40 protein-coding genes and 1 pseudogene (1 of these 41 running past the window's edge) are annotated in these 57,671 nt (G+C 65.8%); 8 read left to right on the top strand and 33 right to left on the bottom strand.

Annotated features, from left to right (window positions below; translation table 11 throughout):
- The 5 genes from HU748_RS22895 to HU748_RS22875 form a co-directional block, all read right to left on the bottom strand.
- Positions 1–1,423: the 5' portion of a gamma-aminobutyraldehyde dehydrogenase gene (locus HU748_RS22895; RefSeq protein WP_238343440.1), read on the bottom strand. It extends 35 nt beyond the left edge of the window; only the first 1,423 of its 1,458 coding nucleotides appear in the window; its start codon is at positions 1,421–1,423; the stop codon falls past the left edge of the window.
- Between the two features lie 131 nt (positions 1,424–1,554).
- A complete protein-coding gene (locus tag HU748_RS22890) occupies positions 1,555–2,466 on the bottom strand; it encodes a LysR family transcriptional regulator (RefSeq protein ID WP_153774130.1) in 912 nt (303 codons plus the stop codon).
- Positions 2,467–2,638: 172 nt separating this feature from the next.
- Complete coding sequence (locus HU748_RS22885; RefSeq protein WP_186722045.1) at positions 2,639–4,282, bottom strand: methyl-accepting chemotaxis protein; 1,644 nt, start codon at positions 4,280–4,282, stop codon at positions 2,639–2,641.
- Positions 4,283–4,398: 116 nt separating this feature from the next.
- Positions 4,399–5,922 carry an MFS transporter gene (locus HU748_RS22880; protein ID WP_186722044.1) on the bottom strand — a complete coding sequence of 508 codons (1,524 nt, stop codon included), beginning with the start codon at positions 5,920–5,922 and terminating at the stop codon, positions 4,399–4,401.
- Positions 5,923–6,178: 256 nt separating this feature from the next.
- Positions 6,179–7,126 carry a LysR substrate-binding domain-containing protein gene (locus tag HU748_RS22875; RefSeq protein WP_186722043.1) on the bottom strand — a complete coding sequence of 316 codons (948 nt, stop codon included), beginning with the start codon at positions 7,124–7,126 and terminating at the stop codon, positions 6,179–6,181.
- 102 nt (positions 7,127–7,228) lie between these two features.
- On the opposite strand from HU748_RS22875, the gene HU748_RS22870 reads away from it, so the two are divergent.
- Positions 7,229–8,443 carry a cation:dicarboxylase symporter family transporter gene (locus HU748_RS22870; protein WP_186722042.1) on the top strand — a complete coding sequence of 405 codons (1,215 nt, stop codon included), beginning with the start codon at positions 7,229–7,231 and terminating at the stop codon, positions 8,441–8,443.
- A 149-nt stretch (positions 8,444–8,592) separates the two neighbouring features.
- Here the strand turns inward: HU748_RS22870 and HU748_RS22865 are convergent, their stop codons facing one another.
- From HU748_RS22865 to HU748_RS22855, 3 genes are all read right to left on the bottom strand, one after another.
- A complete protein-coding gene (locus HU748_RS22865; protein WP_186722041.1) occupies positions 8,593–8,832 on the bottom strand; it encodes a DUF3077 domain-containing protein in 240 nt (79 codons plus the stop codon).
- Positions 8,833–8,845: 13 nt separating this feature from the next.
- Positions 8,846–9,094, bottom strand: a complete 249-nt coding sequence (locus tag HU748_RS22860) for a hypothetical protein (protein WP_186711895.1) — start codon at positions 9,092–9,094, stop codon at positions 8,846–8,848.
- Positions 9,095–9,592: 498 nt separating this feature from the next.
- Positions 9,593–11,185, bottom strand: coding sequence for an argininosuccinate lyase (locus HU748_RS22855; RefSeq protein ID WP_186710953.1), 1,593 nt, complete (start codon positions 11,183–11,185; stop codon positions 9,593–9,595).
- A 287-nt stretch (positions 11,186–11,472) separates the two neighbouring features.
- Between HU748_RS22855 and HU748_RS22850 the strand changes: the two genes are divergently transcribed.
- From HU748_RS22850 to HU748_RS22835, 4 genes are read left to right on the top strand one after another with little or no spacing between them, the layout of a single operon-like run.
- Complete coding sequence (locus HU748_RS22850; protein ID WP_186722040.1) at positions 11,473–12,489, top strand: hypothetical protein; 1,017 nt, start codon at positions 11,473–11,475, stop codon at positions 12,487–12,489.
- A 41-nt stretch (positions 12,490–12,530) separates the two neighbouring features.
- Positions 12,531–15,563, top strand: coding sequence for a ShlB/FhaC/HecB family hemolysin secretion/activation protein (locus HU748_RS22845; protein ID WP_186722039.1), 3,033 nt, complete (start codon positions 12,531–12,533; stop codon positions 15,561–15,563).
- A gap of 10 nt (positions 15,564–15,573) precedes the next feature.
- Positions 15,574–19,407 carry a filamentous hemagglutinin N-terminal domain-containing protein gene (locus HU748_RS22840; RefSeq protein ID WP_186722037.1) on the top strand — a complete coding sequence of 1,278 codons (3,834 nt, stop codon included), beginning with the start codon at positions 15,574–15,576 and terminating at the stop codon, positions 19,405–19,407.
- A gap of 8 nt (positions 19,408–19,415) precedes the next feature.
- Entirely contained in the window at positions 19,416–21,266 is a 1,851-nt protein-coding gene (locus tag HU748_RS22835) for a peptide transporter (protein WP_186722035.1), read from the top strand.
- Between the two features lie 103 nt (positions 21,267–21,369).
- Here HU748_RS22835 and HU748_RS22830 read toward each other — a convergent pair whose 3' ends face one another.
- The 15 genes from HU748_RS22830 to HU748_RS26655 form a co-directional block, all read right to left on the bottom strand.
- Complete coding sequence (locus HU748_RS22830; RefSeq protein WP_186722033.1) at positions 21,370–22,863, bottom strand: CoA-acylating methylmalonate-semialdehyde dehydrogenase; 1,494 nt, start codon at positions 22,861–22,863, stop codon at positions 21,370–21,372.
- A gap of 4 nt (positions 22,864–22,867) precedes the next feature.
- Positions 22,868–23,227 carry a RidA family protein gene (locus HU748_RS22825; RefSeq protein ID WP_054894294.1) on the bottom strand — a complete coding sequence of 120 codons (360 nt, stop codon included), beginning with the start codon at positions 23,225–23,227 and terminating at the stop codon, positions 22,868–22,870.
- Between the two features lie 184 nt (positions 23,228–23,411).
- Positions 23,412–24,203 (bottom strand): IclR family transcriptional regulator, encoded by a 792-nt coding sequence (locus HU748_RS22820; protein ID WP_186722031.1) that lies wholly within the window; start codon positions 24,201–24,203, stop codon positions 23,412–23,414.
- Positions 24,204–24,292: 89 nt separating this feature from the next.
- Positions 24,293–25,462: an FAD-dependent oxidoreductase gene (locus HU748_RS22815; protein WP_238343439.1), complete on the bottom strand. Its 1,170-nt coding sequence runs from the start codon at positions 25,460–25,462 to the stop codon at positions 24,293–24,295.
- Complete coding sequence (locus HU748_RS22810; RefSeq protein ID WP_186722030.1) at positions 25,459–26,922, bottom strand: 2Fe-2S iron-sulfur cluster-binding protein; 1,464 nt, start codon at positions 26,920–26,922, stop codon at positions 25,459–25,461. The genes HU748_RS22815 and HU748_RS22810 overlap by 4 nt, the downstream gene beginning before the upstream one ends.
- Positions 26,919–27,740 (bottom strand): ABC transporter permease, encoded by an 822-nt coding sequence (locus HU748_RS22805; protein WP_186670329.1) that lies wholly within the window; start codon positions 27,738–27,740, stop codon positions 26,919–26,921. Before HU748_RS22805 ends, HU748_RS22810 begins: the two co-directional genes overlap by 4 nt.
- Positions 27,741–27,744: 4 nt before the next feature.
- Positions 27,745–28,629 (bottom strand): ABC transporter permease, encoded by an 885-nt coding sequence (locus HU748_RS22800; RefSeq protein WP_186670327.1) that lies wholly within the window; start codon positions 28,627–28,629, stop codon positions 27,745–27,747.
- Positions 28,626–29,708, bottom strand: a complete 1,083-nt coding sequence (locus tag HU748_RS22795) for an ABC transporter ATP-binding protein (protein WP_065861865.1) — start codon at positions 29,706–29,708, stop codon at positions 28,626–28,628. Before HU748_RS22795 ends, HU748_RS22800 begins: the two co-directional genes overlap by 4 nt.
- Before the next feature lie 69 nt (positions 29,709–29,777).
- Positions 29,778–30,809, bottom strand: a complete 1,032-nt coding sequence (locus HU748_RS22790) for an ABC transporter substrate-binding protein (protein ID WP_186722029.1) — start codon at positions 30,807–30,809, stop codon at positions 29,778–29,780.
- Between the two features lie 49 nt (positions 30,810–30,858).
- Positions 30,859–31,887: an ABC transporter substrate-binding protein gene (locus tag HU748_RS22785; protein ID WP_186670322.1), complete on the bottom strand. Its 1,029-nt coding sequence runs from the start codon at positions 31,885–31,887 to the stop codon at positions 30,859–30,861.
- A gap of 115 nt (positions 31,888–32,002) precedes the next feature.
- On the bottom strand, positions 32,003–33,430 hold the full coding sequence (locus HU748_RS22780; protein WP_186722075.1) for an aminobutyraldehyde dehydrogenase: 1,428 nt from the start codon (positions 33,428–33,430) through the stop codon (positions 32,003–32,005).
- Between the two features lie 15 nt (positions 33,431–33,445).
- Complete coding sequence (locus HU748_RS22775) at positions 33,446–34,795, bottom strand: FAD-binding oxidoreductase (protein ID WP_186722028.1); 1,350 nt, start codon at positions 34,793–34,795, stop codon at positions 33,446–33,448.
- Positions 34,796–35,069: 274 nt separating this feature from the next.
- A complete protein-coding gene (locus tag HU748_RS22770) occupies positions 35,070–36,095 on the bottom strand; it encodes a PDDEXK nuclease domain-containing protein (RefSeq protein WP_186710956.1) in 1,026 nt (341 codons plus the stop codon).
- Between the two features lie 147 nt (positions 36,096–36,242).
- On the bottom strand, positions 36,243–37,634 hold the full coding sequence (gene gabP, locus HU748_RS22765) for a GABA permease (RefSeq protein ID WP_186670318.1): 1,392 nt from the start codon (positions 37,632–37,634) through the stop codon (positions 36,243–36,245).
- Between the two features lie 419 nt (positions 37,635–38,053).
- Positions 38,054–38,179, bottom strand: a complete 126-nt coding sequence (locus HU748_RS26655; RefSeq protein ID WP_272979756.1) for a hypothetical protein — start codon at positions 38,177–38,179, stop codon at positions 38,054–38,056.
- Between the two features lie 2 nt (positions 38,180–38,181).
- On the opposite strand from HU748_RS26655, the pseudogene HU748_RS22755 reads away from it, so the two are divergent.
- A pseudogene (locus HU748_RS22755) lies at positions 38,182–38,316 on the top strand (ribosomal-protein-alanine acetyltransferase); the annotation flags it as partial.
- A 75-nt stretch (positions 38,317–38,391) separates the two neighbouring features.
- Here HU748_RS22755 and gudD read toward each other — a convergent pair.
- Together gudD and HU748_RS22745 are read right to left on the bottom strand one after the other, a co-directional pair.
- The gene (gudD, locus tag HU748_RS22750) at positions 38,392–39,741 is read right to left on the bottom strand and encodes a glucarate dehydratase (RefSeq protein WP_186722027.1); all 1,350 of its coding nucleotides are present in this window, start codon (positions 39,739–39,741) and stop codon (positions 38,392–38,394) included.
- Positions 39,742–39,761: 20 nt separating this feature from the next.
- On the bottom strand, positions 39,762–41,114 hold the full coding sequence (locus HU748_RS22745; protein WP_186722026.1) for an MFS transporter: 1,353 nt from the start codon (positions 41,112–41,114) through the stop codon (positions 39,762–39,764).
- Positions 41,115–41,456: 342 nt separating this feature from the next.
- Between HU748_RS22745 and HU748_RS22740 the strand changes: the two genes are divergently transcribed.
- A complete protein-coding gene (locus tag HU748_RS22740) occupies positions 41,457–42,140 on the top strand; it encodes a FadR/GntR family transcriptional regulator (RefSeq protein WP_186710959.1) in 684 nt (227 codons plus the stop codon).
- 103 nt (positions 42,141–42,243) lie between these two features.
- On the opposite strand, the gene mmsB is transcribed toward HU748_RS22740, so the two are convergent.
- The gene (gene mmsB, locus HU748_RS22735; protein WP_186722025.1) at positions 42,244–43,131 is read right to left on the bottom strand and encodes a 3-hydroxyisobutyrate dehydrogenase; all 888 of its coding nucleotides are present in this window, start codon (positions 43,129–43,131) and stop codon (positions 42,244–42,246) included.
- A 10-nt stretch (positions 43,132–43,141) separates the two neighbouring features.
- A complete protein-coding gene (locus tag HU748_RS22730) occupies positions 43,142–44,665 on the bottom strand; it encodes a CoA-acylating methylmalonate-semialdehyde dehydrogenase (protein ID WP_186670311.1) in 1,524 nt (507 codons plus the stop codon).
- A 131-nt stretch (positions 44,666–44,796) separates the two neighbouring features.
- On the opposite strand from HU748_RS22730, the gene HU748_RS22725 reads away from it, so the two are divergent.
- Complete coding sequence (locus HU748_RS22725) at positions 44,797–45,747, top strand: LysR family transcriptional regulator (RefSeq protein ID WP_186710961.1); 951 nt, start codon at positions 44,797–44,799, stop codon at positions 45,745–45,747.
- A gap of 78 nt (positions 45,748–45,825) precedes the next feature.
- Here HU748_RS22725 and HU748_RS22720 read toward each other — a convergent pair whose 3' ends face one another.
- The 6 genes from HU748_RS22720 to recC all read right to left on the bottom strand — a co-directional run bounded on the left by HU748_RS22720 (position 45,826) and on the right by recC (position 57,478).
- Entirely contained in the window at positions 45,826–46,326 is a 501-nt protein-coding gene (locus tag HU748_RS22720) for an OmpA family protein (RefSeq protein ID WP_288374933.1), read from the bottom strand.
- Between the two features lie 30 nt (positions 46,327–46,356).
- Positions 46,357–47,601 (bottom strand): diguanylate cyclase, encoded by a 1,245-nt coding sequence (locus HU748_RS22715; RefSeq protein ID WP_186722023.1) that lies wholly within the window; start codon positions 47,599–47,601, stop codon positions 46,357–46,359.
- Positions 47,598–48,167, bottom strand: coding sequence for a YfiR family protein (locus HU748_RS22710; protein ID WP_186670374.1), 570 nt, complete (start codon positions 48,165–48,167; stop codon positions 47,598–47,600). Before HU748_RS22710 ends, HU748_RS22715 begins: the two co-directional genes overlap by 4 nt.
- Before the next feature lie 82 nt (positions 48,168–48,249).
- A complete protein-coding gene (gene recD / locus HU748_RS22705; protein WP_186722020.1) occupies positions 48,250–50,325 on the bottom strand; it encodes an exodeoxyribonuclease V subunit alpha in 2,076 nt (691 codons plus the stop codon).
- Complete coding sequence (recB, locus tag HU748_RS22700) at positions 50,322–53,999, bottom strand: exodeoxyribonuclease V subunit beta (protein WP_186722017.1); 3,678 nt, start codon at positions 53,997–53,999, stop codon at positions 50,322–50,324. The genes recD and recB overlap by 4 nt, the downstream gene beginning before the upstream one ends.
- Positions 53,996–57,478, bottom strand: coding sequence for an exodeoxyribonuclease V subunit gamma (recC, locus tag HU748_RS22695; RefSeq protein ID WP_186722015.1), 3,483 nt, complete (start codon positions 57,476–57,478; stop codon positions 53,996–53,998). The genes recB and recC overlap by 4 nt, the downstream gene beginning before the upstream one ends.
- Between the last annotated feature and the right edge of the window lie 193 nt (positions 57,479–57,671).

Genomic DNA, 57,671 nt, shown 5'->3' with positions numbered 1-57,671 from the left:
GGCGCACCACGCTGTAGTCCTGCAGCGAGTCGCTGGACAGGTCCTTGCCATAGCCGGAGCGCTTGAGCCCGCCATGGGGCATCTCGCTGGCCAGCATGAAATGGGTGTTGATCCAGGTGCAGCCGTATTGCAGGCGGTTGGCGATCTGGAAGGCCTTGTCGAGGTTCTGCGTCCACACCGAAGAGGCCAGGCCGTACTCGGAGTCGTTGGCCCAGTCCAGCGCCTGGGACAACTGTTCGAAGCGGGTCACGGTGACCACCGGCCCGAACACTTCGCGCTGGACGATTTCGTCCTGCTGGCGGCAGCCGGCGAGCAGCGTCGGCTGGTAGTAGAAGCCGGGGCCCGAATGCACGGCGGCACCGGTCACCCGTTCGATGTGCGGCTGGCCCAGGGCGCGCTCGACGAAGCTGGCCACGCGGTCGCGCTGGCGGGCGCTGATCAGCGGGCCGATCTCGTTGTCGACGTCTTTCTTGCGGGCAAAGCGGATATTGCCCACCGCATCGCCCAGCGCAGCCACCAGCCGGTCGTGGATGCCGGCCTGGGCATAGATGCGGCAGGCGGCGGTGCAGTCTTGCCCGGCGTTGTAGTAACCATGGGTGCGAATGCCCTGCACCACGGCCTCCAGGTCGGCATCGTCGCAGACGATCACCGGAGCCTTGCCGCCGAGTTCCAGATGGGTGCGCTTGAGCGTGCGTGAAGCGGCCTGCAGGATCTTCTGGCCGGTGACGATATCGCCGGTCAGCGACACCATGCGCACCTTGGGGTGGCCGACCAGATGGCTGCCGACCGCCTCGCCGCCACCGCAGACGATGTTCAGCACGCCCGCCGGCAGGATATCGGCCAGCAGCGGCGCCAGCGCCAGGATCGACAGCGGCGTGTGTTCGGAGGGTTTGAACACCAAGGTGTTGCCTGCGGCCAGGGCCGGGGCGATCTTCCAGGCGGCCATCATGAGTGGGTAGTTCCACGGCGCAATCGATGCGACGACACCCACCGGGTCGCGGCGCACCATGCTGGTGTGCCCGGCGACGTACTCGCCAGTGAGTTGGCCCTGCTGGCAGCGCACGGCACCGGCAAAGAAGCGGAACACATCGGCAGTGGCGGGAATATCGTCCTGGCGCGCCAGGTGCAGGGGCTTGCCGCAGTTCAGTGCCTCGAGACGGGCAAGCAGGTCGGCATTGGCGTCGATGGCGTCGGCGATGGCCAGCAAGGTGGCGGCGCGTTGCGCAGGGGTGGTGCGCGACCAGCCGGCAAAAGCGCGCTGGGCCGCCTGTACCGCGCGCTCAAGCTGTTCGAGGGAAGCCTCGCCGACATTCAGCAGCAACTCGCCGGTCGCCGGGTTGACGATGGGCTCGACCAGCCCTTCCCCGGCAACCAGGTGGCCATCGATCAACTGCGCGCTGTACAGCGGAAGACTGGTGGGCATTTTCGGACTTCTTCTTTTTTTCATGTCGTCGTGCATGGCGCCTCCGCGGTGGGTCGGGCGCGTCCACTTGAAACGAGACTAGAGCCCGACAGCCAGCTTCACAAATTCTAAATATTGAAAGTCTCGTTCGGTTAAATCGATACCTTGCGCTGGCTGCCCTGCCCCCTGGCCAATGTCAGGAACGGGTCCACCAGCGGCGTGCGCGCCGTGCCCCGGCGCCAGGCCAGGCCCACGTCGAGGGTCTCGTTGAGGTCGGCCAGCGGGCGGGCTTCGATGATGTCGCCTTCGAGCGACCAGGGGCGATAGGTCATGTCGGCCTGGATCGACAGCCCAAGCCCCGCCGCCACCAGACTGCGCACCGCCTCCACCGACGCGGTGCGCAAGGTGACCTTGGGCGTAAGCCCCGCACGACTCCAGATGCGCTGGGTGTGCAGGCCCATTTCATCGGCGTTGAGCTGGATCAGCGGCTCACCTGCCACATCGGCCAGGCTGATGCTGTCGCGTTCGAGCAGCGGATGGCGTGGTGGCAGCCACAGGCGGTGCGGAGAGTGGGTGAGCACTTCGGTCTGCAGGGCGTGGCGGTCTTCGAGGTTGGACAGGATCAGCACGCCGACATCGATCTCGCCGGCCACCAGCAGGTGCTCGATGTAGGGGCGCTCGTCCTCCACCACGCGGGTTTGTACGTTGGGGTAGGCGTGCTGGAAGCGGGTGATCAGGTCGGCCAGGTAATAGCCGGCGACCAGGCTGGTGACGCCGATGGTGAGCAGGCCATCGACCTGGTCGGTGCTCTGCTGCAGGCTGCGCTTGGCGTTTTCCACAGTGGCCAGGATCAGGTGCGCCTGGCGCAGGAACTGGTGCCCCTGGTGGGTCAGGCTCATGCCTTTGGCGTGGCGGGTGAACAGGGTCACGCCGATTTCGTCTTCCAGTTGCTGGATCGCCTGGGTGAGGGTCGACTGGGAGATGAACACCGCCTGCGCGGCGGCGGAGATCGAGCCGGTTTCGGCAACGGCGATGAAGTGGCGGATCTGGCGCAGGGTCATCATGCGGAAAAGACCTGTTGTTTTTTCCGCAGTATGGTTTATCGAAGGGGTGGGTGAGCGTTCTTTTTTATCGAACAGGGTTGAGGGCGGTGTTGGCCTTTTCGCGGGTAAACCCGCTCCCGCAGCAATCCCTGTAGGAGCGGGTTTACCCGCGAAGAGGCCAGGCCTGGCGGAACTACCCGGCAGTCTTGAAGAAGCCCATCCGGCTGCCCAGCGCATCCGCCAGTTCCAGCAGTTCCTGGCTGTCTCCGGCCAGGCGCGTCGAACCTGCATGGGCATCACGCGAGGAGGCGTGGATGCGATTGATGTCCTGGCTGAGCATGCTCGCCGCCACATCCTGCTGCGACGACGCCGCGGCGATCTGATTGTTCATCTGGCTGATCGCTGCCACCTCGCGACGGATCTCGTTCAACGAACGCTGCGCGACCTGGGTACGTTCCACCGTGTCCTGCGCCAGTTCGCGGCTGTCGCCGACGATCTGTGCAGTCTTGCCGGCTCCCTCCTGCAGCTTGCCGATCATGCCGCGAATCTCGCGCGTCGACTCCTGGGTGCGGTTGGCCAGCGAGCGCACCTCGTCGGCGACCACCGCGAAGCCCCGGCCGAACTCGCCGGCACGTGCGGCCTCGATCGCGGCATTGAGCGCCAGCAGGTTGGTGCGCTCGGCGATGGAGTTGATCACCTCGATGATGCTCTCGATGGCCTGGCTGTCAGAGGCGACCTGCAACACCGCCTCGGTGGCCGACTCCAGTACCAGGGCCAGTTCGTGCATGGAGCTGGCGGTGCCTTCGACCACGGTCTTGCCAGCGTCCACCTCCTGGTCGGCCGCCTCGGAGGCCCGTGCGGCTGCAGCGGCGTAACCGGCGATCTCGTTGATGGCGGCCACCAGCTGAGACACGGCGCTGGCCATGTGCTGGGTATCGTCGCTCTGCTGCTGCATGCGCCCTTGGTTGGCGGCAGCACCCTGGCTCATGCGGCTGGACGAAGCGACCAGGTCGGTCGCCACCTGATTGACCTGGGCGATGATCTCGGTGAGGTGACGGTTGGTGGTGCCCAGTGCGCCCATCACGCTGTCCGGGTGCTGGCTGCGCACACTCTGGTCGATCTCGCCACGGGCCAGGCCACGCAGCAATTGCGCCACTTCTTCGGGCTCGGCGCCCAGGGTCGAGCGAATGCTGCGGATGATCAGCAGCGAGGCGCCGACGCTGAGCAGTGCAGCCAGGGCCGCCGCCCAGAGCATCAACCCGGCAAAGCCCGAAGCGCTGTCACGCACGATGCCGATGTCGCGCACCACATCCTTTTCCTGCAGGTCGATGAAGGCGTTGATGCTGCGCAGCCATTCCTTGTATGCCGGCGCGACCTGGGCCAGCAACAGCGCCTGGGCCTGATCGAAGTCCCCCTTGTGGCGCAGTTCCAGCAGCTGTGCGGTGGCGGCCTGGGCGGTACGCTCGATGCCCTGGATCTGCTGCTGCAGGCGTTGCTCGTCGGCGCCGGCCTGGGGCTCGCCGAGCAACTTGGCCAGCGGCACTGCGGAAGTCTGGTAGAAGTCGTCCAGGCGCTTGATGTCCTGGAGGAAGCCCGAAAGCTGGCCGTCATCGTGGGTCAGCACGGCATCGCGGATGGCGATGGCGCGGTCATGCACGCTGCCGCGCAGGTTGATCGCATAGCGCTGCTTGACCGTGGTATTGCCGCTGACCTCGGTGAGCAGCGCGTCGATCCCGCCCACCCGGTGCACGCCGATGGCGGTGATGACCAGCATCAACCCAACGACCAATGCAAACCCCAGCGCCAACCTCATGGTGATGCTGATTCCTCTGAACATAGTGTCCTCCCCCGAGTGCATAAAAGCTTTTTGCCATCATTTTTTGCATGCTTTATACCCAGAGAATGTGCAGCCTTCTAATCGCGTTGATTGATAGCGACCATGAAATTAAATCATCAGGCCGGCTGCGTGACTGGCACGGGGAGTGGTCGGTTCAGCAGAAGCCCGACCACCACGGCGAACACCAGCGCCGCCACGCCCGCACTGGTCAGCACCGCTTCGAAACCGCCGACGAAGGCTTGGCGCGCCAGCGGCGCCAGGGTGTCGCGCAGGCCCGGATCGACCACCGCCAGCGCCGCCGACAGATCGCCCGCCGCGACCCGGGTCGCCATGTCGCCGACCTTGTCCAGTTGCCCCGGCGCCACCCCCGCCACCGCCTCACGCAGCAACTGCCCGCTGCGGCTGGCCAGGATCCCGCCCAGCACACCGATGGCCAGCACGATCGCGCCGAAGCGTGTGGTGGTGCTCAACCCCGAGGCCATGCCGGTGCGCTCGCGCGGTACGCAGGCCATGATGTTCTTCTGCGTATCGCCATTGAGCAGCCCAGCCCCGGCACCAAGCACCAGGCTGGCCAGGGCGAAGGCGGCATAACCGCCCTGGGCGGCGGCCACGGCGCACAGCAGGTTGCCCACCCCCACCAGCAACAGGCCGAGGGCGAAGATCCGCGCCGAGCCGAGCCGCGCCGACAGGCGCATGCCCGGGCGGGGTGTCAGCAGCATCGCCAGGGCGAACGGCAGCATGCCTGCGCCTGCAGCCAGCGCCGTGAGCTGCAGGCCGTTCTGCAGGTACAGCGGCAGCAAGGTCATCATCACCTGGGCGCAGGCGGCATAGGCGAACATGCCGAGCAGAGCGCCGATGAAGCGCCCGCTGCGCATCAGTTGCAGGTCGATCATCGGCCGCGACTGGTTGCGTTCGACCAGCACGAAGAGGAAGAACAGGAACGCCGCGATCACCAGGCGACCGAGGGTGGGCGCGCTGTCCCAGCCGACGCGGTTGGCATCGATCAGCGCCCAGATCAGGTAGCCCAGCGCACCTGCGAAGGTCAGGCTGCCGAACGGATCCAGGCGGGCAGCGGCGCTGTCGCGCGATTCCGCGACGCTGCGCCGGACCATCACCGCCAGCACCACCACCAGCGGCAGGTTGATGTAGAAGATCCAGCGCCAGCCCAGGGTGCTGGCGATCAGGCCGCCAAGCAGCGGTGCGAAGGTGATGGTCGCACCCATGCACGCGCCCCAGAATGCCCAGGCGCGCATGCGCTCCTCGGGCTCATGGAAACGGTGACCGATGGCTGCCAGCGCGGCGGTGAGCAGCAGCGCCGCACCAAGGCCCTTGGCGGCCCGGGCGAGGTCGAGAAACATCAGTGTCGGTGCCGCGCCGCAGGCCAGCGAGGCCAGGCCGAACACCCCCAGGCCCAGTTGCAGCATGCGCCGCCGGCCAAAGCGGTCGGCCAGGCTGCCGGCCGGTAGCAGGGCGGCGGCGAAGGCCAGCAGGTAGGCGCTGACCACCCATTCGATGTCGGCGAACGAACCGGACAGGTCGCGGGCGATGCTGGGCAGGCTGACTGCGACGATATTGGTGTCGAGGATGATCAGCGCGCACACCGCCGAGGCGGTGAACAGGGTGAAGCGGGCGGATGACATGGTGAGGCTCCCGAAGGGGGGTGATCTTCAGGGCCTCATCGCGGGACAAGTCGCAGCGGCGAACCGCCGCTCCCACAGGTGTTCCGCAGGTTTCGGAATCGTCGGTGCACCTGTGGGAGCGGGCTTGTCCCGCGATGAGGCCGGAACAGCCACCACAAGCCTGTCGGCCAAAATCACTTCGCCACAGGCTTTGCAGTGTTACTGCCACCCTACCCTCCCAGCGCCCAGCCCTTGTTAGCCAGGCGTCGCGTTGTCATTAGCCTGTAGCTAACGCAGCACCACCGGCCTCCCGTCGTTCACGGCGCAACTCGCTGCCCAACTGTCGAGCCAACGCCACGAAATTCACCGCCTGCGGCGACGGGTTGTCCTGCCGGCACAGCAAGGTAATGGGCGCCGCCAGCCGTGGCCGGGCGTCGCGGATTGGCCGGTAGGCCACGCTGTGTTCGTGAAAGCCGCGCATCGAAGTCGGCACCACCGACACCCCGGCACCGGCGGCCACCAGGCTGACGTTGGTCAGCATGCGCTCGACCTCGAACGCCACCTTCGGCTCGAATCCCGCATTACGACAGGCCTGCAGCAAATTGGCGTACATCCCCGGCGCCCCCGGACGGCGCACCAGGATGAACGGCTCGTCGGCCAGGTCCTTGAGGGCAATGGCCGCACCGCTGTCGAGCAGGCGATGACCGACCGGCAGGGTCAGCACCAGCTCTTCGTTGAGCAACCGGTGATAGGCGATGCCCCGTGGGCGATCGACCGGCGCGCGAAGGATGCCGATATCGACGCTGTCGTCGCTCACCTCGTCGGTCAGCTCGCGGGCGTTGCCTTCGTGCAGGGCGATATCGACGTCCGGGTAGAGATCTCGGTAACGCCGGATGATGCGGGGGATCAGTGGATGGGACGCTGCCGAGCTGGTGAAGCCGACCTTGAGATTGCCTTCGATGCCCTTGGCCGTGCGCGCGGCCTTCTGCGCACCGTTCTCGACCCGTTGCAGGATGTCCAGCGCCTCTTGAAGGAAGACCTCGCCGCCAGCAGTCAGGTCGACACCCTTGGCATGGCGGATGAACAGGTCGAAGCCCAGCTCCTGCTCCAGTGCGCGGATCTGCTGGCTGAGCGGCGGCTGCTGCATGTTCAGCCGCGCGGCGGCACGGGTGAAGTGCTTTTCCTGGGCGACCATGACGAAGTAACGAAGGTGACGAAGTTCCATGCAGGCTCCGGGGGCTGGTGGCGAGGGGCATTGTGGCGCATGCGCAGTCCTCGCACCATTCACGCTAGAATCGGCAAAATCAAAAAAACAACAAAACCGCCGATGATCCGCAACCGTCCCCGCTCCGATCTTGCCTTGCTCCTGCTCGCCCTGCTGGCCGGTGCGCTGCTGGGTGTCTGGCAGCCGGACCTGGCGGTGCAGATGAAGCCGCTCAGCGACCTGTTCATCTCCATCATCGGCGTCTGCGCCCCGGTGGTGATGTTCATCCTGGTCTGCTCCAGCACCGCTGCCCTGAGCGACTACCGTGCCACCGCCCGCCTGGGCCTCAAGGCCATGGCCTACTGGCAACTGATGTCGTTGCTATCCTTGCTGATCGGCCTGGTGGTCGCCCTGCTGCTGCGCCCCGGCGCCGGCCTGGAAAGCTCCAGCCACGTGTGGTCGGTGCCGCTGCTGGCCGGTGACGGCCCGATGCTCTCGCGCCTGCCCACCTTGCTGCTCGACTCGCTGGAAGAAAGCCCCATCCTCAAGGTGCTGCTGGCCGCACTGGTGTGCGGCCTGCTGCTAGGGCGCAGCGGCGAAACCGGCCGACGCCTGGCCCGCCAGCTCGACCGGACCATGGCCTGGATGTTCCGCATCATGCGCCTGATCGTCAGCTTCGCGCCGCTGGCGGCGTTTGGTGCCATCGCCTTCATCATCGGCAAGTACGGCCTGGACGCCGCCATTCCCCTGGCCAAGTTCGTCATTGCCGCCTACTCCGCGTGCCTGGCCTACCTGCTGCTGGTGCCGCTGCTGGTGATGCGCCTGCTCGGCTGTCGCCTGGCGCGGCTGGTGGGCTACATCAAGGAAGAACTGTTGCTGGTGATCTCGACCGGCTCGTCGGTGGCCGCCCTGCCGCGTCTGGTGGAAAAGCTCGAAGCGGCCGGTTGCGACAGCCAGACCCTGCGCCTGACCCTCACTGCCGGCTACAGCTTCAACCTCAACGGCTCGAGCCTGTACCTGATGGTTGCGGTGCTGTTTCTCGCACAGCTTGGGCATATCGACCTGACGCCCTCGCTGCTGGCGACCATCGTGCTGGTCAGCCTGTTCACCTCGCTCGGCTCGACCAGCGTGGCTGGCTCGGCCTTCGTCACCCTGGCGGCGACCTTGAGCGTGCTGGACATCGTGCCGCTGGAGAGCATCGGCTTGCTGATTGGCGTGGAGCGGCTGATGAAATGCCGGTCGGTGACCAATGTGGTGGGCAATTGCGTGGCGTGTCTGGCGATTGCCTGGTGGCACGGGAAGGTGGATCGCGGGCGGTTGCGCGAGGTGTTGGGCTAGGGGCACCTGTAGGAACCGCGCGGTACCTGTGGGAGCGGGCTTGTCCCGCGATCACCGGCACAGCCGGTGCCATGCACCGCGGTGAATGACACCGGCCTTGCCGGTGTTCACAGCGGTGCGGCGCTCCGAATAGCCTGCTGGTTTTGCAGTCAGACCTGCTGGTTTCTGGCCACCTCAAGGTCGTTCAGCAAGGCCTTGGCCAGTGCACTGAGATACCTCAATGCCGTCAGGGCGGCAGGGGCGATTTCCTCGTCACTGCCCTGACTCAGATCACGCACGCAGCCCAGCAGCAACGACGCTTCGTCGAATGCCCGATCCACGGGAACACCGGGTTGTACGCGGAACATACCGAAGGCAGTGGCGATGCCTGGCGTGGTGTTTTCATTCATGGGCAAACCTCCATCACATCCGTTTGAGGGCGTGTTCGATCAAGGCACGCGCGGTTTCGGCGGCATGCGCGGCGTTGGCAAGCATGTTCAGACCGGGAGTACCGGCCATGGAGCGACAGTGCTCGTCGAGGGTCTCGCTGACACCGCGCAAAAGTTCGCTGGCGTGAGCCAGGGCGTCCGGGGGAATCAGGTCGGCGTGGATGGAGAAGTAGGGAGTATTGATGAGCTTGAGGCGGGGTGGATCGGGGACGATTTTTTTCATGGTATTGCCCTGTGTTGAGTTGTCGAAAGCCGACTACTCCATCCCTCTCACAGGATAGGGTGGCAGCTGAGGTGGGGTGAGAGACCGGACCAACACAGAGCAAAAGCCGGCCAGGCATAAAGCCTGCCCACGCACAGCTGCCATAACAGCGTTACTCAGTATTGGATGCCGGGCTCTCACACCCGGTCGCCATATGGGCGACCCGGGGAAGTTAGTCCCGATGCTTATCTCCAACAACAGAGAAACGGCTGAGTGGTGCGTAGGATAATTCCCAAGCAACCTTGAACTGAAGGGATGCCGACAAGATTCGGAATTTTCTGAGGTATGGGGACACCGCTGTTTCCCAGGCATCCACCACATCTGTAGGAGCAACAGTCTTGCTCAAAATCTAAGGGCCAGCCCGCTCCCACAGGAATTGGGCTGGACTTTAAATTTTGAGCAAGACAGTTGTTCCCGCAGGGACTGGGCACGCCTTAGATTTTTGAGATTGCGACGCCGTTACTGCCCAGCGAGCTTGTCGAAGGCCTTGTCCAACGCCGCATCGGCATCCACCAGCTTCTGCCGGTGCAGCTTCATCCAGTCCTGATCCGCCGCCAGGCGCTTGCCCGCCTCCATCAGCATGCGCCGCACTTCGTTCGGCTGCGGCCCACCAGTGCCCTGGCGACTCTCGACCATCGCCCGTGGCGAAAGGCTGGCGCGGAACGCAGCCTCGCTCAGCGGCAACTGGTCATCCTGCCATTTGTACTTCTTCGCCGCCTGGGTGTAGAGCGCCTGGGCATCGGCGTAGGCGAAGTCCTTGGGCAGCGTGCCCTCGGCGCGGGCCTTCTCGACGATCAGCGAGGCGAAGCTGTGGCCGATGCGGAACGGCACGTGGTGCTGACGCTCCAGAGTGTCGGCCAGCTCCATCGACGTGGTCCAGTCGGCGTCCAGCTCTTCTTCGGCGCGGGCAGCGTTGATCTGCAGGGCATCGAGCACCAGGTCCATGCGCTCGAACATCTCGTTGGCCGACTTGAACAGCCCCAGGTCGTCGAACGCGGCCTTGTAGTCGGTCATGCCGGTGGTGACGTTATGTGCCCGCACAGTGGTGGCGTTGGCCAGCCCGACCACATCGGAGGCCGACTCGCGGGTGCGCATCAGCAGGCCCGGGTTACGCTTCTGCGGCATGGCGCTGCTGGTGTAGGTCGAGCCCTCGTCGAGCAGCAGCCAGGGGCGGGTCTGGTGGTACTGGGTGTGGATGTCGCCAATGATCGCGCCCACACGAATGGCCGACGACGAGGCGATGCTGGCAGCCTCCAGCGGAATGTCGTAGGTCGAGACCTGGCTGGCATCCAGCGAGTTCTCGCGCAGGCCATCGAAGCCCAAGAGCGTGGCCAGGCGCTCGCGGTTGAGCGGGTAGCCGGAGTTGGCCAGCACCGCGGTGCCCATCGGGCTCAGGTTCAGGCGTGCATAGAGGTCGTGGATGCGCTGGGCATCGCGCTGGAACGACGCCTCGTACGCCAGCAGGTAGTGGGCGTAGCTGATCGGCATGGCCTGCACACCATTGGTGTAGGCCGGCACCAGAGTGTCGACGTTGACCGAGGCCAGCTTGAGCAGGCGCTGGCGGGTGGCGTTCAGGGCGTCGCTGTAGTCCAGCACTTCGGCGCGCAGCGAGGCCAGGCGATAGGTGGCGTACATGTCCTGGCGGCTGCGCCCGGAGTGGATCAGCGAAGCCTGCGGGCCGATCTTGTCGATCATCACCTGCTCGAGCTGCAACACATCGCTGGGGCGCTTGCCGTCGGGCTGCTTGGCCTGGTCGATGGCATAGCGCACGCCGCTGGCGATCACCTTGCCCTGGTCGGCAGGCACGATGCCCTGCTCGGTGAGCATGACGATGGACGCCTTGTTGATGCGGTTGAGCCAGTCGAACTGGCTTTCCTGCTGGCCGCCCTTGAGCGCGGACTTGTCCACGCTGGCGCCGATCTTGCGCGCCTGTTCGGCGCATTCGGCGGTGGTCTTGCACGGCAGGTCGGCGGTGTTGGCGGCTTGGGCCGTGGCAGCGGCGAACAGGGCGTAGGCGATGGCCAGGTAGAGCGGGGTCTTTCTTGTTGTCATGGTTTCGGATCCGCGAATGTGTCGCTCAGGAGGGGCGAACATGGCGGGATGCTAGCGGCGGGGCTTGAAGATTAAAAATATATTAAAAATATCCAACCAATATCTCTCTAGTATGGAGATCGGCAACGACAACTTGATACTTTCAAAATATCAAAACACTCGATTCAAGATATTTTATCTCGGCAAAAACCACTGCTAGGATCGGCGCCATAACTCCAATCAAACCGGCCGATCCCCATACACTGCCACGGGATACGACCGGCACCGCACTCTTACGAGGTGGTTACATGCGGCATCACGTTCTGCGCACACTCACCCGCTCCCTGCTGCTCCTGGCCGCCAGCCTGCTGGCCGTCCAGGCCGTCGCCGCCCCCCAGACCTTGCGCCTGGGCGACACGGCCCCCTACAACTTCGTCGCCTTCGCCAACAACGACCTGAACACTGCCAGCCTGCCCGTACAGCGCGCCGTGGTGCTGCTGCATGGTGTGCGCCGCAACGCCGACGACTATTACGACAGCGGCGAAAAGCTGCTGGCAAACGCAGGCTTCAGCGCCCGCGACACCCTGCTGCTGGCCCCCAACTTCCTCACCCCCAGCGACCGCCGTGCCGGCGATGACATGCCGCTGTGGCCCAAGGACAAGTGGATGCACGGCACCGAGTCGCAGAGCGGGCGCGCCGGTATCGCCGGGTTCACCGTGCTCGACGACCTGCTCGCCTACCTCGGCAATCGCCAGCATTTCCCTGCGCTGAAGGAAATCGTGTTCATCGGCCACTCCGCCGGGGGTCAATTGATGCAGCGCTACACCCTGCTCGGCGACGGCGACCAACGCCTGCGCGCCAGTGGCATCCAGGTGCGCTACGTGGTGTCGAGCCCCTCGTCCTACCTCTACCTGGACGACAACCGCCTGCAGGACGGCGCCTTCAAGCCGGTGCTCACGGTCATGTGCCCTAGCTACACGCGGTACCGCTATGGCCTGGAGCGAGCACCGGCGTACTTCACCCGCCAGGGCCTGAACGCCACCCAAGTGTTCCAGCGCTATGCCGCACGCGATCTGACCTACATGGTCGGCGAACTCGACGACAAGCCGGACGATCGGGTCATGGACCGCGCCTGTGGTGCTGCCATGCAGGGCGCTACCCGTGTCGAGCGCCAGCTCAACTACCTGCGCTACGAAGCCTTCCTCGCGCAGAAATGGCACATCCCCATCGACCATCTGCAATTCCAGGTCAGCAAGGTCGGCCATAACGCCGCCCGCCTGTTCGCCGCGAAAAGCGTTGCCAGGACCCTGTTCCCGACCCGCTGACGCCGTTCGCACTTCCTACAAAAACAACAAAAGAATCTGCCATGACCCGGACTTATCTCGCCGCCTCCGTGCGCCGGGCGTTGCACCCGCGCGCCCTGACGTTACTCACCGCCGCCGTGCTCGCCGGCCAAGCCCAGGGTGAAACCCTGCCCAGTGCCGGCTCCCTGTTCGACACCAACCGCGACAGCTTGCGCCCGGCGCAGCGCAGCCAGCAGCCCCAAGGCAGCGTGCGCATCGAGGCCGAGGACGACCAGCGCCAGGCCCAAGGCAGTAATTCGGCGGCCCCCTCGTTCAGCTTCAAGGTCACGGCCTTCAAGCTCACCGGCAACCGCGAGATCAGCGAATCGCGCCTGCAGCAGGAATTGCAGAACGACCTCGGCCGCGAACTCGATCTCACCGGCCTGCGCGCCGCCGCCGACCGCATTACCGCGCTGTACCGCAGCCGCGGTTATCTGGTGGCCCGCGCCTACCTGCCGCCGCAGGAAATCGAAGGCGGCGTGGTCACCCTTGAGGTGCGTGAGGGCAAGGTCGGCACGGTACGCACCGAGCCGGGCCCGGGTGTGCGCCTGAATGCCGGCATGCAGCAGCGTTTCGTCGACGCACTGCCCAGCGGCAGCGTGATTCGCGAGCAGGACATGGAGCGCGTACTGCTGCGCCTGTCCGATATCGCCGGGGTGTCCGTGCGCGCAGTGCTGCAGCCCTCGCGCCAGCCCGGCGCCGCCGACATCGTGCTGAAGTTGAGCGAGATGACTGCCTGGACCGGCCGGGTCAGTTTCGACAACTACGGCAACTACTACACCGGCAGCAACCGGATGAGCACCAACGTCAGCCTCAACGACGCCTTCGGCTTCGGCGAAAGCCTGTACTTCAACAACCAGGCCAGCTTCGAGGGCCTGGATATCAAGGGCGTGGGCATGCGCCTGCCACTGGGCGCCAGCGGCATCAGCGTCGGTGCCAGCTACGCCGAGATGGACTACAGCATCGGCAAAGGCCTGAAGACCGCCAACGCCAGCGGCAGCGCCCAGGTGTCGTCGCTGTTCGCCGATGCCTCGCTGCTGCGCAGCCGCGACGCCAACATCGGCCTGAACCTGGCCCAGGAACACCGTTACTTCGACGACGCCGCTGGCGCCTTCGAGGTGCGCAAGAGCGCCGTGTTCCGCGGCCTGACCCTGTACGGCGACTGGCGTGACGGCTGGGCCGGCAGCAACCGCTGGAGCCTGGGCTACGGCATCGGCCGCCTGGACAAGAACACCCCGCTCGACGCAGCCCTCGACGCGCTGACCGCCGAGGCCGCCGGCACCTACCACAAGGGCACCCTGTCGTTCAGCCGCCTGCAGGCGCTCGGCGGCGGTTACTCGCTGTACGCCGCCATCAGCGGCCAGTGGGCCGACAAGAACCTCGACAGCTCGGAGAAATTCACCCTCGGCGGCCCCAACGGCGTGCGCGCCTACGGAGTCGGCGAAGCGGCCGGTGACGAAGGCCTGCTCGGCCGGGTCGAGCTGCGCAAGTACCTGGGCAACATCCATGGCGCCATCGCCGAAGGTGCGCTGTTCGCCGATGCGGGTCGGGTGAAGGTCAACAAGAAGCCCTGGGACGATAGCGAGAACAGCCTCAGCCGCCACGGCTACGGGGTGGGCCTGAACATCTATCACCGCGACCTGGTGATGAACGCCAGCCTGGCCTTCTCCAACGGCGACGATCCGACCAGCGACGAGCGCGACGCCAGGCGTTTCTGGCTCTCGGTCAGTGGCTCGCCGCAGGCCTTCGCGGGCCTGGCCAAAGACCTCGGCACCCGCGAGGACTTTCGTGACAAGAGCACCGAGCTGACCCTCTACGGCTCGCTGGGCCTGGTGCCCGAGTACGTCGACCGGCGCAACTCGACCCGCGCGGCCCCCGTCGACAGGAGCAAACTGGCCACGCCCAACGGGCGCAACATGAACAGCTACCTGCGTGCCCGCGACAACGTCTCATATGTCGGTGCCCGCGCCGGTATCCCGATCAACGACACCTCGCGCTTCCTGTGGCAGCTCGAATATGGCATCTCGGTCAACTACACGCTGTCGGGCGACGAAACCGCGCCCAAGTCGATCTCGCCCAACACCCGCCTGCGCAACTCCGCAGTGGCCTTCGACGACGACCGCTACGGCACCCTGCTGTACGGGGTCTGGGACATGCCGCTCAAGGAGAGCACCACCAGCCTCGACCCGTTCAGCGGCAAGACCGCTGGCGCCTACTACAACATCATCGGCTCACCGGGCTTTAACGTCAGCATGGCCAGCAACGTCAACGGCCCGGCCAGCAAGGCCGACAGCAGCGAACATTCGGATGCCGCGTTCAACCGACGCCAGTCCGGCATGGTCGCCTGGTGGTCGCCGGAGTGGAACGGCCTGACCCTGAAGCTCGCCTACTCCAACAATGGCACCCGCGCCGCTGAAGACGTCGACAACGGCTATATCTATGGCGGCAGCCTGACCTACACCAATGGCGGCTTCACCGCGGTGGCTGCCGCCGAGCGCCATGTCGACTACTTCGGCGTCGCAAGCCTTGGCCGCAACTCGCGTGGGGTCGGCAGCAACACTCATGTCACTAACGGCACCTCGTCCAATGACTACAGCTACCGCCTGGGCCTGGGCTACCAGATCGGCAATACCAAGCTATCGCTGGTGGCCGATGAGCTGCACTACGCCGAGGACGGCGTGGTGAACAACAGCCAGAACGTCAGCGACCTGTCCGACTACAAGCGCCGCGCCTACATGCTCGGCGTCAGCCACCGCCTCGGCGCCTGGCGCCTGCGTGCCAGCTACGCCCGCGCCCTGGCCGGCGATTGCAAGATGATCTCGGCCGCCGGTTATCAGTGCGACACCAGTGGCATGGGTGCACGCCAGTACGCCCTGGGCGTGGGTTATCGCCTGAGCCGCAACAGCGAGATCTTCGCCCACTACGTGCTGCTGCAGAACGAGTCGCTGGCCAACTACAACTTCGCCGTGGCCGGCGCCTTTGCCGCCAGCGGCTATTCGCCGGGCGTGGGTACCACGATCAACGCCATCGGCACCGGCTTCAACTATTCGTTCTGAGGAGACGACCATGCACGCCATCCTTTCCCGTCGTCGCCCACGACCGACACTTACCCCCCTGGCCCTGGCGGTACTCTGCGCCGTGCACGGCCTGTTGCCGCAGCACGCCATGGCGCTGGACGCAGGCGCCCTGCCGACGAACGGCCAGATCACCTCCGGCAGCGGCGGCATCAGCCAGGCCGGCAATGTGCTGGACGTGACCCAGAACAGCCAGCAGATGATCGCCACCTGGGAGCGCTTCAACATCGGCAAGGACGCCCGGGTCAACTTCCACCAGCCCAACGCCTCGGCGGTGGCGCTGAACCGGGTGACCGCCAGCGACGCCTCGCAGATCCTCGGCCAGCTCAACGCCAACGGCCAGGTGTACCTGATCAACCCCAGCGGCGTGCTGTTCGGCAACGGTGCGTCGGTCAACGTCGGCGGCCTGGTCGCCAGTACCCTGGACATCAACGACGACGACTTCAAGGCCGGTCGCCTGCGCTTCCAGGGTGACGGCCAGCGCGGCGCGGTGATCAACCAGGGCACCCTGCGCGCCGCCGACGGTGGCAGCGTTGCCCTGCTCGGTGGCGAGGTGCGCAACGAAGGCGCAGTGATCGCGCGGATGGGCTCGGTGGTGCTCGGTGGCGGCGAGAAGATTACCCTCGACTACAACGGCGACGGCCTGATCAACCTGCAGGTCGATGAAGCGGCGGTCGGCGCCAGCGTCGCCAACCGCGGCCTGCTGCAGGCCGATGGCGGCACCGTGCTGATGAGCGCACGCACCAGCGATGCAATGGTCGGCAGCGTGGTCAACAACGAAGGCATGATCGAGGCGCGCAGCCTGCAACAGCGCAACGGCCGGATCGTCCTGGACGGCGGCGACAACGGCGTGGTCGCCAACAGCGGGGTGATCGACGCCTCCGGCCGTGGCGCAGGCGAGCATGGCGGCAACGTGACCCTGACCGGCGAATACGTCGGCCTGTTCGAGCAAGGTCGCATCGAGGCCTCCGGCAGCACCGGCGGTGGCACCGTGCTGCTGGGCGGCGACTACCAGGGCAGCGGCCCGCTGCACCAGGCCACGGCGACCTACATGGGCAAAGATGCGCGCATCGAGGCCAACGGACTGGGCGACGGCGACGGTGGCAAGGTCATCCTCTGGTCGCGTGACAGCACCCGCTTCGAAGGGGTGATCAGCGCCACGGGCGCCGGCGCCGGCAAGGGCGGCCTGGTCGAGACCTCCGGCAACGCGTTGGACGTTACCGGCCTGGTCAACTTGGCCGCAGCGTCCGGCCAGGGCGGCACCTGGCTACTCGATCCGTACAACATCAATATCACCAGCGGTGCCAGCACTCGCACCTCCCGGACCAGCCCGTTCACCCCCAACGCACGGCGCAGTTCCAACCTCAGCTCGGCGACGCTCAACGCTTCGCTCAGCGAAGGCGCCAATATCATCGTGCAGACCTCTTCCGGGGCAGGCACCTCCGGTGACATCAACGTCCTGGACAACGTCAAGGCCCAGGGCAATGCCAGCCTGACGCTGATCGCCCACCGCAACGTCAACATGAAGGGCACCCGCATCAGCAACGCCGACGGCAAGTCGCTGAACGTCTCGATGCTGTCGAACTTCAACAACAGCGGCAACGGCTCCATCGCCCTGAACAACGCCACCATCAACACCAACGGAGGCAAGCTCACCCTCGGCAGCGCGGCCGACCCGGTCAATGGCTACGCCAGCACCAACGTCAGCAACGGCACGGGCGTGGCCATCAGCAACGGCACGCGGATCACCACCAACGGCGGCGACATCAGCATCCGTGGCGCGACCTCGACCACCCTGGCATCAGGCTCTAGCGCCACGGCGGTGAACATCTCCGCCAGCACCTTGGACGCCGGTGGCGGCAATATCGACATCATTGCTCGCCAGGCCAGCACCCGCGGCACAGGCGATGCCTTCATCCTCAGGGGCGGCAGCCACCTGCTCACCGATGGCGCAGGCTCCATCGCTATCAGCGCCGACAACCTCGGCGGCGGCAACGGGGCTCGGGTATTCAGCACCAGCAACAACATCGCCGCCCGCGGCGCGGGCAATGTCACCTTGAGCGGCAATGCCGTTTCAGGTTTCGGCGTGCTGGTCTGCTCCACCGCCGCAGGCTCCACGCAGAATCTTTCGGTGGGCAGCGGTACGCTCACGGTCAAGGGCAGCAGCGCCAGCAACCGCGGCCTGTATGTGGCCGCCTCCGGCACCGGGGCGGTCAACCTGCGCGGCGACAACGGCGGGCGCATCGTGCTCGATGGCGACAGCGGCGGCAGCTATGGCACCGCGCTCAATGTCACCGGCGCCAGCGCCTCGATCAACCTGACCAGCGCGGGCGACATCAGCGTCGAAGGCAACACCACAGGCGGCAACACCCCGGCCCTGGCGCTGATCGCGGCGGGCAACGGCAACGCCAACGCACCGGGCTCACGCATCAACATCGCCAGCAGCGCCGGCGATGTGCGGCTCAAGGCCGACAACGCGGTGATCAACACCGGCTCCGGTTCGTTCCGCGCACTCTACCTGGATGCCAGCGGCGACTACTCGAACATCCGCGTCAACAGCATCAGCGGCAAGCTGGTGTTGGAAGGCACAAGCGCCTCGGGGCGCGGCGTGGACATCGCGCCATCCGGCCGTGGCGCCGCCATCGATCTGAGCAGCAACAGCGGCGATGTGCTGATCAGCGGCACCAGCAGCACCCAATGGGGCGGCTACGGCATCTTCCTCAATTCCACCGGAAACTCGCGCGGCGTAGCCATCACCACAGGGACTGGCATCATCACCCTGCGTGGCGATTCGGTCGGCACCTCCGACGCCATCGCCCTGGGGGGCAAAGGCACCGCCTCGACCAACCGCATCAGTTCCAAAGGCGGCAACATCCTGCTCAATGGCCACTTCCACTCGCCCCATAACAACGAACTGGACCACGGCATCGCCTTGCTCAGCGTCACCAACATCATTCAGACCACCGGCTCCGGCAATGTCAGCCTGGTCGGCCGCACTACCGCCGCAGGTGATGCCATCGACTTCTACAGCAGCGGCATCAACCGCCTGAGCGTCGAGAACGGCACCCTCAGCCTCGACGGTAGCGCGACCGCCGCCCATGGCATCAGCATGCTCACCGGACGTACCAACCTGCGCGCCACCGGCAGCGGCTCGATCAGCCTCCAGGGCTATTCGCAGCAAGCCAACGGCATCCACTTCTACCCCTCGAGCGCCAGCAGCTCAGTCACCATCGCCACCCAGGATGGCGCCATCAGCCTGAACGGGCGCAGCGACGGCGGCGCCAATGGCAACGGCGTGTTCCTGCGCACCGGCCCCAATGGTGTGATGATCCAGTCGGCAGGTGGCGATATCAGCCTGAGCGGCACCGGCAGCAACGGCGCCACTGGCATCACCTTCAACGGCTCGGGCACTGGCGCCAACAGCTTGATCAGCACGGGCCAGGGCAACCTGACCGTCACCGCCCGCAGCGACAGTGGCACGGCGCTGAACTTCGCCAGCGGCAGCAACCTGCTGCAGGTCGACGAAGGCGTGCTGCTGATCGACGCCGACAGCCAAAGCGGGGCCTACGTCGTTCACGGCAGCGACAGCACCACGCTCACGGCCAACGGCGGCGCGGTGGTGCAGCGCCTGGGCGGGCGGGTCAACGCCACGCTGCTCGAGCGCAGCAGCGCCGATGTGCGTGGCTACCAGCAAAAAGAGATGGCTTACGCCAACTGGAGCCAGGTGCTCTACCCTGACTACCGGCAAACGCCGTTGCAGCCGCAGCTCGACCAGATCCACCTGGACCTGGCCCTGCTCGGCGACGACACGCTCGTGCAAGACTGAGGCCCGTGATGAACCAGACCCCATTCGCCCTGGAACACTTCGAGCAGCTCTGCTACACGCGCCAGCACGAGGAGGCGGCGCGCGAGCTGGTGCGCCTGCTGCTGATCATCGACCGCCACTACGGCAAGCTGTCCGGGCAGTTCAGGCTGTCGGTGTCGCCGGCCGTGCCGGAGGACGAGCTCGAAGCCCACGTGCTGACGCGCCTGACCTGCGCGATCAGCGCGCTGTTCAGCGACCCGCAGTTCCAGATCAGCCCCGGTGGCTTCGACCAGCTGATCAACTTCCAGCGCTGGCTGTCGGCGCTGTTCGCCGCCAGCGCTTTCATCAACGCCGACCACATCCTGCGCACCCTCAACCTGCACGGCCAGGACAGCCAGCGCTTCGAGGTGGCGCCGGAGCAACTGGTGAAGTTCTGCATCCTCTACTCACCGGAGTCGCAGTTGCCGCTGGATGTGGAGCTGCTGTGGACGCAGAACCCGCAACTGGCGATGGCGCTGTTCATGGCCCTGCTGTCGCCGCGTTTTCTCGGCACGCCTGCGGCGCACTCCAAGCGCGAGGCGCTGCTGGCCTGGCTGCCCGAGCGGCTGGACAGCCTCGACAGCCTCGATCAGTTGCCGCTGGCGATCATCCACGACGTGTACATGCACTGCAGCTACGCCGACCTGCCGCAGCGCCACCGCATCAAGCGTTCGATCTGCCGCCTGATCGAGCGCAAGCTGGACGCCGAAGGCATCGTCTCGCTGCCTGCGCCCACCAGCACACGCCAGGGCAAGCCGCGCATGCTGGTGGTGCTGGAATGGTTTTCCGGCGCGCATTCGATCTACCGCACCCACTCGCGCACCCTGGAGGCAGCCCGCCTGCATTTCGAGCTGTGGGCGGTCGGCTATGCCAGCAATGTCGATGAGCTGGGGCGCAAGGTGTTCGACCGCTTCATCGAGCTCGAGGCCCCGGACGACCTGCTCGCCTGTGTGCGCCAGGTGCGCGCCCTCGCCAACGAGATGCGCCCGCAGGTGCTGTACATGCCCAGTGTCGGCATGTTCCCGCTTACCCTGTTCGTCGCCAACCTGCGCCTGGCGCCGTTGCAGGTGGCGGCGCTCGGGCACCCGGCGACCACCGGCTCGCGGCATGTGGACTACATCAGTGTCGAGGAGGACTTCGTCGGCGACCCGGCGTGCTTCAGCGAGCGTCTGCTCCTGCTGCCCAGCGACGGCCAGCCGTACCGGCCCTCGGCGATCGAGGTCAGGCTCGGTGCCCGCGAACGCCTCGACAGCCCCGAGGTGGCCATTGCCGTGGCGGCCACCACCATGAAGCTCAACCCGAAGTTTCTCCAGGCCTGCCAGCAGATCGTCGAGCGCAGCCGCGAGCGCCATGGCCGCCGCGTGCGCCTGCACTTTCTCATCGGCCAGGCGCAGGGGTTGCTCTATCCGCAGCTACAGCGCCTGATCCGCCGCTATGTCCCGGATGCCGTGGTGCACCCGCACCAGCCTTATGCGCAGTACCTGGACACCTTCGACCGTTGCGACCTGTTCCTCAGCCCGTTTCCGTTCGGCAACACCAACGGCATCATCGACGCCTTCACCTTGGGGTTGCCAGGGGTATGCAAGACCGGGCCGGAGGTGTTCGAGCATATCGACGAGGGGTTGTTCAGGCGGGCGGGGTTGCCTGGGTGGACCATTGCCGCGACGGTGGAGCAGTACATCGAGGCGGCGGTGCGCATGGTGAGCGAACCGGCGCAGCGGGGGGCGCTGTATGCGCACCTGGGGAGCGGGAAGCCGTTGCAGCGGTTGTTCGAAGGGCGGCCGGAGATTTTTGCTGAGCATTTGCTGGCGTTGCTGGCGTTGCTGGCGTGTCGTAGCTGAGTGTTGTGGTGGCCTGACCGGCCCTTTCGCGGGCAAGCCCGCTCCTACAGGTTTACCCTCTGTAGGAGCGGGCTTGCCCGCGAAAGCGCCAGTCAGATCAACCTCAAAGGCTAGGGAACGCGAACTGCGACGCCTCGTGGCTCTTACGCTGCGGCCAGCGCTGGGTAATCGCCTTGCGCCGGGTATAGAAGCGCACACCGTCCGGCCCATAGGCATGCAAGTCGCCAAACAGCGAGCGCTTCCAGCCACCAAAGCTGTGGTAGCTCACCGGCACCGGCAGCGGCACGTTCACACCCACCATGCCTACCTCGATCTCGTCGCAGAACAGCCGCGCAGCTTCGCCGTCGCGGGTGAAGATGCAGGTGCCGTTGCCGTACTCGTGATCGTTGATCAGTTGCATCGCTTCTTCCAGGCTCTGCACACGCACCACGCACAGCACCGGGCCGAAGATCTCCTCCTGGTAGATGCGCATCTGCGGCGTCACCCGGTCGAACAAGGTGCCGCCAACGAAGTAGCCGTTCTCGTTGCCTGCCACCGAGAAACCGCGACCATCGACCACCAGCTCGGCGCCAGCCGCCACGCCATCGTCGATATAACCCAGCACTTTGTCACGCGCAGCCGCCGTCACCAGCGGCCCCATGTCCAACCCACACTGGGTGCCGGCACCAATCTTCAGGGCCTTGATCTGTGGCTGCAGCTTGGCGATCAGCGCATCGGCAACCTGGTCACCCACGCACACTGCCACCGAGATCGCCATGCAGCGCTCGCCGCACGAGCCGTAGGCGGCGCCCATCAGCGCGTTGACCGCGTTGTCCAACTCGGCATCCGGCATCAGCACCGCGTGGTTCTTCGCGCCGCCCAACGCCTGCACGCGCTTGCCGCGCTTGGTGCCTTCTGCATAGATATATTCAGCGATCGGCGTCGAACCCACGAAGCTCAGCGCTTTGACTTCCGGTGCCTCGATCAGCGCGTCCACCGCTTCCTTATCGCCATGCACCACGTTGAGGATGCCCTTGGGCAAGCCGGCTTCATGCAGCAGTTGGGCGATATACAGGGTCGAGCTCGGATCGCGCTCCGAGGGTTTGAGGATGAAAGCGTTGCCACAGACGATGGCCAGCGGATACATCCACAGCGGCACCATCGCCGGGAAGTTGAACGGGGTAATGCCAGCCACCACGCCCAGCGGCTGGAAGTCGGACCAGGCGTCGATGTTCGGGCCGACGTTGCGACTGTACTCACCCTTGAGAATCTCGGGTGCAGCACAAGCGAATTCGACGTTCTCGATCCCGCGCTTCAGTTCGCCAGCGGCATCCTCGATGGTCTTGCCATGCTCTTCGCTGATCATCTGTGCAATACGCGCCTCGTTCTGCTCCAGCAGCTGCTTGAAGCGGAACATCACCTGCGCGCGCTTGGCCGGTGGCGTGTTGCGCCAGGCCGGGAACGCGGCCTTGGCCGAGTCGATGGCCGCCTGCACGGTGGCGCGGTTGGCCAGTTCGAGTTGATGGATGACCTGGCCGGTGGCCGGGTTGAACACCTCGGCGGTGCGCCCGCCGCTCGCGACCGGCTCGCCGTGGATCAGATGCTTGATCGTCGCCATGACCTTACTCCTTGACCGCGGCCTGAACGGCGATTTCAACGAGGATGTTCTCGGCAGCAAGGTTGGCCTCGACCGTGGCACGGGCCGGCAGTGCATCCTTCGGCACCCAGGCGTCCCAGGCGGCGTTCATTTCGGCAAAATCCTGCACGGCGTGCTTGAGCCACACCTGGGCGAAAAGGATGTGCGACTTGTCGGAGCCGGCCTCGGCCAGCAACTCGTCGATGCGCGCCAGCACCTGGGCGGTCTGGCCGCGCACGTCCTGGGTACGGTCGGCCGGTACTTGGCCGGTGACATAGACGATGCCGTTGTGCACCAGCGCGTGGCTGAGGCGGTTGTTGTTGGGCTGGAAACGTTGGATGGACATGGGGACTCCAGGTTATTTCGGACAAACGGGGGCCGTCACGCATACGAGGGTGCGTTGGCATGGGTGGAGTTGCTGCGAGGCCCATCGCGGGGCAAGCCCGCTCCTACAGACGGGAGCTGTCCGTGTGGGAGCGGGCTAGTCCCGCGATTGGGGCGCGCAGCGACCCCGGTTTACGGGGAATCGATCAGGTCAAGGGACGCAGGCTGCGCACCGCGCTGGCAATGGAGCGCGCGGTGTTGATCACCTTCGGCGCCAGGTCCTTCCTGGCATCCTCCAGGTTCCAGCGCCCCAGCGGCACAGCGACGTTGACCGCGCCCAGCGGGTAGCCATCGGCATTGACCACCGCCGCCGCCACGCTGATGTCACCGACGTAGTACTGTTCGCTGGCGAAGGCATGGCCGTCCTTGCGCGCATTGGCGATGATCTCGCGCAGGCGCTCGCGGTCGGTCACGGTGCTGGAGGTGTGCGCCATCAGTTGCGAGGCATCGAGGATGGCCTCGCTCTCGCGCTCCGGCAGCGCCGCCAGGTAGGCACGGCCCGCGGCGGTGCAGTACATCGGCAGGTGACGGCCCAGCGGCACGTGGATCGGGATCTGCTTGTGGCTGGGGAAACGCGCCACGTAGAGCATGTCCGTTCCGCAGGGCTCGAGCAGGTTGCAGCTCTCGCCTGTGTCGCGGTTGAGCTCGTGCAGGTAAGGGTTGGCGCGCTCGACCAGCTCGCTGGTCTGCAGGTAGCCAGAGCCCAGGTCGAGCGAGCGCGGGGTCAGGTGATAGCGCTTGGTCACGGCATCCTTGGCCAGGTAGCCGAGGGTTTCGAGGGTGTACACCGAGCGCTGCACCGTGCTCTTGTTCAGGCCCGTGGCTTCGGCCAGCTCGACCAGGTTCATGCTCGGCCGGCCACTGCGAAACGCAGTGACGACCGCCAGCCCCTTGGACAGGGCGGTGACGAACAGGGGCGATTCTTCAGCGGCGCTCATGGCGTTCGATCCTTTTCTGACAGCTCTGAGGGAGGCAACCCGGACGGCCGGCTCGGCCGCCGCGAAAGGATGCTCCCATTCACGATTGTTCATTCGAAATGACTCAGCACGATGCCCGGCTCGACCACCGGACGCCCTTGTACGAAGCGCTCGACAGCGAAGGGTTTCATGCGCTCGTCCACCGTCCCTTCGACGATGGCCCTGGCCAGCAGCTCGCCGGCCGCCGGCGCCCCGGCATGGCCGTAGCACCAGCCGGCACTGACGAACAGCCCCGGCAAGGCGGGGTGCGCCCCCAGCAATGGCCCGAAATCGGGCGAAATGTGGACCAGCCCGGCCCACTGGCGAAGGATACGCGCCTGGCCCAGTTGCGGGAACATCTCCATGTAGGCCTTGGCGGTCGCGGCCATCACCGGGACGTCGGCATTGAGGGTGTCCTGCGGGCGTTCGGCCACCTCGGCGCCTCCCACCACTTCGCCACGCGCGGTCTGGTGCATGTAGCAGAGCCGGTCGAGCAGGGCCACGGCCGGGCCGATCAGCGGGCGGGTCGGCTCCAGGGCCATGGCTTCCAGGCGCATCGGGTAACCCTCCAGCGGCACCCCGGCCATCTGCGCCAGGGCATTGCTGTTGGCGCCGCCGGCCAGCACGACGACGTCGGCATCGATGCGCTGCTCCCCTACCCGCACGCCACTGACACGGCCAGCGCTGCGGTCGATGGCAGCGACCGGCGTGCGATAGCGAAGGGTCACGCCCAAGCGCTCGCAGGCCTTGTGATAGGCATGCATCGCCGCATGGTGCGGCGCCACGCCGCTGCCCGGCAGGTGCAGGGCGGCGCTGACCCGCTCGTGGGCCAGGGCCGGCAGCACATTGCGCAACTGTGCCGGGTCGAGCAACTGCGAATCGATGCCGCATTCGCGGTGCACTTCGCGGGTGCGATGCAGCAGTTCGGCGGTGGCCGTGCGCTCGCCGATCATGCTGTAGCCGCGCATCGAGTACATGACGTTCTCGCCCAGGCGCCGCGACAGGCCATGCCAGAGCTGGTTGGAGTAGGCAAAGAAGCACGTCCACTCCACCGAGCTGAAGGCGCCACGGATCAGGGTGCCGTTACGTCCCGACGCACCGCCCTGCCAATAGCCGGCATCCAGCACGAGGATGTCGCGCACACCGCGCTCGGCCAGGTTGAACGCCAGCGACAGGCCTTGGATACCGGCGCCGACGATAAGGATGCTGCAACGCTTGGGCAGCGGGGCATTCAGGTTCATTGCAGTGGCTCCACGACGTCGCAAAGACCAGCGGCCTGGGCCACGGTCAGGGCCCGGCGCGGCGGGCGCAGGGTCGGCCGCGCCAGTTGCAGCACGGGCACGCCGAGGCGTCCGGCGACGTAGGCTCGCAGCGAGTCCCAGCACGGTTGGCCCTGGCACGGGCCCATGCCGCAGGAGGTCAGGCGCTTGATCACCTCCAGGTCGTCGATGCCTTGCTCCAGCAGTTCATCGACCTCGCGCCCGGACACATCGAAGCACGGACACAGCAGCACGGCTGCGTCCTGGGCGGGGGCCAGCGCCGGGTCGGGCTCGGCGGCACTGCCTGCGCGGCGCAGCGAAGAACGCGCGCCGACCAATTGCAGCCGCCCGCTGGCCGAGGCCTGGAAGCTCAGGCTGTCGTCGAACAGCCCGGGGCCAGCCAACACCAGCGCATCGCAGGGCTGCAGGCGCTCGAGTTGCACAGCCCTGACCCGGTTGTGCCCAATGACCCGCTGCAGCTCAGCGACCTCGGCCACCGCCACCACCTGCACACCCAGCTGACGCAGGCGATTGGCCAGGGCCTGCTGCTGTCCGTCGCCAAGCACGACCACCGATTTGCCCGGCGCAATGCGTCGGTCGGCAGCCAGTGCCAGCGCCGTGCGCGCATCCATCACCCCGGGCAACCAGGCACCGGGGACCAGAGTCGGCACCACCCTGCGCCCGGTGGCCAGGATCACCTCGTCGGCCTCCAGCGCCACCGCGCCGCGTGCGGGATCGATCGGCGCACCGAGCAGCAGGCGACCTTCACGGTAGGCACCGAACACCTCAACGCCGAACAGGCAGCGCACCCGCGGATCGAGCGGCGCCAGCGCAGCACCGGCTTGCCGGGCATACCGCGCGGGCGACTCGCCACGGGACACCAGCAGCACCTCGCGCCCCTCCTGCGCGGCGCGGTTGGCCGCCGCGCAGCCAGCAGGCCCAGCGCCGATCACCAGCACCTCGGCGCGCAGCCGCTGGCCGACCGGAGGTGGGCCGGCGAAGCCCTGGTCGGCGGGCTCGGCCACACCGGCCAGGAACGCCAGCAATGCCTCCCAGTGCTGGAACAGTCGACCGCCGCTGGGCACCAGGTTGCTCTGTTCGAACCCGCCCTTGATCCAGCCGGACGGCACCAGCCGTGCCAGGCGCAGCAGGTCGAAACGCGGGTTCGGCCAACTGTTCTGTCGGCTGACCTGCATGCCCTCGCGCACCAGGCACTGGTCCAGGCGCACGTTGGGTACACCATCGACCCGCGCCAGCACGCCCGTGGTGTAGAGCCCCGACAAGCCCATGGGCCGGTGCGCCTTGCGCGTCCAGGCCAGGCCGCGAATGCCGTTGGCCAGCAGTGCCTGGGCGACGCTGTCGCCGGCCAGGGCCTGCAGGCGCCGGCCATTCCAGCTGAAACTCAGCGGCGCGCCACTGGCGCCCGGCAGGCGCAGGCTCATGACTCGCTCCGGCGCTGGGCGCGTCGCTGCGCAGTGAGGCTGACCGCCAGCATGATGATCGACAACAGGGTCATCAAAGTGGCGACCACGGCGATCAGCGGATCGATCTCCGAACGTAGCGAGCTGAACATGCGCTTGGTCAGCGTGGCGCTGTCGCCGCCGCTGATGAACAGCGAGATCACCGCCTCATCCAGCGACACGGCGAACGCCAGCATGGCCGCAGACACCACCGAGAAGCGGATCTGCGGCAGGGTCACGTCGAAGAATGCACGCAGGCGGCTGGCGCCCAGAATGCAGGCGGCGTGTTCCTGGGTCATGTCGTAGGTCTTGAGCCCGGCACCGACGTTGATGATCACGTACGGCAGCGCCAACAACGTGTGCGCCAGCACCAGGCCCGGGATGCTGTTGTTCAGGTCCAGCCGCGCGTAGACGAAGAACAGGCCGATGGCGATGAAGATCGACGGCACGATCATCGGCGCCATCATCAGCCCGCGCAGCAGGCCCAGGTAGCGTTGCTGGCTGTTGTGCAGGGCGTAGGCCGCCGCAGTGCCCAGGGTGGTGGCCAGGATCATGGTCAGGGTCGCGGTGATCAGCGAGATGCGCGTTGCGCTCTGCCACTCGATCGAGGCGAAGTAGCTGAAGAACGGCTGCAGGCTCAGCGACTTGGGCGGAAAGCTCAGGTAGCGCGCATCCGACAGCGACATCGGCAACACGATCAGGGTTGGCGTCAGCAGGAACACCATGATCGCCAGCACCAGCAGGTACAGCCAGGCGCGGCGGGCGGCCAGGCCCAGCCAGTGGTTCAGGGGTCGGTTCATGGCTTCACTCGCTGCGCCGGCCCAGGCCGGCGATCTTCTTGACGATGAACAGGATCACCAGGGTGGCCACCAGCAGCACCACGCCCAGCGACGAGGCAGCGCCCCAGTTGGCGTACATCGACACATCGCTCTCGATGCGCATCGACAGCATCTGCACCTTGCCGCCCCCGAGCAGCGCCGGGGTCACGTAGAAGCCCAGGCTGAGCACGAACACCAAGGTCGCGCCCGCAGCCAGCCCCGGCAGCGACAGCGGCAGGAACACATCGCGAAACGCCCGCGTCGGCGATGCACCGAAGGTCGAGGCGGCCTGCAGGTACAGCGGGTTGATGCTCTTCATCGCCGCATACAACGGCAGCACCATGTACGGCAGCATGATGTGGGTCATGCCGATCACCGTGCCGGTGAGGTTGTGCACCAGCGCCAGCGGCGTGTCGACGATGCCCAGCGAGGTCAGCACGTCGTTGACCAGGCCGCGCCGCTGCAGCAGCACCAGCCAGGCGTAAGTGCGCACCAGCAGCGAGGTCCACAGCGAGATCAGCAGCAGCGCCATCGCCAGGCCTGCCAGGCGGCGCGGCGCGTGGACCATGAAGTAGGCGTAGGGGTAGCCCAGCAGCACGCAGACTACGGTGACGATCAGGGCGATCTTGAAGGTCTGGGTGAACGCCAGCACGTAGATCGGTTGCAGCAGGCGCGTGTAGTTCCCGGCGCTGAGGTTGCCGTCGGCATCGAATAGCGACAGGCCGAACAGCCAGCCGATCGGCAGCACGAAAGTCACCAGCACCAGCAGCAGCGCCGGCAGCATTGGCGAGAGCAGGAACCAGCCGTGGCGCTTGCCCGCGCGTTGCAGGGCCTGGCCATGCAGCGCGCCTTGCAGGTTGAGCGCAGTCATGCCGAGTCCCCCACGATCAGGCTGTCCTGCGGGTGCAGGCCGAGCACCACGTGATCGCCACGCGTCGGCAGGCGGTCACCGGAGGAGCTGCGCGAGGGGCGGCGGATCGACACTTGCGTGCCTTCGCCCAGGTCCACTTGCAGCAACTGGCTTTCGCCCTGGTAGATGACGTCGTGGACCTGCCCACGGAACAGGTTCAGGCCCTGCTGGCCGTCATCGACGAAGCGCAGTTTCTCGGGGCGCAGGAGGATACTCGGGTTGTTCAGGCAGCCTTCGCTGAACACCGCCTGCAACGGCTGGTCGCGGAACCATGCCCTGCCCTCGCGCATGGCCACCGGCAGGAACGACGACTCGCCGACGAACTCGGCGATGAAGCGGTTGGCCGGGCGTTCGTAGAGGCTTTCGGGGGTGTCGATCTGCTGGATCCGCCCTTGGCTCATCACCGCGATGCGGTCGGACATGGTCAGTGCCTCGCGCTGGTCGTGGGTGACGTAGACCACGGTCATGCCGAGGCGCTCGTGCAGGCGACGGATCTCCAGCTGCATGGTCTCGCGCAGGCGTTTATCCAGCGCCGACAGCGGCTCGTCCATCAGCAGGATCTTCGGCTCGAAGACGATCGCTCGGGCCAGGGCGATGCGCTGGCGCTGGCCACCGGACATCTCGTCGATGCGCCGCCCGACCAGCTTGTCCAGCTCGACCATCTCCAGCGCCTCGCCGACTCGCTTGCGGATTTCGTCACGGCTGTAGCCGCGCAGCTTCAGCGGGTAGGCGACGTTCTGGAACACGTTCATGTGCGGGAACAGTGCGTAGTTCTGGAACATCATGCCCAGGTCGCGCTTGTGCGGCGGCTCGAACACCATTTCCCGCCCGCCGAAGCGGATGCTGCCGGCGTCCGGGCGCACGAAGCCGGCCAGGGCCATCAGCAAGGTGGTCTTGCCCGAACCGGACGAGCCCAGCAGCGACAGGAACTCGCCACTGCGGATGTTCAGGGAGACGTCATCGAGCGCGGCAAAGCTGCCGTAGGTCTTGGTGACATGCTCGATGTCGATGGAGGTCGAGAGCTTCGTATCTTCAGACATGGTCAGACTCGGGGCCGCAAGCGGCACGGAACACGGGTTATGACGCGGGCCAGCACGGCCCGCCTCGTCCTAGTGGGCGATGAACAACTCGAAACGCTGCTGCACCGCCTGCTGGTTCTGCACCCACCAATGCGGGTCGATCTTCGCCACCTTGGCAATGTTCTGCGGCGAGGTCGGCAGGCGGCTGGCCTGCTCGGCGCTGATCAGGCCGACCTCGTAGGCGCGGCTGTTGACCGGCGCGTAGGGGATCAAGGTCGCCAGCGTCGCCTGGCTGGTCGGCTGCATGATCTGGTTGATCACGCGCATGGCCAGGTCCTTGTTCTGCGCACCGCGCGGCACGATCAGGCAATCGTAGCTAAGGATGGCGCCGTCGAAGCTGTAGTCGACCGCGTCGTCGGACTTGGCCACCTCGGCCACGCGCCCGTTCCAGATCGCCAGGAAGTCCACCTCGCGGCTGCGCAGCAATTGCGCCGAGTCGGCACCGGCGCTCCACCAGTTGACGACCTGCGGCTTGATCCGCTCCAGGGCCTTGAACGCGCGATCGATGTCCAGGGGATACAGCTGCGCCGGGGCCACGCCATCGCCGATCAACGCGGCCTCCAGCGTTTGCCAGGGCTTGGTGTACATGGCCCGCGCGCCTTTGACATTGGGGTCGAAGAACGCCTGCCAGGTCTGGGCCACCGGCTTGCCGGTGTCTTTGGCCCAAGCCACCACCGAGGCGTAGGCATGGCTGGCGATCCAGTTGTTGCCGACCACGGCCGGGTCGATGTCGCGGATGTCGATCACGCTTTTGTCCAGCGGCTCGGACAGCCCTTCTTTTTCGGCCTGCACGCAGTCGGTGATGCCCAGTTCGACCAGGTCCCACTTCGGCTTGCCTGACATCACCTGGGCGCGCACGGCGGCCAGGCCGTTCATGTTGTCTTCGCGGATGGCAATGTTCAGCGCCTTGGCGGCAGGTTCGAGGTACGCCTTGCGCTCGGCATCCTGCAGGGCGCCACCCCAGCCGGCGAAGGTGATACCGCCGTCGGCATGTGCCGTGGCGGCGAACAGTGCGCTGGCTAGCAGGCTGAACGCAGCGCCTTTGATCAGGTGTTTGTGCATGTGCTTTTCTCCAGGTGCGCCCCGCTTGCACAGGGCGCGGAAAGGTCGATCAGTTCTGGATGAACAGGTCGAAACGTTGCTGGAGTTCGGCCTGGCGACCTTGCCACCAGGCCGGGTCGAAGAAGGCCACCTTGTCGACGTTCGCGGGTGCTGTCGGCAGCTTGCTCGCCAGGTCCGCCGGGATGATGCCGGTGTCGAAGGCCTTGCTGTTGACCGGCGGGTTGGGGATCAGCGTGGCAAGCATGGCCTGGCTTTGCGGCGACATGATCTGCGCGATCAGCTTCATGGCCTGGGCCTTGTTCGGGGCACCCTTGGGCACCACCACGCAGTCATAGTCGAGCAGCGCCTTGTCATAGGTGTAGTCCACCGGCTGACCGGCCTTCTTCAGGTCCTCGACGCGCGAGGCCCAGATGGCCAGGAAGTCCACCTCGTGGCTGCGCAGCAACTGCGCCGAGTCGGTGCCGCTGCTCCACCAGTTGACCACCTGCGGCTTGATCCGCTCGAGCACCTTGAAGGCGCGCTCGACGTCCAGCGGGTAGAGATCCTTGGGCGCCACGCCGTCGGCCAGCAGTGCCACTTCGAGCGTGGTGAACGGGTTGCGGTACAGGGCGCGCGGCCCCTTCACGGACGGGTCGAAGAAGTCCTTCCAGGTCTGGGCCTTGGCGGCACCGCCTTCGGTGCTCCAGGCCAGGACCGTCGAGTAGGCGTGGCTGGCGATCCAGTTCTTGCCGTAGAACCTGGGATCGACGCCCTCGGTCTTGATCACCGAGAAGTCCAGCGGCTCGGTCAGGCCTTCCTTCTCGGCCACCATGCAGTCGTTTGAGGCCAGCTCAACCACATCCCACTTGGGCTTGCCGGACATCACCTGGGCGCGTACCGCCGCCAGGCCGTCCATGTTGTCTTCCTTGACGGCGATACCCAGGTTCTTCGCCGCAGGTTCCAGGTAGGCCTTGCGTTCGGCGTCCTGCAAGGCGCCACCCCAGCCGGCGAAGGTCACGCTTTCGGCCGCGTGGGCCTGCCAGGTGCACAGCCCCAGCAATACCGCCACGGTGCCTGCACGCCATTCGAATCGTTTCATGTTCAACCCCTGCATTTGTTGTAGTTAGACAGTTGGCGAAACGTCATGGACATCCAGTCCTGCAGTCATCCCTGCTTGTTGTTGTGTTCTTGTGTTGTTGTGTAGTGACCCGGCCTCAGCCGATGTCGATCATGATGTGCCGCACGCTGGTGTAATCCTCCAGGCCGTACAGGCTCAAGTCCTTGCCGTAGCCCGACTGGCGCAGCCCGCCATGGGGCATCTCGGTGGCCAGTGTCATGTGCTGGTTGACCCAGACACAACCGTACTGCAGCTGGCTGGCGGTACGCATGGCCTTCTTCACATCGCGCGTCCACACCGAGGCCGACAGGCCGTATTCGCTTTCGTTGGCCCAGGCCAGCACCTGCTCCTCATCGTCGAAGGCGGTGACCGACACCACCGGCCCGAACACTTCCTTCTGCACGATCTCGTCGTCCTGGCGCACGCCGGCGATGACGGTCGGCTGGAAGAAGAAACCCGGGCCGTCGGGAACCTTGCCGCCAACCAGTACTTCGCTATGCGCCAGCGCCGCGGCACGGTCGACGAAGCCCTGCACGCGCTCCTGCTGGCGACGGCTGATCAGCGGGCCGAAGTCGCTGGCCGGATCTTCCGGGTGACCGGTACGCAGCGTCGAGACCTCAGCGACCAGATGTTCGAGGAACTGCTCGCGCACCGATTCGGCGACATACACACGGCAGGCCGCGGTGCAGTCCTGCCCGGCGTTGTAGTAGCCGCCGGTACGCATCATGCGCACGGCTGCCGGGATGTCGGCATCGGCGAACACCAGTACCGGCGCCTTGCCGCCCAGCTCCAGGTGGGTACGCTTGAGGTTGCCGGCGGCGGCGCGGACCACGGCCTGGCCGGTGGCGATGTCGCCGGTGACCGAGACCATGCGCACCTTGGGATGGGCGCTGAGCTGCGCGCCGAGGGTGGCACCGCGCCCGGAAAGAATGTTGACCACCCCGCGCGGGAAGATCTCGGCGCACAGCCGCGCCAGGTACAGGGCGCTCAGTGGCGTCAGCTCGGACGGCTTGAACACTACGGTGTTGCCGGCGGCCAGGGCCGGGGCCAGCTTCCAGGCTGCCATCAGCAATGGGTAGTTCCACGGCGCGATCAGCCCGACCACGCCGAGCGGGTCGCGACGGATCATGCTGGTGCTGCCGGCGACGTATTCACCAGCGGCGCTGCCCGGCAGGCAACGCGCAGCCCCGGCGAAGAAGCGGAACACATCGGCGACCGCCGGCACTTCGTGGCCAATCGCCTTTTGCAGCGGCTTGCCGCAGTTCTGGCTTTCCAGGGTGCCGAGCGCCTGGGCGTCGGCCTCAATGCGCTCGGCCAGCTTGAGCAGCAGGTAGCCGCGCTGACGCGGTGGCGTGCGCGCCCAACCGGTGAAGGCACGCTCGGCGGCATCGACGGCGGCATCCAGCTGGGCAGGCGAGGCATCGGCCAGCACATGCAGCACACGCTCGTCGGCTGGCGCCAGGATCGGCGACTCGTCGCCCTGCCCGCGCACCAGCTCACCGTCGATAAGGTACTCGCTATAGATCATGACGCTCTCCAGTTAGACGGACGCGCGCTCGGCGTCCTTGAAGCGATACCAGGCGTAGGCCATGCGCTGGCCGACACGCAGGAAGGATTGGAACGGGAACGGCTTGGGCGCCTGGTGCAGGAACGGCACCGGCGTGGGCCGGGCTTCGCCGCAGGCCATCTGCGCCAGGCGCTTGCCGGTCTGCAGCGAGAACGACACGCCACTGCCGGCATAACCGCCGCCGGTGTAGGCATTGGCCACGCCCTGGATCGGGTAGCAGTGCGGCAGCGAGTTGTTGGTCACCGCGACCCAGCCGCCCCAGTTGTAATCCACGTCGATGCCCTGCAGCGCCGGGAACTTGCGACACAGCGCCGCCAGCAGGCGCTCGCGGTGCAGCGGGTTTTCCGCGTCGCGGCCGTTCACTGCGCTGCGACCGCCGAAGAGGATGCGGTCGTCTGGCAGGCGGCGGTAATAGAACAGCAGGTTGCGGGTATCGAACATGCAGTCGGCACCCGGCAGGCTGGCCTGCTTCTCGGCGGCGCTCATCGGCCGGGTGACGATGATCTGCGAGTGCACCGGCAGGATCCGCCCGGTCAGTGCCGGGTGCAGTTGGCGCGAGGTGTAGCCGTTGGTGGCGACCACCACCTTGCGCGCGGTGATCACCCCGCCTGGCGTGACCAGGCGATGGCCCTGCGCGCTGCTGGTCCAGGCGGTGACCGGCGAGCCGGTGTGCACCCGCGCGCCAGCCTCGCGGGCCATGCGCTGTACGCCCCAGGCCAGTTTCAGCGGATGCATGCTGAAGCCGTCGGGCATGTGCAGTGCACCGAACGACTCGGCACCGGCGTGCACCGACTGCAGGTCGGCGGCTTCGACGAAGTGGGCCGGGTAGTCGAGCAGGTCGTTGTACAGGCCCATTTCGCGCTTGAGCGACTCGACGTGGATGGCCTTGCTGGCGACCTTGTACACGCCATCGGGCTGCGCGTCGCAGTCGATGTTGCCGTCGCGGATCAGGCCACGGGTGGTGTCCAGCGCCTGGCGCATCTCGTTGAAGTACTGGCGCGCGGTGTCGGCGCCGTAGCGCTCGATCAGCGCAGCCAGCGGCACGCGGCCACCGGAAATGCGCGCGAAGCTGCCATTGCGTCCGCTGCAACCCCAGGCGGTCTGGTTCGCCTCCAGCACCACCGCTCGCACCCCGTGCTCGCGGGCCAGGTGCAGCGCGCAACTGAGGCCGGTGTAGCCGGCACCGATGATCGCCACTTCGACGTCTTCGTTGCCACGCACCGGGCCATCGTCGGCGACCGGCGAACCTGCGGTATCGGCCCAATAGGACGGCGCATGGGGCTGGGCCCGGCCTGGGTTCGCATCAACCAATGGATCGTACAATTCAAGCCTCACGTATCGCTGTGCGATATTTATTGTTCGATTTAATGGTTAAGCTAATAGTGATTTTGATATCCTTCAATTGATTATTTGACGAATGGTGATATCTCCGGCGCACCTGTAGGAGCGGCCTTGTGCCGCGATCGGGCGCGCAGCGGCCGTAAAACCAGGCTCTGAGATGTTTCGGATGACCTCGGTCGCCTGGATTGCGGCCGCTGCGCGCCCGATCGCGGCACAAGGCCGCTCCCACAAGGGGCGAGTCGTTTTCGGGGAGGGTTCAGCGGGCGTCGAGGGCGTAGAACTCTTGCAGCTTGGCCTGCAGCAGTGCCTTGTCCGGCAGGCAGGTCTGGTACTCGGCGACGAGGGCCGGTGACAGGCTGCGGTTGAGTGCGTACTCGACCACCTCGTCATGCTTGCTGGCGCACAGCAGTACGCCAATGGCGGGATTTTCATGCGTCTTGCGCTCGTTGCGGTCCAGCGCCTCGAGATAGAAATCCAGCTTGCCCATGTACTCGGGCTCGAAGCGCCCGACCTTCAGTTCCACCGCGACCAGGCAGTTGAGACCGCGATGGAACAGCACCAGATCCACGGCAAAGTCACGCCCACCGACCTGCAGTGGATACTCGGAACCGACGAAGCAGAAGTCGCGGCCAAGCTCCACGAGAAAGTCCTTCAAGCGCTGGAGCAGGCCCTTGTGCAAATCGGCTTCGGCATGTGCTTGGGGAAGGTCGAGGAAATCCAGCATGTAAGCGTCACGGAACACCGACAGGGCTTGCGGGTGGGCCTGGGCGAGGGAGGCCGAGGCCTTGAGCGGGTCGGCAACGCTGCGCTCGAACAGCGCGGCTTTCATCTGGCGCTCCAGTTCGCGCTTGGACCATCCCTCCTTGATGGCCATCCGCAGATAGAACTCCCGCTCCTCCACCCGCCGGCTCTGCCCGAGAATGATCATGTTGTGGGTCCACGGCAGTTGTCTCACCAGCGGTGAGACAACTTCGTCGTGACGATAGGCTTCAAAGAACTGGCGCATGCGGAAAAGGTTCGGTCGCGTGAACCCACGCAACCCTGGCTGCGTGCGCGCCAGGTGTCCGGCCAACTGGCTGACCACGGCGTCGCCCCACTCGGCATTCTCGATCTTGCGGCTGATGTAGGCACCGACCTGCCAGTACAGCTCGATGAGCTGTGTGTTGACGGCCTGCATGCAGCGTTGCCGTGCCGAGTGGATGAGGGTCACGACCTCGTCGAAGCGCTCATCCCTGGAAGGCGCAGAGGCGGTTGCATTGTCATGTTGCGGGTGGTCTTTCATCGAAGGGCTCCTGGCATTGTTCGAAGCCAGGAAGCCTATCCAAGGGAGCGCGCCGGAAATGTCGGACCGCTCCTAGGATGCTGTGGCCCATGACAGAAGGGCGCCTAGTCCAGGCGCCCCTCGTCATGACCCGTTACATCCGCCCTGCTACCCCATCGACCGCACCACCACCTTGCGGCCATGCCCGCGCGTGGTGACGATGCCGAGGAAGGAGATCACGATCGCCAGGCTCAGTGTTGCACTGACCTCTGCACGGTGCTCCTCGGTATACATCATCACCGCCAGCGCGCAGCTGATGAACACGATCACTCCCCAGGTCAGCCAGGGGAACAGCCACATGCGGAACTTCAGTTCCGTGCTCTCGCGCTCCAGGCGCCGGCGCATGCGCAACTGCGAGATGGCGATCACCAGGTACACCAACAGGGCGATGGCGCCGGAGCTGGCGAGCAGGAACTCGAACACGCCCTTGGGCGCGAAGTAGTTGAGGATGGCGATGGCAGCCCCGATCAGCGTGCTGCCGAACACCGCCGCACGCGGTACGCCGACCTTCGAGGTGCGCTTGAGCATGGCGGGTGCGTCGCCGCGCTTGGCCAGCGAGAACATCATCCGCGAGGCGATGTAGATCGACGAGTTCATGCAACTGGTCACGGCGATCAGCACCACCAGGTCGACCATGAACGCGGCATTGGGGATGTTCATGATCTCCAGCGCACGCTGGTAGGAGCCCACCACCGCAAGCTGCGGATCGTTCCACGGCACCACGGAGATAATCACGAAGATCGACAGGATGTAGAAGGTGCTGATCCGCCAGATCACCGAGCGGGTGGCCTTGGCGATGTTGCGCGCCGGATCGCTGGATTCGGAGGCGGCAATGGTCACCGCTTCCGTGCCGATGAAGCTGAACATCACGGTGATGAAGGCGCCGATCACCGCCGACCAGCCTTTGGGCGCGAAACCGCCGTGCTCGCTCATCAGTGTGCTCAGGCCGCTGACTTCGCGGTTGGGCAGCCAGCCCATCAGCGCGGCAAAACCGAGGCCGATGAAGCCCAGGATCGCGGTGACTTTCAGGATCGCGAACCAGAACTCGAACTCGCCGTACTTGGCCACGCTGAACAGGTTGGTGCAGGCCAGCAGCAGTACCGATGCGAGGGCGAAGATCCAACTGTCGACCTGCGGGAACCAGGCATTGAGCACATGGCCTGCGGCCAGCGCCTCGATGGGAATGACCAGCACCCAGAACCACCAGTACAGCCAGCCGATGGTATAGCCGGCCCAACGGCCGATGGCCTGGTCGGCGTAGGTGGAAAACGAGCCGGTGTCGGGATGGGCGACGGCCATTTCGCCGAGCATGCGCATGACCAGCACGACCAGCGTGCCGGCGACGAAATAGGAGAGGATGGTGGCGGGACCGGCAGCCGCGATGGCGTGTCCGGAGCCGACGAAAAGTCCTGCACCGATGATGCCGGCGATGGACAGCATCGTTACATGACGTGGCTTGAAACCTTGTGCAAGGTTGCCATCAGTTCCCACGGTGTTCATTGATCTTGTTCTCTTTTTTTGCTGACACAAGGAAGGACGGGCAGGCGTAGGCGAAAACTATCTCCTTTCTGGACAATGAGTTGCACGCGGCTCAGGTGATTTTATTGACGTTGTTCACGGGTTGGCGAGCGGCGGCGTCGAGGTCGGCTTCATTCAAGCAGTGCGGGTGCTGGGCAAATTGTTCCAGCGCGCCATGAAGGTGTTCGATCACGACACCGGGTCTTGCGAAGGCGGGTCAAATCGGTGCTATTCACCGCGAAGGGCTTTTCGCGGGCAAGCCCGCTCCCACAGGGATTGGGCTGGACCTTTGGATGTTGAGCAAGACAGTTGCTGCTGGTCGCGACGGTGATCCCAGTGGTAGTTCACCACCGCGAAGATCACGATCACCGACACCACGCACAGCCCTGTCTGCAGATTGCTCACGCCATCCTCCGCGCCATGCGCTTGAGCCCCAGAACCATTCCTGCCCCCACCACGGCAGTCATCATGCTGAACTTGGACATCCCGCCAATGCTGGCGATCAGGTTCGGCGGCGGGAATACCATCGAATGCCGACTTCGTCTATTTGCACGATCCGGACACCGACCACGGCCGCCACCGGTTGGCGCTGGACTGCCAGCGCATGAGCCTGTTCGGTGGACGCAAGGTGCGGGCGGCGGTGGTGGTGTTTGCGCGGGGGTAAAGCGCGCATAAAGCTTTTTACTGGCTGCGCAGGCCCTATCGCGATCCGGCTTGCCCCGCGACAGGGCCTTCTCTGTCAACGCACCAGGCAAGGCCGTTTGTTGTCGAAGGTCCAACCCGGCACCAGGAACTGCATCGCCACGCTGTCATCCCGAGCGCCCAGGCCCATGTTGCGGTAGCACTCATGGGCTCTCATCAACTGGTCCTCATCGAGCTCTACCCCCAGCCCCGGCCGCGTCGGCACCCGTACATGGCCGTCTACGATGCGCAGCGGCTCACGCGTCAGGCGCTGGCCGTCCTGCCAGATCCAGTGGGTGTCGATAGCGGTGATCTCACCCGGCGCGGCGGCTGCCGCCTGGGTGAACATGGCCAGCGAGATGTCGAAGTGATTGTTGGAATGCGAGCCCCAGGTCAGGCCCCAGTCATGGCACATCTGCGCCACCCGCACCGAGCCCTGCAAGGTCCAGAAATGCGGATCGGCCAACGGGATGTCCACCGACTGCAACTGGATCGCGTGGCCCATCTGCCGCCAGTCGGTGGCGATCATGTTGGTGGCGGTGGGCAGGCCGGTGGCGCGGCGGAACTCAGCCATCACTTCACGCCCGGAATAACCATTCTCCGCACCGCACGGATCCTCGGCGTAGGCCAGCACATCGTGCTTGTCGCGGCACAGGGCAATGGCCTCCTTCAGCGACCAGGCACCGTTGGGGTCGAGGGTGATGCGCGCCTCGGGGAAACGCTCGGCCAGCGCAGTGACAGCCTCCATTTCCTCTTCGCCACGCAGCACGCCGCCCTTGAGCTTGAAGTCGTTGAATCCGTAGCGGGCCTTGGCGGCCTCGGCCAGGCGCACCACCGCCTCGGGCGTCAGGGCCGGCTCATGGCGCAAGCGCAGCCAGTCGTCATCTGCATCGGCTTCGTTGCGGTAGGCCAGGTCGGTGCGGGTGCGGTCGCCGATGTAGAACAGATAGCCGAGCATCTTCACCGACTCGCGCTGCTGGCCTTCACCCAGCAGCGCGGCCATCGGCACGCTCAGGTGCTGGCCGAGCAGGTCGAGCAGGGCCGACTCGATGGCGGTCACCGCGTGCACGGTAATGCGCAGGTCGAAGGTCTGCAGCCCGCGCCCGCCGGCATCGCGGCTGGCGAAGGTCTGGCGCATGGCATTGAGCACGCGCTGGTAATGGCCGATTGGCTGGCCGACCACCAGGCTGCGGCTGTCTTCGAGGGTCTGGCGGATGTTCTCGCCGCCAGGCACCTCGCCCAGGCCGGTGTTGCCGGCGCTGTCGCGCAATACCACGATGTTGCGGGTGAAGAACGGGCCGTGCGCGCCGCTCAGGTTGAGCAGCATGCTGTCGTGGCCGGCCACCGGGATCACGCGCAGGTCGGTGACGACCGGGGTCGAGGAGTGAGGCGTCGTCTGCATGGTCATTGTCCTTGTCGGGCAGGCGTTCAATGGGATTGGCCCAGGGCCGAAGGGGCCTTGAGTTCAGGGGAAGGAGCACCCTTGGCGCGGGTACGGACGAAGAACACGGCGATGGCGGCCAGCACCGAGGTCACCGCCAGGCCATACAGCCCGCCCTGGATCGAGCCGGTCTGCTGCTCGAGCAGGCCGAAGGTGGTGGGCGCGACGAAGCCGCCAAGGTTGCCCACCGAGTTGATCAGTGCAATCACCGCCGCAGCGATGCGCGCATCCAGATACCCTTGGGGGATCGGCCAGAACAGCGACGACGCCGCCTTGAAGCCGATGGCGGCGAAGCACACCGAAACGAAGGCGAACACCGGCCCGCCCGTGGTCGACATGAACATGCCGATGGCGGCCACCACCAGTGCGGCGGCGACCCAGGCCTGCTGGAATCTCCAGCGCGCAGCCCCGGCGGCGAAGGCGTACATCGCCAGGATCGAGATCAGCCAGGGGATCGAGTTGAAGAAGCCGACCTGCAGGTCGCTCAGCTCGCCCATGCGCTTGATGATGCTCGGCAGCCAGAAGGTCGCGGCGTAGATGGTCAGCTGGATGCAGAAGTAGATCAGGCAGAACAGCAGGATCTGGCGGTCCTTGAGCAGGCGCCAGGCCGAGGTCTTGATCACCCCGCCCGCCTCGCGCTCGCGCTGCTCGCGGTCGATGGCCTCGACCAGCGCATGCTGCTCGGCCGGGCTCAGCCACTTGGCATCCTGCGGGCGGGAGTCGAGCCAGAAGAACACGAAGAAGCACAGGATCACCGAGGCCATGCCCTCGATGAACAGCATCCATTGCCAGCCGTGCAGGCCCATGCCCTGGATCTGCATCAGCGCACCGGCCAACGGACCTGAGATCAGCGAGGCCAGGGCCGAGCCGCTGAGGAAGATGGCGATCGCCTTGCCACGTTCGGCGGCGGGCAGCCAGCGGGTGAAGTAGTAGATCACTCCGGGGAAGAAGCCGGCTTCGGCGACCCCGAGCAGAAAACGCAGCACGTAGAACTGGGTCTCGTTCTGCACGAAGGCCATGGCGGTGGCGACCAGGCCCCAGGTGAACATGATGCGGGTCAGCCACAGACGTGCGCCGACCTTTTGCAGCAGCATGTTCGACGGCACCTCGAACAACGCATAGCCGATGAAGAACAGGCCGGCGCCGAAGCCATAGGCGGCGGCGCTGATGCCCAGGTCACTTTCCAGGTGCGGACGGACGAAGCCGATATTGACGCGGTCCAGGTAGTTGACCACGAACATGATGACGAACAGCGGCAGGACATGGCGCTTGACCTTGGCTACGGCGCTGGCCAGCGCATCGCCGCCGGGCAAGGCAGACGCAGGGGGGGTGTCGTTCACGGGATATCTCCCAGTCATTGTTTTTATTGAGGGTGCTGGTGGCAGGCGAGGCAGTTGTCTGACATCCAGGTGGAAATGAGCATATTCCCGGCGGAGTTGTACGACAAGTTGGAAATTGAGCGAAAAAAGCAAAATACAAGCGGTTAACTAGGTAAAAATCGGCGAAATGCTTTTATCAGGTCGACTACCCAAGGCAATGGGAGGGGGAATATCCGGATGAAAAAAATCTTTGTGGATAACTTGTCATACAAGTAATGTGAGAACGTTCAGCCGAGCCCTTTCGCGGGACAAGTCACGGCGGCGACCCGCCGCTCCCACAGGTATTGCCTCCGAGCCCATCCCATGACCCGCCCCCATAGCCGTGCCCACGACCTGGTCTCGAGCCTCACCCAGCAATTGCTGCTGGGCACCTTCAAGCCGGGCGACAAGCTGCCCTCGGAAAACACTTTGGTGCGCGAGTATGGCGTCAGCCGTACCGTGGTCCGCGAAGCGCTGTCGAAGCTACAGGCTGCGGGTCTGGTACAGGCCCGTCACGGGATCGGTACGTTCGTCATCGAACGCCAGGCCCGTTCCGGCCTGCGCGTAGGCCCCGAGAACGCCGCCAGCGTGCGCGACCTGCTGGAGCTGCGCATCGGCCTGGAGGGCCAGGCCGCCGCGCTGGCGGCCCTGCGCCGAAATGACCGGCAACTGGCGCAGATGCGCCAGGCGCTGGACGACTACCAGGACCTGGCCGCCGCCGGTGACAGCTGCATCGAAGCCGACCGACGCTTCCACCTGCTGATCGCCGAGGCCACCGGCAACCTGTATTTCAGCGAGATGATGGCGCAACTGGGTGACGGCCTGATCCCGCGCAAGCGCATGGCCCAGGCAGAGCGCGCCGGGGCCAACCTGGCGGGGCATGCTTATCTGGCCAACCTGGAGCACGAGGCGATTCTCAACGCCATCCGCCGACAGGACCCGGAAGCGGCCAGGGCGGCGATCTGCCTGCACCTCTCCAACAGCCGCGATCGCCTGCTACCCGACTGACCGGCGTGCAGCGGGCAAAAAAAATCGCGGAACCGGCGCCCTCCCCCTGGTGCGCAGTAACAGGGGAAAGGCCATCCAGCCCGCGATCAAGCCCACTCGCGTATCAATCCTTCTTGCGATACCCCTCGACGATCGCCGAGAAATCCTTGCCGCCCTCGCCCCGCAAACTCATGGCCTGGTACAACTGCTGCGCCACAGCGCCGAGGATCACCGGCTGGTGCGCCTGGCGCGCAGCCTCGGTCGCCAGGCCCAGGTCCTTGAGCATCAGCTCCGCACCGAAACCACCGGTGTAACCCCGCGATGCGGGGGCGGTCTCGATCACGCCCGGCCAGGGGTTGTAGGTGTCCGAACTCCAGCAACGGCCCGTCGAGCTGTTGATGATGCCGGCCAGCACCTGGGTGTCGATCCCCAGTGCATTGCCCAGGGCCATGGCCTCGGACACGCCGATCATCGAGATGCCCAGCAGCAGGTTGTTGCAGATCTTGGCGATCTGCCCGGTGCCGACTTCACCGCAGTGCACGATGTTGCGCCCCATCTGCTCGAGCACCGGCTTGAGCGTGCCGAACAGTTCGGGGCTGGCACCGACCATGAAGGTCAGGGTGCCGGCCGCCGCGCCGCCGGTGCCACCGGACACCGGCGCATCACCCAGGTCGATGCCTTTGGCCGCCGCGGCCTTGGACACGTCGCGGGCGGTCTGCGGATCGATGGTGCTGCAGTCCACCGCCGGTGTGCCGGGGCGAATGCCGGCGAGCACGCCGTCCTCGTTCAGGTACACGCCGCGCACATGGGCAGCGGCCGGCAGCATGGTGATCACCAGCTCGCTGTTGGCGGCGGCATCCTTGGGCGAGGTGCTGATCTGCCCGCCCAGTTCGGCGAGCTCGGCCAGCACGGTCTTGTTCAGGTCGAACAGGTTGAGCTGATGCCCGGCCTTGATCAGGTTGCGGGCCATGGGCGCGCCCATGTTGCCCAGACCGATGAATGCAATGCGCATGGCAGTCTCCTTAGCGCAGGCTGATGGTGGTGTTCACACCGTCATTGACGCTGTCGTCATCGAACCAGCGGGCGGTGACGGTCTTGGTCTGAGTGTAGAACTGCACCACCTGCTTGCCGTATGGGCCGAGGTCGCCAAGCTTGGAGCCACGCGAACCGGTGAAGCTGAAGAACGGCACCGGCACCGGAATCGGAATGTTGATGCCGACCTGGCCGATGTCGATTTCGCTCTGGAACTTGCGCGCTGCCGCGCCGCTCTGGGTGAACAGGCCGGTGCCATTGCCGAACGGGTTGGCGTTGACCAGGGCGATGGCCTCGTCGAGGGTATCGACCTCGAGGGTGACCAGTACCGGACCGAAGATTTCCTGGGTGTAGATCTGCATGTCGGTCTTCACCCCGGAGAACAGGGTCGGGCCGACGAAGTTGCCCTGCTCGTACCCCGGCACCTTTACGTCGCGGCCGTCCAGCTCGAGCGTGGCGCCTTCCTTGATGCCGCTCTCGATCAGCCCCAGCACACGCTCCTTGGCGCGCTTGGAAACCACCGGCCCGACATCGGTGCCCGGCTCGCTGCCGGCATTGACCTTGAGCTTGCTCGCCGCCGCCTTGATATCCGGCAGCCATTCACGCGCCTTGCCCACCAGCACCGCCACCGACGTGGCCATGCAACGCTGGCCGGCCGCACCGAAGGCCGCGCCGACCAGGGCGTTGATGGTCTGGGTGCGGTTGGCGTCGGGCAGCACCACGGCGTGGTTCTTGGCGCCCATCATCGACTGCACGCGCTTGCCGTGCTGGCTGCCCAGGTTGTAGACATGGGTGCCCACTTCGGTGGAGCCGACGAAGGAGATCGCTTTGATGTCCGGGTGGGTGCAGAGCGCATCGACCACCTGCTTGCCGCCATGCACCACGTTGAGCACACCGGCCGGCACGCCAGCTTCGAGCGCCAGCTCGACCAGCATCATGGTCGACAGCGGATCCTGCTCGGAGGGTTTGAGCACGAAGGTGTTGCCGCAGACGATGGCCATCGGGAACATCCACAGCGGGATCATCGCCGGGAAGTTGAACGGGGTGATGCCGGCGCACACGCCGATGGGCTGGCGCAGGGTGTAGGTGTCGACGCCACCGGCGACGTTCTCGGCGAACTCGCCCATCTGCAGGGTGCCGATGGACGCGGCATGCTCGACCACTTCCAGACCACGGAAAATATCGCCTTCTGCGTCGGCCAGGGTCTTGCCTTGCTCGGCGCTCAGGGTCGCGGCGATGCGCTTGCTGTGTTCGCGGATCAACGCCTGCAGCTTGAGCATGATGCGCATGCGCGCACCGATCGGCGTGTCACGCCAGGTCTTGAAGGCTCGTTCGCCAGCCGCGACCGCCGCGGCGACTTCCTCGGGGGTGGCGAAAGGAACACGCGCCAGCACCTGCTGGGTGGCCGGGTTGACGATGTCGCGCCATTCGGTGGTCTTGGACTCGACCCATTGGCCGTCGATCAGCAGCTTGACCTGCTCGACCTGAGTGTGGGGCGTGTGGGGTGCGTTCATCTGCGCTCTCCTTGGAATTATTGTCGGAACGAAGACGCCTACGCCGCAGCGAACGGGGTGGCGTGCAGGGGCTGAGTTCGAGTATAGATGTGCAAACATCCAACAAGAATGCACAAAAAAACCGGATCAACATGCAAAAAGACCTGACCTCCCTCAGCGCGCTGAACTGGGACGACCTCAAGTTCTTTCTTGAGGTAGCGCGCACCCGCAAGGCCAGCAGTGCAGCCAAACGCCTGGCCGTGGACTACACCACGGTGTCGCGGCGCATCAGCTCGCTGGAAGGGGCGATGGGCACCTTGCTGTTCGAGAAATCGCGAACCAACGGTTTCGTGCTCACCGCCGAAGGCCAGCGTCTGCTGGGCTATGCCGAGTCGATCGAAAGCACCCTGCACATGGCCTGCGAGCAGGTGTCGGGCTCGGGCGTTGCGCTGTCCGGGCACGTACGCATGGGGTGCACCGAGGGCTTCGGCAGCTTCTTCGTCACCCCTCAGTTGAGCCGCTTCGTCGACACCTGGCCGGCGATCTCGGTGGACATTCTGCCGCTGCCGCACTTCATCAGCCTGTCCAAGCGTGAAGCCGACATTGTCATCGCCCTGGAGCGCCCCGAGCATGGGCCCTACGTGTGCTGCAAGCTGTGCGACTACCGCCTGCGCCTCTATGCGACCCGCGAGTACCTCGACCACCACGAACCGATCCGCCAGGTCGCCGACCTGGTGCGCCATCCGTTCATCAGCTACGTGGACGACCTGGCGTTCAGTTCCGAGCTGCTGTACCTGGCCAACCTGATCCCCAACGCCAGCGCCCACCTGCGCAGCACCAGCGTGATCGCCCAATACACCGCTGCCCTGCAGGGCCGCGGGCTGGCGATCCTGCCGTGTTTCCTGGCGGCGCAGGACGAACGACTGGTGACCGTGCTACCGGAGGAGGTGGAGGTGACGCGGCAGTTCTGGATGTATTGCCGGGAGGACTTGCGCAAGTTGAAGCGGATCACTTTGCTGTGGGATTACATCCGCGATGTGACCGAGGCGAATGCGCCGCTGTTGATGGGGCAGACGCGGGAGATGGTATTTGCGCAGGATTGAGGCGGATGGCACCGGCTGCGCCGGTGATCGCGGGACGAGCCCGCTCCCACAGGGGGCCGGTGCCATTGCTCCCATTCCTCAGTTCGACGCCACCACGATCGACACCCGCCGATTCTCGGTGCGCCCGGCACTGGTGCGGTTGTCCGCCACCGGCTGGGTACTGCCCAAGCCGCGCGTCTGAATGTTGCGCGGCTGCATGCCGACGCTGATCAGCGCCTGGGCCACACTCTGGGCTCGGCGCTCGGAAAGCTGCTGGTTATAGGCCACCTTGCCCGAGGCATCGGCGTGGCCATCGACGCGCACATGCTGGATATCCACCGACAGCAACGCCTTGCCGATCCGCTCGACAATCGCCTGGCTCTGGCCGTTGAGCCCGTCCAGGTCGCTGCCGAACAGCACCTTGCCCGACAGGTCGAACGCCCAGCCCTCGTCGCTGGGGGTGAACCCTTCGCGCTTGAGCACGGCAATCTGTTCAGGGCTCAGCCCACTGGGTGGCACAGTCTGGCAGCCGGTCAAGGCCAACACTGCCAGCAGCAAGGCCAGCAAGGGAAAACGCAGTCGGGAAAAGGGGTGTTTCACGGTTCAGCTCCTGTTGTTCAAATCCGTGGCTCAGCGTTCCGTCTGGGCCACTTGCCAATGGCCGCGCCGATTGCGCTTGGCCTGGTACATCGCCGCATCGGCGGCATTGAGCAGACTGGCCGAATCCTGGCCATCGTCCGGGTAATAGGCGATGCCGACACTCAACGAGGTGCTGACGCGCTGGCCATCGTCCAGCAGGATCGGCAGCCTCATGCTGGCAACGATCTTCTCGGCGATGCGCTGGGCATCCTCGCGTGAATGCAGGGGGGTCAGCAGCACGGCGAACTCGTCACCGCCAAGGCGCGCCACCAGGTCGTGCTCGCGCAACTGCGCACGCACGCGGCTGGCGATATTGATCAGCACCTCGTCGCCAACGGCATGGCCGAGGCTGTCGTTGATCTTCTTGAAGTGGTCACTGTCGAGGAACAGCAGCGCCAGGCGGTCCTGCTGCCGGGCGGCGTTGCGCAGGCAACGGTTGAGGCGCCCTTCGAAGAAGGCGCGATTGGGCAGGCCGGTGAGGCTGTCATGGCTGGCCTGGTGCGCGAGGGTCTCGTTCTCGCTCTGCAAGTGGCTCTGCCAGACCTCCAGCTCGTCGAGCAGGGCGTTGAAGTCGTTGCCCAGCTCATTGAGCTCGGCAATCGGCGTCTCGGGCACGCGCCGGTCGAAGCTGCGCTCGCGTCGCGCCGCATGGGCCACGCTGGCCAGGCCCCGCAGGGGACGGACGATATCGCCGAACAGCCGGCGCGACAGGTGGATGGCGACTGCGGCGCTGAGCAAGCTGCAAAAGAGGATTCCCGCCAGGCCGCTGAGCAGGAAGCGCAGCAGGCTGCCGCCCTGGCCAAGCAGCTCGATGTGCCCGACCGTGCGCTGCTGACGGACGATCGGCAGGTGGATGGCCTCGCCCAGCAAGGCCTTGGCCACCTGGCGCTCCAGGGGTGCCAGCAAGCCTGTGTCATCGCGTTGCCAGTGCGCCAGCATCTCCCCCTGGCTGTCGAAGACCTTGGCGTCTGCCACCTCTTCAGTGGCGGCGATCACCGCCAGGGCTTCACTGGCCGCCCCGCTGTCGTCGAACACCACCGCCGCTTCCACGGTGTAGCTGATCGAGCGGGCGATCAGGTGCAGGTTGTGATGGGCATAGACGCGCAACGCTGCCACGCCGAGCACGGTCAGGGACACGCCCACGAGTCCGACGGCGATCAGCGCGACACCCAGGTGCCCGCGCCCCAGCACTGACCGCAAGGTCGGCCGCTTCCTGCGGCTGCCGGTGAGTTTCATGGTTGCGCCGCCCTGCGCCGCGACAATTGCAGCACGCTGGGGTGGATGCGCACGCCACTGCGCGCCACTGAGTCGAGGTTCACATCGAAGCTGACCTGTTCGTCATCGACGTGCAGGCAGAACAGGCTGCCGACGGTGCACGGGTCATCGGCCTCGCTGATGCTCAGGACCGGATGCCCGACCAGGGCCTGGAACAGGCGATCACGCTGGCCAGCGTCGAGCTTGCCGATGTACACCGCGTCGCAGGCGCCGGAAACGCGTGCATCGTCGGCCAGCAGGCGACGCACCTGCAGGGGCTGGCCGGCATTCTGCACAGTGCCCTTGATCAGGTCGTCGGCATATTCTGTGGGGCCGACCAGGCACAAGCGCAGCGGCGAAGGGTCAGCAGGCCAGCGGGCATAGCTGAAGATCCCCAGCACGACCTGGGTTACCGCCTTGGCGCGTTGCTGCACCTGGGTTGCAGTGGCAGGGAGGTCCGCCCGGGCAGGTACGGCGAACAGCGACAAGGCGGCAATCACTAGCGAAAGCACGCAGCCCGTCACTCGCCCCCTGGGCGAGACAACCACTGTCATGTGGGAAATCTCTCAAATTAAATTCAGATAACCCGCACGATAGCATAAGGCCGCAGTGCCAAGGTATTGACGAACATCACGCTTGATCGAGCATGAGGCCAGAAATCCGACGCACCTTGCGCTCGACAGCCGCCTCGAAGACCCCCGCCCGTGGTTCCACCAGGCTGAAGCACTGCTTGGCGCGGGTAATACCGGTGTACACCAGCTCCTTGGTCAGCACGGGATTGAGCGCATCAGGCAGCACCAGCGCGGTATGACTGAACTCCGAGCCCTGGGACTTGTGTACGGTCATGGCGAACACCGTCTCCACCTCATTGAGCCGACTGGGCAACACGAAGCGCACCCCGCCAGAGCCGTCGTTGCGCGGGAAGGCGACCCTCAGCAGTGGCTCGCCATGCTCGTCGGGCAGGCGCAGGGCGATGCCGATATCACCGTTCATCAGGCCGAGGCCGTAGTCATTGCGGGTGACCAGCACCGGTCGTCCCTCGTACCAGGGTTGACGGGTGTCGATCAACCCGGCGTTGTGCAACACACGCGCCACACGCTCGTTCAGCCCTTGCACCCCCCAGGGCCCTTTGCGCACCGCGCACAGCAGCTGGAAACCTTCGAAGCTGTTCAGCACCAGGGCAGCCCACTGCTCCCACGCGGGGTCATCGCCAGGCGTGCCTGGCGCCGGCCGATGACGACCGATACTGCGCAGATAGTGGCGATAGCCCTGCGGGCCGTCTTCACCACGCCCAAGGCCATCCAGCAGCAAGCGATCGAAGGCGCGGTCATGCTCGCCGCGCAGCGACAGCCCGAACACGTCCTCAGGCGGCATGCTCAGCAGATCCCGCGCCTGGCGGGCCTGCTGCAGGTTGACCAGGCGCGCCAACTGGCCGATGCCACTGCCTTCGCCGAAACGCCGGGAATAACGCAACATCACCACCTGCTGGGCCAGCGCGTGCTGACGCGCATCACCTGGCTGCAAACCGCTGCCCTGCAGCGACTGGCCACCCACCTGCTCGAGCCAGGCCTGAGTGGCGGGCGTGTAACGCCCCTCTTCGGCATACCGGCACAGGTCGCCGAGCACCGCACCGGCCTCCACCGAGGCCAACTGGTCCTTGTCGCCCAACAGCACCAGGCGTGCCTGCGCTGGCAAGGCGTCAAGCAGATTGGCCATCATTTCCAGGTCGATCATCGAGGCTTCATCGACCACCAGCACGTCCAGCGGCAGCGGGTTACCGGCGTGATGCCGAAAATGCCGCGAACCGGGGCGACTGCCCAGCAAGCGGTGTACGGTGCTCACTTCGGTCGGAATCTGGGCACGCACATCGGCACGGACACGCAAACGCTCGACCTGCTGGCCAATGGATTCGGTCAGGCGCGCAGCGGCCTTGCCGGTGGGTGCGGCCAGGCGGATGCGCAAGGGCCTGCCCTGCTCCACCGCCGGCCCCTGCAGCAAGGCCAGCAAGCGTACGACCGTGGTGGTCTTGCCGGTGCCAGGGCCACCGGTGATGATGCTGAACGCGGCACGCGTTGCCAGCGCACAGGCGAGCTTCTGCCAGTCGACCTGGTCTGCCGGGGCGCCATCCTCGAACAACTGTGCCAGGCGCGCGGGCAGGTCGGCGGGAATCGACTCATCTGCTAGGATGCGTTGCTGCAGCGACCGGTCGATACGCCGCTCATAGCTCCAGTACCGGCGCAGGTACAGACGCTGGCCGCTGAGTACCAGCGGCCGCGCGTCCTGGCCCTGGGCATCGCCCGAGGCCACCAGCCGACTGGCCGCGATGCGCTGACGCCAGGTGCTCGGTTCGAGCGTGGCGAGCAACTGCGACGGCAACAGCAACGGCCCCGCCAGCGCATCGCCCTCTGGCGGCAGCGACAAGGCGAAATCGGGCTCGGCTAGAGTCTGCTCAAGGTCGAGACAGACATGCCCATGCCCCAACTGGTGACTGGCCAGCGCCGCCGCCAGCAACAGCAGGGGATCGCTGCCGGCCTCGCGCTCCTCGAGGAAGCTGACGAATGCCCGGTCCAGCGCACGCAACCAGCCGCGCTCGACCCAACGGTCGAGCAGGGCCAGCAGGTCATGGCTGTCGTTCAACGGCGCAAGGGCCGCCAGGTGCTCGGCCTGCAGCGGTGTCGGCAGCAGGTCATCGAGGGTTCGGCTCATGGTGCGGCTCCGGCAAACAGGTCCTGCTGTTCGGGCGCACAGGCGCCGCGAAACAACGCATCGAGCTGCTCGATCAGCTCACGGGGCGGTCGGGCGAAATACAGGCCATGGCCGACGCTGCCAATACCGCGCAGGAAGATGAACAAGGCACCGCCCACATGGCGGTCGTAGTCGTAGTCGGGCAGCCGCGCGCGCAACTGGCGATGCAGGGCCAGCAGGTAGAGCACGTACTGCAGGTCGTAGCGATGGTCGAGGATCGCCTGCTCCATGGCCAGTGCACTGTAAGCGCTGCCGTCGGGGCCGAGCCAGTTGGACTTGTAGTCGGCCACGTAGTAACGCCCGTCCAGCTCGAACGCCAGGTCGATGAAGCCCTTGAACATGCCATTGAGTTGGGTCGCCAGCGCTGCCGGTCGCGCGGCGCCACCGTGGGTGTGGCGGACAACGAGCTGATCGAGGCGCAGCACGTCGACCTGATGGCTGGCGAACCAGAACTCCATCTCGATCTGATATTGCTGGAGCTGCGCCAGGGTCAGGACCGGGCCGTCCGGCGACAGCGGCATGGCCTGCGTCAGCAACTGCTGCAGCCAGGGCGCCAGGGTCGGGATCCAGCCGGTCCAGTCGCGACGGTTGCAGCGTTGGCCGACCGTTCGTTCGATCAACGCGGGCTGGCCGGCCACTTCGGCAAAACCTTCACGCCCAGCCCACTCGAGCAGGCCGTGAAGGAAGGTGCCGGGGTTCGGTCCGCGAGGGAAACGGTGGATATCGCCGTTTTCCGCAGGGACTTCACGCAGGCGCTGTGCATCGACGTTCTCGTCGTCGAGCAATTGCTGGGCCTGGGAGCTGTCGGCACCGAGGTTCTGGTCGCCGACCCGCAAGGCGCTGTAGGAGGCGATCCACCACTGCTCCGCCGCTGCGCGGCGCGGCTTGCGTGCAGGCAGGCGTTCGGCGCTGTCCTGCGGGGCGAGATAGCACTGTTCATCGGCGTCGGGCACAGGCACGCAGGCAATGGGCGCCCCCTCGGCACACAGCGCCTGCAGCCAGTCGGCCAACTGCACGGAAGCCGCCAGCGGGACGCCCCCGCCCAGCAGGTAACCCAGGCCCGAGCGGTGCAGTTGCGAGGTTTTCTGGCTGCCGCGTTTGAGGTCGGCAACCCCCAGCCAGCAGGCATGCTGGGCGCGGGTCAGGGCGACGTAGAGCAGGCGCAGGTCTTCGGCCAGACGCTCATCGTCCGCCAAGGCGATCTGCTCGTCGGTGGGCGTGAGCGTCAGCAGCACCTGGCCATCATCGCCGTGCCAGGCCAATGGCAGGCGCTGGCCATCCACCGGTTTGCTGGTGCAGATGAACGGCAGATAGACCAGCGGGTACTCCAGGCCCTTGGATTTGTGGATGGTCACGACCTTGACCAGTTGCTCATCGCTCTCCAGGCGCAGGATCTGCTCTTCACCGGCCTGCCCGGCATTGGCCAGGTGCTCGGCCAGGTGACGGATCAAGGCCTGTTCGCCATCCAGTTCGCCGGCCGCCTGTTGCAGCAGTTCGGCCAGGTGCAGCAGATTGGTCAGCACACGTTCGCCATCGGTACGGGCAATCAACGTGCGTGGCAACTGGAAGTCGTGCAACAAGCGGCGCAGCATGGGCAGCACGCCCTGGCGCTGCCAGGTGTCGCGGTACAGACGGAAACGCATTACCCAGTCTTCCCAGACCCGCTCGTCCTGGTTCAGTCGCTCCAGTTCGAGCAACGGCAGGTCCAGCGTCAGGCTGGCCAGGGCGGCCTTGAGCAGGCGCTCGGCGTCAGGCTCGGCGCAGGCTTTGAGCCAGGCCAGCAGATCGTGCGCTTCCTGGGCGGCAAAGACCGAGTCCTTGTCCGACAGATAGACACTGCGTACCCCACGGGCAGCCAGCTCGGCACGGACCAGCTGCGCCTCGCGGCCATCGCGCACCAGGATGGCAATGTCCGAAGGCAGGCAGCCGCGCACCTCGCCCTGAGCGTTGGCAAACCCCGTTACACCTCGTTGACCATCGTTGAGCATGGCAACGATATGGCTGGCGCAGCTGGCGGCCAGTTGCTGACGATACAGCGTGTTGGCAACCGGCTCGTCACTGTGCAACTGCCAGCAATGCAGCGCCGCGCAGGGCTGGCCGTCGATCAGCAGGCGCTCGCTACGGCCCTTGGCATGAACTTCGACGAACGGCAGCGGGTTGTCGTGGGCCTCACGGAACAGGAACGCCCCCTTGCCTTCGGGGCGTTGCTCGGCCAGCAGGAACACGCGGTTGACCGCCTCGACCATGGCCTGGCTGGAGCGGTAGTTGGTGTCCAGGCTGTGCAGGCGCCCAGCCGTGGCACGGCGGGCACCGAGGTAGGTGAAGATGTCGGCGCCGCGGAAGGCGTAGATCGCCTGCTTGGGGTCGCCGATCATGAACAGGCCGGTTTCCGGGCGGTTTTCGGCGATCCGGTAGATGCGCTCGAAGATGCCGTACTGCACCGGGTCGGTGTCCTGGAACTCGTCGATCAAGGCCACCGGGAACTGCTCGCGGATCAGCCCGGCCAGACGCTCGCCGGCCTCGCTGCGCAGCGCGTGTTCGAGGCGCAACAGCATATCGTCGAAGCCCATTTCGGCGCGTCGGCGCTTCTCCACTTCGAAACGCGCCGCGACCCACGCGGCAGCATGTTCCAGCACCGCCGAATCGGGGCCGGGCAGCGCCTGCAACGCATCGTGCAGTGTCTCCATGGCGTGCAATGCCGGGTGGTCCGGTGGCTCGCCCACTTTCCAGGCCTCGGCCATGCCTGAGGGTGTCAGGCGGGTGAAGCCGGTGCCCAGGTCGAGTTCCATGACTTGCTCGTCACCTGCCCAGGCGCGCAGCTTGTCGAACCAAGGCTCGAAGAAGCGTGCCTGCAACTTGCGACCATCGGCCTGCTTGGCGGCCACTGCCGCACGGCAGATTTCGTGCAGTTCGTCGGCCCACTGGGCCCAGGGGGCCTTGAGCTCGCGCAGTTGCGCGTGGCGCCGCTGCAGGGCGGATTCGATCAACGCCTGTGGATTGGCACCGTCGTCTTCCCTGCTGACACGGCCGAACAGCGGGCGGATCCGCGGCAGCAACGCGTCCGGGCTCACCCAGTGGCTGCGCACCCAGGCCAGCGCTTCGCCCTGCATGCCGTAGCAGTAGCGCCGCCAGTAATCGCGCATGACCTGGCCGAGCAATTCGCTGTGATCGGTCTCCAGGCTCTGGGTGAACAGGCTGCCGCTGTCGAAGGCATGCTCGCGCAGCATGCGCTGGCACCAGCCGTGAATGGTCGAGACCGCCGCCTCGTCCATCCACTGCACTGCAACCTCAAGGCGACTGGCGCAACGGGCCCAGTGCTCCTGTGGATAATCGTCGCGCAGCAGGTGCAGCAAGGGGTCGGCGTCGTCCAGCTCGCCCCGGAAGAAACGTGCAGCCTCGGCCAGACGCGCGCGAATCCGCTCGCGCAGTTCCTTGGTCGCAGCATCGGTGAAAGTCACCACGAGAATCTGCGGCGGCAGCAGTTCGCGGGCAAAGCCTTGCTCGCCGCCATGGCCGAGGATCAGGCGCAGGTAGAGCGCCGAGATGGTAAAGGTCTTGCCGGTGCCGGCACTGGCTTCGATCAGCTGGCTGCCGTGCAGGGGAAAGCTCAGGGCCAGGGGACGGGCCTGGGTCATGCGGCGGTCTCCGGATTGCCTTGGGTCTGCCAGGGGGCGGCAAACAGGGGGCGGTAGAGGGATTCGCACCAGCCTTCGAAGGTTTCGTCAGCCGTGAGCGCAGCGAAGTCGCGGAACTGACGCAGCAGTGCAAGGCTCTCGCTGCGTTCGCCGAAGCTGTTCTGGCCGTCGCCTTCATAGGCGCGCTCGGCGGCAGCCTGGGCTTTGTCCGGGTCTGGCTGGGCCAGCCAGGCGAAGGCGGTCTTGGGCGCCACTGGCAGGGGTGCATTCATCGCCCCCTGGCGCGCCACCAGCAGATCGGCAAGCAGGTCACCCGCTTGCGCCTCGGGCATCGGCGCGAGCAGCAGGGTGCGGTCGCTGGCGACCAAAGCGGTGTGCAGTGGATAACCGGCAGCGCAGGCCGCCAGGTGTATGACCCACGCGGGGATCAGCCGATGCCATTTGAGGCTGTTGCGCCCGGCCCCCAGGCTGTTGGGCACGGTGGTGATGCTCAGGAGGCTTTGTTCATCATCCTGGTAGACGCGCCCCAGCCAACCTTCCAGGCGATGCGGGCCGCGCTCGAAGTGAAGCGGCAGCGCGCCTTCTACCACGGTATGCCAGCGCTCCAGCAGTTGGCGATGACGCTGCAGCAGGTCTGGCAAGGGCTGGATCAGTTCCGCCTGCAGCGACTCGCCGAAGCCCGCCAATGGCAGCAGCCCGCATGCCTGCAGGCGGCGGGCCTGGGTACGCAATGCCTGCTCGGCGTCGTCGGGTGCGGCCAATGCAGCACCCAGCAGGCGCTCGCTGAGGCTGTAGCGTTGCAGGGCATCGAGCACGAAAGGTTCCTCATCCGGCGTTGGCGCTTCCAGCGCTTCGAAAAACACCTTGAGGCGTTGGCTGAAGAAATGCCGGACCGGATGGCGGAGGAAATCCTGCAGTTGCGTCAGGTTCAGCGGCTCATCGCTGTCATAGGGCGGTAGCGCCTGGTCGAGCTCCGAGGGTGGCTCGGCGGGCTGGTGCAGGACCTGCCACTCGTGGGCGTAGCTGAACAGCGCGCTGCCTTTCTGGAAGTAGCGCTGGCTGAAGGGTTGCAGGGGATGCTCCTGGGTCAGGGCATGCAGCAACTGCTGGCCCGGGTCGTCACGTTGGCCTTGCTGGGCTCCGGCCAGCTGCCAACCGGCGGCTAGATGGTCACGCAACTGGCCGACCAGCACCGAGGCGGGGCGTTCGCTGTTGTCGCGGATACTGCGCCCGACCCAGCTCACATAGAGTTGGTCACGGGCAGACAGCAGCGCCTCGAGCAGCAGGTAGCGGTCATCTTCGCGGCGCGAACGATCGCCAGGACGGTAATCGCTGGCCATCAGGTCGAAGTCCAGCGGCGGCTGGGCGCGGGGGTAATCACCGTCGTTCATGCCCAGCAGGCAGACCACGCGGAACGGGATCGCGCGCATGGGCATCAAGGTGCAGAAGTTCACGGAGCCCGCCAGGAAACGCTGGGACAGCTTGCCCTGATCCAGCCCCGACAGCCAAGCCTCGCGCACGACCGTGAGCGGCAATGGATCGTGCAGGCCGACGGTCTCGCAGGTTTCCAGCCAGGTGTCACGCAGGTCCTGCAATTGCACCAGCAGCAGCTCGTCGTGCTCCTCCTCGGCGAGGAAGAACACCTGCAGCAGCGCATGCAGGCGCGCGCCCCACACTACGGGGCTGGCCGGCTCGGCGAGGGTCTGGAACGCCACGTCCAGAGCATCGAGCAGGGCCACCAGCGGGCCGATAAGGGCCGCGTCCAGGCCACCGATCTCGTCATAGGGCTCAATGCCGTCACAGGCCTCACCGACACCTACGGCGTAGCCCAGCAGCATCCGACGCAGGCCGAACCGCCAACTGTTCTGCTCCAGGCCTTCGGGCAAACCGAGGCGGGCACGTTGTTCACCGCTCAGGCCCCAGCGGATGCCGGCGCCCTCGATCCAGCGGTGCAGGGTCGGCAGGTCGCTCTCCTTGATCCCGAAGCGGGCGCGCACGGCGGGGACGTCGAGCAGGTCGAGGATCTCGCTCACGGCGAAACGGCTGTCGGGGAGCTTGAGCAGATGCTCCAGGGCGATCAGCAATGGATCGCGGCCGCGCTGGCCCTGGTCGGTGAGGGTGAAGGGGATGTAGCGCGGATCATGGCGGTCGAGTTGGCCGAAGACAGCGCGGATATGCGGGGCGTAGTCATCGATGGCCGGGAGCATGACGATGACATCGCGCGGACGCAGGGTCGGATCCCTGCTGAAGCGCGCAAGCAACTGGTCGTGAAGGATTTCAACTTCGCGCTGCGGGCTGTGGGCGATGTGGAAACGGACCGAACGGTCGCGGGTGGCATCGATGGCAGGCCAGGCCTCGCGGGTTTCGGCCAGGGGGCGCAGCTCGAGGATGTCGTCCTGCAACTGGTTGAGCAGGGTGGTGGGCTGGGCGTCGCTGAACAGGTCGATGCGACCGTCGCTGAAGACACCACGGTAACTGCTGGGATCATCGTAGCTATCGAGCAGGTTGATGTAGTCACGGCCTTGCTTCCCCCAGGCGGCCAGCAGCGGATGAGCGTGCTGGTGCATCGACTCGTCGTCCAGTTGCAGCGGCATGCCGTGCTTGCGCTGTTGGCGCTTGTACTGGTGCCGGAGCAGGTCTTTGTCCGCGACGATATCCCCCCAGTGATGGCGGCAAGGGTTGTGTACGCACAGCAATACCTGGCTGAAGCGGGCCAGCCCGGCCAGGGCTTCAAGGGCCTGGGCGGGCAGCGACGAGATGCCAAAGACGATGACCCGCGACGGCAGGCCGGCGGGGGCTTGCTCAAGGGTATCCATGCGCGCGATGAAACGCTGATGGACGCCGGCACGGCTCTGCGCCATACCTTCTGCACCGACATCGTCGAGCAATGCACGCCATAGCTCGGCCTGCCAGCGGTTGCCATCCGCCAGGGGCTTGCGCTCGCCCCGGGCGGTGTTGAGCACGTGCTCGCCAGCGGCCCAATCCTTGAGCCAGTCGGCGCGATAGACCTGGTATTGGTCGAACAGGTCGGCCAGGCGTTCGGCGAGCTGGTAGCGCTTGCGCAGGTCGGTGTCGTCGGTGAGGAAGCGCTTGAGTGGCTCGAAGTGCGGTCGCTCGATCAGCGCGGGCAGCAGGCGTACCAGGCGCCAGGTCAGCGGTGCCTTGTCGAGCAGCGACACCTCGGGAATCTCGTCGCGACCCAGCACAAGGCGATAGAGCTGCCACATGAAAGTGCCGGGCAACTGAACGTCGATGGCCGCAGCGATACCACAGCCGCCTTGATCATCGGCCTGTGGGTCTTCGGCCAGTGCGAGCTTGAGCCATTGGGCGATACCGTTGCTCTGCACCAGGGCGATTTCGTTCTCCAGGGGCGCCAGGGGATAGTTGCGCATCACGCTCACGACCAGGTTGCGCAAATCATCGAGGCGGTTGCCCTGGACGATCATGAAACCTGGATGCAGTGACGTGGTGTTAGCCATTGGGTGCTCTCTGGAAGACGGGGTGCGCAGACGGAACCATACCCTGTAGAGGCAGGCTTGTCCTGTGGCGTGCGCGGTGTCGACGTGCAGGAGCGCTCTGGTCCGGCCTGGCTTCAGAACGCCAGAAAGACAAAACCCCTACCTGCTCACGCAGATAGGGGTTTTGCGAAATGAATCTTGACGATGACCTACT

Source organism: Pseudomonas sp. RW3S2, assembly GCF_014268955.1.
GTDB classification, from domain to species: domain Bacteria; phylum Pseudomonadota; class Gammaproteobacteria; order Pseudomonadales; family Pseudomonadaceae; genus Aquipseudomonas; species Aquipseudomonas wayambapalatensis.
This window is presented reverse-complemented; position numbering and strand designations above follow the sequence as displayed.

What these genes read in the sequence shown, in the direction of transcription:
- HU748_RS22890 (WP_153774130.1), bottom strand. Translation starts at nt 2,466, where the DNA reads ATGATGACCCTGCGCCAGATCCGCCACTTCATCGCCGTTGCCGAAACC.
- HU748_RS22885 (WP_186722045.1), bottom strand. Translation starts at nt 4,282, where the DNA reads ATGTTCAGAGGAATCAGCATCACCATGAGGTTGGCGCTGGGGTTTGCA.
- HU748_RS22880 (WP_186722044.1), bottom strand. Translation starts at nt 5,922, where the DNA reads ATGTCATCCGCCCGCTTCACCCTGTTCACCGCCTCGGCGGTGTGCGCG.
- HU748_RS22875 (WP_186722043.1), bottom strand. Translation starts at nt 7,126, where the DNA reads ATGGAACTTCGTCACCTTCGTTACTTCGTCATGGTCGCCCAGGAAAAG.
- HU748_RS22870 (WP_186722042.1), top strand. Translation starts at nt 7,229, where the DNA reads ATGATCCGCAACCGTCCCCGCTCCGATCTTGCCTTGCTCCTGCTCGCC.
- HU748_RS22865 (WP_186722041.1), bottom strand. Translation starts at nt 8,832, where the DNA reads ATGAATGAAAACACCACGCCAGGCATCGCCACTGCCTTCGGTATGTTC.
- HU748_RS22860 (WP_186711895.1), bottom strand. Translation starts at nt 9,094, where the DNA reads ATGAAAAAAATCGTCCCCGATCCACCCCGCCTCAAGCTCATCAATACT.
- HU748_RS22855 (WP_186710953.1), bottom strand. Translation starts at nt 11,185, where the DNA reads ATGACAACAAGAAAGACCCCGCTCTACCTGGCCATCGCCTACGCCCTG.
- HU748_RS22850 (WP_186722040.1), top strand. Translation starts at nt 11,473, where the DNA reads ATGCGGCATCACGTTCTGCGCACACTCACCCGCTCCCTGCTGCTCCTG.
- HU748_RS22845 (WP_186722039.1), top strand. Translation starts at nt 12,531, where the DNA reads ATGACCCGGACTTATCTCGCCGCCTCCGTGCGCCGGGCGTTGCACCCG.
- HU748_RS22840 (WP_186722037.1), top strand. Translation starts at nt 15,574, where the DNA reads ATGCACGCCATCCTTTCCCGTCGTCGCCCACGACCGACACTTACCCCC.
- HU748_RS22835 (WP_186722035.1), top strand. Translation starts at nt 19,416, where the DNA reads ATGAACCAGACCCCATTCGCCCTGGAACACTTCGAGCAGCTCTGCTAC.
- HU748_RS22830 (WP_186722033.1), bottom strand. Translation starts at nt 22,863, where the DNA reads ATGGCGACGATCAAGCATCTGATCCACGGCGAGCCGGTCGCGAGCGGC.
- HU748_RS22825 (WP_054894294.1), bottom strand. Translation starts at nt 23,227, where the DNA reads ATGTCCATCCAACGTTTCCAGCCCAACAACAACCGCCTCAGCCACGCG.
- HU748_RS22820 (WP_186722031.1), bottom strand. Translation starts at nt 24,203, where the DNA reads ATGAGCGCCGCTGAAGAATCGCCCCTGTTCGTCACCGCCCTGTCCAAG.
- HU748_RS22815 (WP_238343439.1), bottom strand. Translation starts at nt 25,462, where the DNA reads ATGAACCTGAATGCCCCGCTGCCCAAGCGTTGCAGCATCCTTATCGTC.
- HU748_RS22810 (WP_186722030.1), bottom strand. Translation starts at nt 26,922, where the DNA reads ATGAGCCTGCGCCTGCCGGGCGCCAGTGGCGCGCCGCTGAGTTTCAGC.
- HU748_RS22805 (WP_186670329.1), bottom strand. Translation starts at nt 27,740, where the DNA reads ATGAACCGACCCCTGAACCACTGGCTGGGCCTGGCCGCCCGCCGCGCC.
- HU748_RS22800 (WP_186670327.1), bottom strand. Translation starts at nt 28,629, where the DNA reads ATGACTGCGCTCAACCTGCAAGGCGCGCTGCATGGCCAGGCCCTGCAA.
- HU748_RS22795 (WP_065861865.1), bottom strand. Translation starts at nt 29,708, where the DNA reads ATGTCTGAAGATACGAAGCTCTCGACCTCCATCGACATCGAGCATGTC.
- HU748_RS22790 (WP_186722029.1), bottom strand. Translation starts at nt 30,809, where the DNA reads ATGCACAAACACCTGATCAAAGGCGCTGCGTTCAGCCTGCTAGCCAGC.
- HU748_RS22785 (WP_186670322.1), bottom strand. Translation starts at nt 31,887, where the DNA reads ATGAAACGATTCGAATGGCGTGCAGGCACCGTGGCGGTATTGCTGGGG.
- HU748_RS22770 (WP_186710956.1), bottom strand. Translation starts at nt 36,095, where the DNA reads ATGAAAGACCACCCGCAACATGACAATGCAACCGCCTCTGCGCCTTCC.
- gabP (WP_186670318.1), bottom strand. Translation starts at nt 37,634, where the DNA reads ATGAACACCGTGGGAACTGATGGCAACCTTGCACAAGGTTTCAAGCCA.
- HU748_RS26655 (WP_272979756.1), bottom strand. Translation starts at nt 38,179, where the DNA reads ATGGTATTCCCGCCGCCGAACCTGATCGCCAGCATTGGCGGGATGTCC.
- gudD (WP_186722027.1), bottom strand. Translation starts at nt 39,741, where the DNA reads ATGACCATGCAGACGACGCCTCACTCCTCGACCCCGGTCGTCACCGAC.
- HU748_RS22740 (WP_186710959.1), top strand. Translation starts at nt 41,457, where the DNA reads ATGACCCGCCCCCATAGCCGTGCCCACGACCTGGTCTCGAGCCTCACC.
- mmsB (WP_186722025.1), bottom strand. Translation starts at nt 43,131, where the DNA reads ATGCGCATTGCATTCATCGGTCTGGGCAACATGGGCGCGCCCATGGCC.
- HU748_RS22730 (WP_186670311.1), bottom strand. Translation starts at nt 44,665, where the DNA reads ATGAACGCACCCCACACGCCCCACACTCAGGTCGAGCAGGTCAAGCTG.
- HU748_RS22725 (WP_186710961.1), top strand. Translation starts at nt 44,797, where the DNA reads ATGCAAAAAGACCTGACCTCCCTCAGCGCGCTGAACTGGGACGACCTC.
- HU748_RS22715 (WP_186722023.1), bottom strand. Translation starts at nt 47,601, where the DNA reads ATGAAACTCACCGGCAGCCGCAGGAAGCGGCCGACCTTGCGGTCAGTG.
- recD (WP_186722020.1), bottom strand. Translation starts at nt 50,325, where the DNA reads ATGAGCCGAACCCTCGATGACCTGCTGCCGACACCGCTGCAGGCCGAG.
- recB (WP_186722017.1), bottom strand. Translation starts at nt 53,999, where the DNA reads ATGACCCAGGCCCGTCCCCTGGCCCTGAGCTTTCCCCTGCACGGCAGC.
- recC (WP_186722015.1), bottom strand. Translation starts at nt 57,478, where the DNA reads ATGGCTAACACCACGTCACTGCATCCAGGTTTCATGATCGTCCAGGGC.